Origin of the sequence: Methylomonas sp. Kb3, from assembly GCF_002834115.1 — a bacterium.
GTDB classification, from domain to species: Bacteria; Pseudomonadota; Gammaproteobacteria; order Methylococcales; family Methylomonadaceae; genus Methylomonas; species Methylomonas defluvii.
Genome location: NZ_PIZT01000015.1, coordinates 57,672 through 114,967 on the forward strand (window position 1 = coordinate 57,672; position 57,296 = coordinate 114,967).

The window sequence follows — 57,296 nt, forward strand, 5'->3', positions numbered from 1 at the left end:
CCTGTTCCACGCCGAAAAAGGATGTGGCCGGGCTCAGCGCTGAGATTGATGCTGCATCCAAAGGTCATTACGGCCAAGCTTTGCTCCATGCTTCCGCGGCTGAACAGGACTTGAAAACCGCCAATCATGTGTTGAAACATTGGCAAAACGATTATTACTGGAACATCGACGAGAGTCTGAAAGCGCAAGAGGCCGCAAAATCGGCCGCGGCACACGTTTTGGCCTCGGAAAAAGAGTATTGCCAATGGCTGACAGAAGCCCATTCGCAAAACCACCATCACGTGGAAACCATTCACGAAACCGTGGCCTACTTTAAAACCGGCAGCCATGTGCCGTTTAAAACCAAGGAAGACACCATCAGCCATATCGGTCACTTTTTACACGACCACCCGGATGCAACAGCGACTGTCACTGCTTCCACCGACACAGTGGGTAAACCTGCGGCTAACCAAGCCTTATCGGAAAGAAGGGCTAAATCCGTTACCGAACTGCTGATTAAAAACGGTGCCAGAGCCTCGCAACTGGTCTCCAAAGCTATCGGCGAAGCGGGTGGCCCCGATAACACGGCGGATCAGAATCACCGGGTTGCCGTGGTTATTTCCGCACATCCCGACTATCTCGACTGCCCTAAATTTAAGTAAGCCCAACCCACCCTGCTCGCGCCAGCGGCAGGGTAATTGGCGGCAGAGATTCAATAACACGGTTATCGAATCTCTGCCCCATCTTAAATCTCGTCTGCCTGCTGTTTCTGCCGATCCGCGCTTTCAAAAATTTGTTTTTCCGCATCCCTGGCCTGATCCATGGGTTGCTTGATTGCATCAGCCAGCGGCTGCTGCACCACTGGCGGATTCGCCTTGTCTGGCGGCGAAGAATCGCAAGCCGGCAAACCGCCAGCTATTAGTAAAAAGATCAAAGCGTTTTTCATGGCTTTACCGAATCGGCGACGTCAAAGGTTAAGGGCAAAAACTCAATCATTGCGGTGCTCGCGAGGACGGCGCAAAACCTGCTTTATCGCCTGCTCCACCGCCAGATCGACAGCACCGGCCATCTCCTGATATTGCTGCTCGCTGACATTAATACCCTTATCGATGGTGTTCCGCACATAACACGGCGGTAATTGGTTCAGCGCCAGACAAGCCACGTCTTCCTGAAACGCTTGACTGAAAGGCTCGTCGGCCTGCTCAGCAAGCTTCCAAAGCCGATCTATCACCAATCGCTCGTAATAATTACTAATATTCAGCATAAAGGCCTCTTAAAAAACATTGGCTACCAATGCTGATAAGCATAGCCCAGAATCCGACTTGGCCGAATCCATTCGCCAGGCTGACAGAGGCCCTGATTATTCTCATTTTTTACGGCGGGCATAGCTCATTCCGCCCGCAACGCTTCCAGCGGGTTCAATCTAGCGGCCTTGATGGCCGGCACCACACCGGCCGCAATGCCGATAAATAGGGAAATTGCAAAAGCGGCAACGATGTAATTCCAGGCCAATTGCACCGGTAATGCCGGCACGAAAGCAGCGGCGAGCTTTACCAGTGCCACGCCCAATAAAACACCACCGGAACCGCCGACCAGACTCAACAACATCGCTTCGCCGAGAAACAGCTTAAACACCATGCCACGCTCGGCACCAATAGCCCGCAACAAACCAATCTCCGATACTCGTTCCGACACGGCGATGGTCATGATGGTGAGAATACCGACCGAGCCCACCAGTAACGAGATACTACCCAGCGCCGCCACCGCCAAGGTCAATACACTCAATACCGAATCCATTTTTTCCAGCATCTGGTTTTGGGTAACTATCGTAAAATCCTCGGCACCGTGCCGCGCTATCAAGCGGCGTTTGATGGCTTGCTCCACCGTTTCCGCGCTGGTCTCACTGCTGTATAGCAAATCGATTTCCATCAAACTCTGCCGATCAAACATCTCCATGGCCTTGCCGCTGGCAACGAACACCGTATCGTCCAGGTCAAAACCCAACATTTGTCCTTTGGCCTGCATCACGCCGATTACCCGAAACCGGTCGCTACCGATGCGAATCCGTTGCCCCAGAGGGTTGGTATTGCCGAATAATTCCGTGCGCATCTTACTGCCCAACACCGCGAACGCTCGCGGATTATCCAAACCATCGTCGGGTAAAAAGCGGCCGCTATCGACTTTCAATTGCCATACTTGCGGCAAGGCGGCGCCGACGCCAAACACATTGGCCCGGCGCTGTTTGTTGCCGGCCTCAATCCGGGCATTGCCCTGTACCATGGGCATGGCGGCCAACACGTGATCGAGATTTTCCAGACTGGCCGCATCGGCCGTGGACAAAGGCCGCACCGTGCTGATGGTCGCACCGGACATGCCAAACGTGGTGGTTTTTCCGGGATAAACCGCGATCAGATGCGTGCCGAACTGGGTAAATTCCGCTAACACGAAACTATGAATGCCCCGGCCGATGGAGGTCAAAATCACCACAGCGGCGATGCCGATGATCAGGCCCAAGGCGGTCAACAACGAGCGCTGCTTATGGCTGCTGATGCTGCGTAACGCCAGTTTGGCTAAATCCAGCCAGATCATCTTAGCGCCTCGCCAAAGCCGCGACCGGGTCGAGTCGCGCAGCCTTGCGAGCCGGCAACACCCCAAAAACCAGCCCCGTCACTAAAGCGACGGCCAAGGCCGACACTCTGGCCCAAATCGGTAGAGCAACCGGAAAATTCGGATACAACCACTGCAAGATCAAAATACCGAACTGACCGAGTACGCTGCCGACCAGCGCGCCGGCCAGCGACAACAAGGCCGCTTCGCATAAAAACCAGCGTTGCAGTTGGCTTTGCGTGGCGCCCAAGGCTTTCAGCAAGCCAATTTCGGCAGTGCGTTGGCTGACGCTGACCAGCATCACATTCATCACCAACACCCCGGCCACCGCCAGACTGACCGCGGCAATACCGGCCACGGTAAAAGTCAACGCGGTGAGGATTTTATCGAAGGTATTCACCACGCTATCCTGGGTAATCACCGTCACATCGTCCTCGCCTTCGTGGCGCAGCTTGATGATAGTGCGGACCTCGTCGACGGCCTTATACATGGCTGCTTCAGAGTAGGCTTCAATTAAAATCCGAAACAATGAATGGCTGTCGAACAAGGCTTGCGCGGAAGCCACCGGTACGATGACTAGTTCATCAAAGCCGGTGCCTATCGATTGACCTTCCTTGGCTAACACGCCAATCACTCGAAACCGCCGATCATTGATGCGCAGCCATTGCCCTACCGCTTGTTGATGGGCAAACAGTTCCTCGCTGATTTTTTTGCCGATCACGCACACCGAGATTTCCTTATCCGCGTCGGCCTCCGGCAAAAACTGGCCTTGGGCCATGGTGAGATGCCGCACGCGCAGCAAGGCATGCGTAGAGCCCATGATATTGGTTTCCCGCTCCAGACCGCCAACCGATACCGGCGCGGAGCCGATACTGACCGGGGCAATCGCCGCAACGTGCTTGCTGCGGAATAAGGTAGCGGCATCATCCAAGGTCAAATCTCGAGGGGTTTCGCCGAACAGGGGCGGGTGGCCGCCGGTGGTTTCGGTGCGGCCGGGCAAGACAATAAGCAGATGGGTGCCCAACGATTCGAATTCGTGGACCACATAATTGCGGGCGCTGTCGCCCAATGCAGTCAACACGTTCACGGCAGCCACGCCTATGCTCATCGCCAAAATAATCAGTGCGGCGCGCAGGGGTTGAGTCCGGATGGCTTTGCCGGCCTGAAGAAGTAAGTCTTTACTGAGCATGGCGATTGGGTAACAAGCTTAGCCGGCAGTTTAGCCGGAACCGCCAACAAATACCCAGCTAAAACGTGAGCGCTCCATAGACTTCGGAGTTAGAGCCTTGAGTTTTGGTTTTCCAGAGGCTGAGCAGAGCCCCTATAGAACCGGGACCGATCAATTTTCGAAGTAATTGATTATCAGCTTGCCGCCGGACATCACCAAATCAGGGTATTCCAACAACTTAAGCTTTTGCGTCGGATCACCTTTTACCGCGATCAGATCGGCCGGCGCGCCGGGTAATAAGGAGCCAAGCAAGGGCGTATTCAGGTATTGACCCGCTTTGGAGGTTGCGGTCCGCATCACATCCAACGGCGTCATTCCGGCCAGATGTTGCAGGTACAGCAATTCCTGCCCATCTATGCCCCAGGGAATGTCGGGATGAGCGATTTCCGCGCCATATAAAAACTCCGCGCCCAACTCGGCCAAGCGCCTGACATTGCTGTTCACGCCCGGACATTTCGACAAAGTATCGATGGTGCCGACGATTCTGACCTGTTGCGCCACGGCCCGCTGCAATTGCGCGTCCGGCAAACTGTCGCAGGGCGCGTGGGCCCATTCGTCGACACCGGCATCCAAGGCCAATTGCGCGCCTTTGGGCTCGGCAAGATGCGCCGCCACCCGGCGGCCGACTAGATGCGCTTCGTCGACAATGGCCGCCAACACCGCCGGCGCTAACATCGGCCAGCTATGTGGTTTATCGTGCGCTTTGCTGCGTGGGTCTTGGGAATGAGCGTGCGTGTGTCCGCCAGACCAAGGCGCGCCCGCTTCGCCGCCGGGCTCCAGCGCCACTTTAATCACTACCGCGCCGCCTGCCACCAGTTTACGCACCGCTTGCCGCGCCTGCTGCTCATCGGCTACCGGCATGGCAATGTCGGTTTCGCCAAGGTTAGGGATCGGGTAGCCTGCCGGCGCGGTTAGAATCGGCCCGGACGTCATCAGCCTTAAGCTGCCGTCGCCGCCGTAAGGCTGATGCAGCGGCCCGCCGACATCACGCACCGTGGTGATGCCATGGCGCAGCACGGTATCAGCCGGTACGTGTTGGTAGCTAAGATGCGCGTGCAATTCAATAAAGCCCGGCAATAAGGTGGCATCGCCTAGCTCAAGCCGAGGCGCATCGCTATCGTTAAACGCTTCCCGGCTGTCTATCCTGGCGACCTTCCCGTCGCTTATCAGCACCGCAGCATCGCTTCTGAGCGTATAGCCATCGAAAACCCGCGCTGCCGCGATGAGCAGCGGTTGGTCTTGGGCGAAGGCGATGCTGCCCGGCAAGGTCAGCACCAGCGCGGAAAGCAATTGGAGGCAGCGGTTGAAACTAGATTGAGATTTCATGGCTATTTCGCAAAAAGCAGTGCCGGCGAAAGCCGGCGCTGTCGAGTTGATGGGGATTAAATCGCCTAGAAGCTGGCGGCAATACCGATTTGCCCCCAAATACCCGGCATTTGATAACCAGGGCGATAGACATAGCGTTTATCAAACAAGTTTTCCACGCTGACAAACACTTCGCCTTTTTTGCCTAACTCGGCAATAGGATAGGCCAGCCGGGTATTCGCCACAGTAAAGGCTTCGACACGTTGGTTATTCACCTCGGCGACATTCCGGGCGCGATTCAACGCCCAAGTTCTTGATTGGTATTGCAGATCGAAAGAAAAGCGCAGCGGACCGATGGGGCCGTTGATGCCGGCGGTCACCGCTTGTTCCGGGGTGTAGGGCAAATTCGGGATGCTGGGGTTGAGTAGCGTCAATCCGGCAAATAGACTCCAGTCGGCGATCAAGTCTTGTTTTACCGACGCTTCCAAGCCACGCATCCAGTACGAGCCGTAATTGATATAAGCACCCTGGGTTAAGTCGAACACGTAGCGATTCTTGACGTTATCGATGAAAAAGCTCAGGTCGATTTGCGTACTTTTAAAGGGCGAAGCTTTCAAACCCACTTCAGCATGATCGACGTTTTCCGGCGACAAGTTTTGCCAGCCGTCGGCTGAAAAATTCGGCAAAAAGCCGCCGGAAAATAGATTTAACGGCACGTTCGACAAGGCGCCTGAGTTAGCCGCCGCGTCAATGCCGGGATAGTTGACGCCGTTTGAGACGTTGCCGAACACGGTTAAATCTTCGGAGACAAATGACAAACCGGCATGCGGGGAGGCTTTGGACTGGTAGTGGCTATGGTCGTAAAAACGCACTCCGACAGACGGGACCATCACCCACTCTTTGCTCAGCACCAGGTCGTGACTCAAGGCCAGGTAAGGACTGGTGAGTCTAAAAGTGGGGGTAGCGAATTGATAGACTTGGTTGCCGGTCTGGCTGCCCAGGTTAGTCACTTTACCGTTCAGCCACTCGTTATCTATCCCAGCCGTTAAGGTGCCGCCCTGCCAGGGCGAAAGCTGTTCCTTCCAGCGAAAACCGTCCATGCTGTATTGGCTGAGCAGATTCGAACGGTTGTCGGCAAAACCGGTGAAGTAAGTATTTTGACTCAACCAATTACCGTCGCCGCCGTTATGGTAGAGAGTAAATTTGCCCTGCCAATCGCCGTGCGCGTGGCTGAGGCTGGCGGCGACCATGCCGGCAACCGTATCGTACTCGCCGATAGGCAGTGTTACTCCGTATTGTCCGGGGTCGCCGGCCCTATTATCCGCGTACAGAAAAGTCACATCCGAGCGCCATTGCGGATTTAGCTGGTAGCCAGCCTTGCCCATCACGTTGCGTAATTCGCCGTAGCCGTTTTGGCGGTGGCCGTCTGATTTGGCGTAGCCTTGCGCCAGTGAGAAATCGAAATCGCCGTACTTGCCTTGCACATCCGCTTGTTCGGTAATCGTGCCGAAAAAGCCGCCGGACAATCGGCCGCTGCCGTGCAAACCGTCCTCCGCCGCAGCCTTGGTTTGCAGATTGATAGAACCGAAATTGTTGCCGTTGATAGCCGGCTGCGGGCCCTTGTAAACCGTAATCGATTGCATGCCGTTGACGGGCAACAAATCCAGCAAAGGATGGTTCCAGGTAGCCATATACAAAGGAATATCGTCGATATAGGTCTTGATCTCGCTACCCGGACGGCCAGAGCCCTGACCGCGAATCGAAACCGCGCCGCCCTGGTCGCCGCCGAAGGCGCCGACGGGGTTATAGCGGGAAATTTGTACGCCGGGTGTTCTTTTCAGGACGGACGCCAAGTCCAAGGCATTTTGGTCGCGGATTTGTTCTTCAGTGACGACCGCAGATACGCCGGAGAACTCGTCCACATGATTTTCTTCGATAACAGGGTTGGCGACTACCTCGGTGGAATCGAGCTGGTCAGTCTTTTCCTCTGCCAGGACGGCGGTACCGGCTTGCAGTAGCGCAAAAAAAACCAGCAAGGATTTGGGTAAATTCAGTAAGGGCAGCACGGCGTATTTCATGATCATTCCAGTCAACATTCGGCAAAAATAAAACCCTATCCACCGAACATTTATCGCTGAATGTTCGAATATGGAAAGCGTTTATCACAATGCTGATTTTAACGAATCACTCGCAACCGCCTGAGTTACTTTCATATGCTAAAAGTAATATTTTTTATGCTATAAGTAGCAGCCGGTAATATCCGAATTTTCGACTACCTCATCAAAAAAAACTCAGCGGCCTATTTAGCAACTATTAATTAAGCCAAATAACATAGTTTAAATAAAATTGCTTATTAGCACCAACACTGGGATTGCCATGACGAAGAAAACGGCGGGACGCTGGCGCATCAAAAACGACGAATTGCAATCCCGCCAGCAAGGCAACTGCCTGACTGAGTATCTGCCGGATGACATAGGCAAAGGCTACTCGACATTATTTCCGCTCGACCCAGACTTGAACTATATCGAAACCCATTATCAGCCCAGTCAGGATCTAGCTATTCTGACCCGAATGGATCAGCACAACCCTCGCCTGGTGGTGACTTTGGGCATGCAAGGGCAATCGAGATTCGTTGATGCGCAGGGCCAGGAAATTACTTTTAATGAAGGCTATACGTCGATAACCGCATTCAGCTCCAGTATTGGCGAACGCCAATATCAAGCCAATAATCCAATGGCCCAAGTGCGGTTTTCGATGAGTAAATCTTGGTTGAGTCGATACTTCGGCGAAAATACCGCAACGCGATTTTTTAATAAGAACGGCATTAGTTTAATAAGTTATAAACCCATTTCAAATAGGGCATTAATAGCCACGCGACAGCTATTAAATTGCGATCCGAATAATCCGGCAAGACATGTATTTATGCACGGCCAAGCCCTGTCGATATTAGCCGCGGAAATGACTCATCTATGGCAAGATAATCGGAAGACATCGCCGGTATTTTCAAAAAAAGACCAAGTCATTGCCCAAGCCGCGCATAACATTCTGTTAAATGAATATAAAAACCCGCCATCGGTTGCCGAATTATCCAGACGCGCCGGCACCAATCAATTTAAATTAAAACAATTGTTTCATCACTTTTTTAATACGACGCCGTATGGCTTATTATTAGAGATTCGCATGAAAACCGCCTATCAGTTATTAGAATCCAGCCGCTGTCAAATCGATGTTGCCGCCGCCTATGTCGGCTACAATCACGCCAGCAATTTCAGCACTGCTTTTAGCAAATATTTCGGCATATCCCCCCGCAGTATCGCCAAAAACCACACATCCAAACCTTAAGAGGTTAATATACCTGCGACGCTGACCAAATCCGTGCGTCGGTAGCCGGCGCAATGATGTGCATTTTGGACTCGCAAGCCGTCAGGCCGAACCGATACGGCCCTATCCTCAACCTATTCGCCCTTACCGACGCTCTTAAGCCAAGCCACCAGTGCCCGCCGACACTAATCAGCCGCAAACCATCCAAACTCCCACGCCTATCTTGCCGCTGCCTAACAGCCGCCTCGGTCTGAGTTATATGCTGGTCGCTTGTGTCTTGTTTTCGGTGATGAACGCCGGCGCATACGCCATCGGCCTATTCGATACCGGCTTGCCGCCCAGCATGATCAGCTTTATCCGCATCCTGGCCAATTTCTTGATCCTGACAATTCCGGCGCTGATCGGCGGCCGACTGCTCGGCCTGTTCGGCGACGCCCGCCCCTCGCTGTGGTTGCGCGGCTTGTTCGGCAGCACGGCCTTGATGCTGTCGTTTGCGGCCATCGTCCGCATCGGCCCCGGCGAGAGCGCATTTTTGACCGCCAGCAGCGGTGTGTTCGTCATGTTGTTAGGGCCACTGGTTTTGGGCCAAAAAAACTCGCTATTGGTTTGGCTGGCCATTATCGGCTCGTTCAGTGGGGTATCGCTGCTATTTGATTTCGAAAATAGCCACAACTTATTCGGACAAGCCATGGCCTTGCTGGCCGGCCTGTTGTCGGCGCTGGCCTATTTGATGGTGGCGCGTGCCGGGCGCAGCAATACCCCGCAAACGGTAATTTTCTATTTTTGCCTGGTGGGCTTGGCGTTACACGGCATTTATTTTGCGCGGTTTGGCTATCGCCTGCCGGGCTCGGCGGAAAGCTGGGGCTTATTGCTCCTGGTAGGCGTGTCGGGCAGCGGCGCGCAACATTATATGACTCGGGCTTATCAAGCCGCGCCAGCAGCCTTGGTGAGCTCCATAGGGTATTTGGCCCCGGTATTAAGCTTAGCCTGGAGCGTCTTGCTATTCGAACAAATTCCCGGCCAAACGGCCCTGATCGGCACTACGCTGATTTTGGTGTTTGGGGTGATGTTGCCGTTTCTGCGTTAAGCCAAACTGGCTAAACGCCTGTTCTTCAGATACCGGGTTGCTTGCAACGCCTGACCATCGGCATGTCATTGCTGAATTGGCAGTCGCTTTCGAGACCAGATTTTAAGCGGCAACCTTGCAATAAGAAGGAACCCAACTGCGGGCGACCATGTAGTCCGGCAATTGATTAAAATCAAACGCTTCGCCGTGAGCGATCATTTGCTTGACATCGAATAATTCGCCCACTTCCGGAATGTCCTGATAAAACAGTATGTAAAACGGCTTAACCAGATAGCGGGCAATCTTAATGCCCACCGACCCGATGAAATTACGGCGTTGTCCGACGTGCGCGACTTCGTCGATGGTGATTTCGTCCAGCAAGGCTTTCAGACGATCTCTAACTTCCGGCTCGTCGGCCAATAACTCGTCGAATAAGGGATACAAATGGCAATAGAAGCTGACACCCATTAACTCGGTGACGAAGGCCGGCGTATCCATCAATACCCCCGGCAACTTCGGAAATTGTTCGTAGATCATTTCCTTAAACGGGGTCAACGGTTCCCATACCACCCGCTCTAATCCGCAGGTTTTCAGCATTTCATCAAACAAACGCCAATGGCAAAACTCTTCGGCCAGATGCACTCGGGAAATTTTGTCTTCCACGCTATGCGAATTAGCCATATCCGGCACCACATCCCAGGCGCCTTTGATACCTACCCACTCGTGGCGCGCGAATTTATAAATACCGCAGAGTAATAAGGTCAGCCTGTCCAAGGATTTTGGATCGTCCACCATCTTCACATAATTACGATAAAATGCTTCCGGGTCCGCTAAGGGCTTGTGCAAGCGCACCGGATTATTTTGAAAATAAGCCAATCGCTCGCGCTTTTTAGCCAAATCCCGGTCCGCTTCCAATAACTCACCGCCATGTTGTTGGGTAAACAGCCAATAATCAGCAAAATTTTCTTGCCGTTGCACGTCGCTGGCTGGCGTAAAAATAGAACGATATTTGAGCTGAGTCACAAAAAACTTCCCAATCTGTGGCTGAAAACACAGATTCTAACGAATTAATGACTTAGAGGTGGATTTTAAAGTTTTTCCGTCGTGATCGTTCGATTCCCGCTGCATTCCCAACCACATCAACGCATCGTCACGATTATTAAAAATCCGATAAACCCAATCGGCATCCCGCGGCATTGACAACATAACTTGGGTGGTTAGCTGACTAATATGGGTATACACCACAAATGCCGCCGCTTTAATACCAAGCAAAGTACCCATAGCAGTTTGCGAGGCAAAGTCATAGTGATAGGCGTTTACTTTGTGCACCAGCAGCAGATAGGGCCTCTGCAAATGCGCCACGATCCAAGCATGATATTCGTCGACAAGCGCCAAGTTGAGTTCCACTCCCTCATCGACAATAAACTCCGCCAAGTCCTCATCCAGCTTGATGGCATTACAAAAACTTAATCTATATCGCTCCATCATCCCTCCTCAGCCTACTGGCGTGTCAACTCTGTTGACAGTATCGCACAACCAGGAAAACTCTAACGACAAAGTTATCGCCGCCAAGCTTTTTTAGCACCGTTCTAAATGAAAAACTAAACCGCGCCGTCCGCCAAACGGCCGTCCACAATGCGCAACTGCCGCTTGGCTCTGCCGCCGATATTTTGATCGTGAGTGATGATGATTAAAGTCACGCCTTGCTGATTTAAATTCTCCAACAACTCGATGATGTCCTGTCCAGACTTGCTGTCCAGATTGCCGGTCGGCTCGTCGGCCAGCAAAATACCGGGTTGCATGATCATCGCCCTGGCAATGGCAATGCGCTGCAACTGGCCGCCGGACAATTGATTGGGCTTATGCTCGGCACGATCCAGTAAACTCACGGACGCTAGCGCCTGTAACACCCGCTGCTTGCGCTGCTTACTATCAACCCCGGCCAGAATCATCGGCATTTCGATGTTTTCCGCTGCGGTGAGCCTGGGGATCAAATGAAAAAATTGAAACACAAAGCCGATATTGTCGCGTCGAATCCGCGCCAGCTCGTCATCGCTTTGCCGGGTGACATCGGTGCCGTTTAATAAGTATTGGCCGGCCGAGGGCTGATCAAGCAGCGCGACAATGTTTAACAGCGTCGATTTGCCCGATCCTGACGGCCCCATCACCGACACATATTCGCCGGGCCCGATAGACAGGTCTATCCCGTTCAAAGCCTGTACGGTCTGCTCGCCGACCTGAAATACCCGGCGAATGCCACTGAGCTGAATCATGGCTTGACACTGACCGTTACGCCGGCCGCCACGCCTTCCTTGCCAACCGACGTCACTACTTGATCGCCCGCTTTCAGCCCGGACAGTACTTCCGTAAAACTCCAGTTGGATAAACCGGGCTGGAAGCTCTGTTCATGCAACACATGGTCTGCGTCTATCAACAATACGCGATGATTCTCCAGAATCGCCTCGGCCGGCAAACGCAGCGTGCGCTCTTTTTGACTGAGCAACACTTCAATGTCGGCGCTGTAACCCGGCAACAGCTCCGCCAGATCTTTGGGATCGCGCAAGGTCACTTCCACTTCCACCGTGCGCGCCTGTTTTTCCTTTTCCAACACGTAGGGCGCGACGCGGGTGACAATGCCGGAACAACGCTTATCCGGAAACGCATCCAGCGACACACAAGCACTCATGCCGGTCTTGATGCTGGCTGCGTCCACTTCATCGATAGGCGCGGAAACGGTCAAACAGCTGACATCCAGCAAGTCAATGGGCGGCAAGGTTGGAATCCCCGGCGGCGACGGTGTAACAAATTCGCCCAACTCGGCATTCACTTCCGCCACCGTGCCGTCAAACGGCGCTTTCACCAAGGTACGCAGCACCGCCGCTTCCGCCACGCCCAATTGCGCCTCTGCCACCTCAATGGCTTGCAGCGCGGCCCGGCATGCCGCGCGCTGCGACTTGCCGCCCGTCACTGATTTATCGACTTGCTCCACAGACACCACGTTTTTGTGTTTTTGCAATTGCGTCATCCTGGCCGCTTCCCGCTCCGCGCCACCGGCCAATTGGCAAGCTTGTTCTGCGCTGGCTCGGCTGGCATTGATCTGGGCTTTTTGCAGTTCAACCTGAGCTTTTAAGTCCTGGTTCCAAACCTCCAATAACACCTGACCCTGCTTGACTTTGTCGCCCTCCTTAACCCGCAGCTGCGCCACTTGCCCGCCGGTTGCCGGCGCCAGATAGGCCCGCCGACACGCTTTGACCGTACCCACCCGGGTATTCGCTACCGTCGCCCGCACCTCGCCTTCCGCCAAAGTGTAAGCCTCCACTGCCACCGGCTGCGGGCGGCGGCTATAGAGAAATAGTGCGGTGACAGCTATAAGCAAGGCGGCAACAATCAGCGTTTTACTTTTCATGGCGCGAGAGGGCGGATGCGTTGTACAAATTGGGATTCCACTTTTCTGAGCTTTGCTTTGGTTGGCGATAACCGGGGCGAAGTCCTCGTTGCATTTTCTAGTTCGCCACGTGACCACCCTACATTTTGTGGGTAGTAATCGCCAGTAGGGCTTGCTGGTAATGCCGGTAACGCTGGCGGCCGGCCTGTTTGCACGCTTCGCTGTTGTCCAATATTTCCAGGATACGCTCGGTCGGGGCGGTGGTCGGCGGGTACAAACTGGATAGGTTGACGACAATTTTCTGCCAGCCCTCAGGAATGTTTTCGCCACCAATTAGGATGGTGCCGGTAAATGCCGGGATTTCTCCGCGATAGGTTTGGTGCGGAATAAAACTGCCGGCCCGGAAGGTCCACAAGGCTTTATCGATTTGCTCGGCTTGCTCCGCCGAGTCGGTCAGCACATAGGGAAAATGGCCGCTACGGTAGATTTTCTCGATCAGCTTGCAGGCGAAATCCTGGCGTTGTTGCTGGTCATGGGTCGCCAGCACGTAGAAGCTGACTTCGGGGAGGGATGGCGAATGACTGGGGTCGGTCATGTCGTTTTAAGCCTGCGGAAAGTGCAGGGGCTTTCGCGACACCGGATCACCGCGAAAGCCTCTGTTACGCTCGGCCTTAAGCCGAGGCGCGGTTTAGCAAATACTGGCTTACCAGCGGGACCGGCCGGCCGGTTGCGCCTTTGTTGGCGCCGGTGCGCCAAGCGGTGCCGGCGATGTCGATATGCGCCCAGCGGTATTCTTCGGCAAATTTGGATAAAAATACCGCTGCCGTGATGCTGCCGCCGTCCGGGCCGCCGATGTTGGCCAGATCGGCGAAGTTGGATTTTAGTTGCTCCTGATATTCTTCCCAGATCGGCATGCGCCACACCAAGTCGCAGGCGGCATCGCCGGCGCTCAGCAAATCGTTGCAGAGTTTGTCGTCGTTGCCGAACAAGCCGCTCGGTACCCGGCCCAAGGCGACGATACAGGCGCCGGTCAAGGTCGCCATATCAATGACCACATCCGGGTTATATTTCTTTGCGTAGGTGAGCGTGTCGCACAAAATCAAGCGGCCTTCAGCGTCGGTGTTCAGGATTTCGATGGTTTTGCCGGACATGCTGGTCCAGATGTCGCCGGGTTTGTTGGCCGCGCCATCCGGCAGATTTTCCGAGGCCGGAATCAAGCCGACGATGTTCAGTTTCAGATTCAACAATGTCGCCATGCGCACCAGACCTAACACGCTGGCGCCACCGCACATGTCGTATTTCATTTCGTCCATGCCCAGGCCGGGTTTCAAGGAAATGCCGCCGGCATCGAAAGTTAGACCCTTACCGATCAAGACAATGGGTTTGGCGTTGCTGTCGCCGCCTTGGTAATCCAGACAAATCAATTTAGCAGGCTGACGGCTGCCGCGCGATACCGACAGAAAGGAGCCCATGCCCAGGGCTTCCATGTCGCTTTCTTCCAAAATCTCGCAGGTGAGTTTGTCGTGCTCGCCGGCCAGAGCCAGGGCTTGCTCGGCCAGATGCGTGGGCGTGCAGATATTGCCGGGCAGGTCGGCCAAGTGTTTGGCCAATTCCATGCCTCTGGCGATGGCGATGCCTTGTTGCAGGCCCGATTCGGCCAAAGCTTGTTGACTATCGTCGGCCACTACAGCCAGCTTTTGCAGCGGATTTTTGTCGTCGACTTTTTTGGTGGCGCTGTATTGGTACAGACCATCGTTGAATACTTCTACAACTTGGCGGGCTTTCCATTGGCTGTCCGCACCGTTGACGTCTATATCTAGCAGTGCGCAGCTGGCGGCGCTGACTTTACTGTCCTTGATGATTTTGATCGCAGCCGCCAAGGCTTTACGGTATTGCTTGCGCGTGACCTTGCCGCGCTCGCCAAACCCGAGCAATACGATGCGAGCGATATTGCCGTCGGGCAGGTTATTGATCAATAAGGTTTCGGCGTTTTTGCCCCTGATGTCGCCGCGGCCGATTAATTTGCTCAACAAACCGCCGAATTGGCTGTCCAGTTGGGTTGCCGCCGGGCTGAGTTGTTGATTTTCGTAGATTCCGACCAGCAGACAGTCGCTTTGCAGTTTGTCTAAGGGTGAGCTTTCTATAGAATAGTCCATGAGAGTAGTCTGTAAGTATCTGGGATTGAGGGGTTGCGCCGGATGCAGCGGTCTGTGGTTCGATTATACCTTAGAAATTAGGAGTGAGTTGTTGAGCATTGAGCGAGGATTACCCAGCGCGGGCCGGCCTTTCCGGCTGTTGACGGTGCTGGATAAAATGATAATCAAGGAGCTGTTTCACACCGTCACCGCCGTGTTGGTCGTGTTGGTGGTGATCATCGTCAGCCGCAAATTTATCAAGGTATTGGCGCAGGCCATCGAAGGCAATATCGCCAACGATACGGTGATGACCTTACTGGGTTTGAAAATCGTCGTCGCCACGACCACCTTCCTGCCCGCCGCGCTGTTCATGGCGGTATTGATGGTATTGGGCCGCATGTACCGCGAGCAGGAGATGGCGGCAATTTCCTCGGCCGGCGGCAGCGTGTTTACCATTTATCGGGCGATATTCATGCTGGTCATACCGTTAAGTCTGGCGGGTATGGCGCTATCGATGCTGGCTTCGCCGTGGGCGGAGGCCAAAACCGAGCAGTTGATGCATCAGGATAAACAAAATGCCGATATTCGCGGCATCGCTGCCGGCCGCTTCAGCGAGTACAGCGACGGCGAGTTGATTTTTTACACCGAAAACGTCGATGACGAAGGCCGCATGCACAAGGTGTTCGTGCAAAACAAACAAGGCGACAAAGCCGGCGTGGTAAACGCCGAATACGGTTGGTTGAAAAATTTGCCCGGCGGCTTGTATCTGGTGTTGGAAAATGGCGAACGGATTCAAGGCGTACCGGGTAACAAGAACTTCACCATTGAGACATTTAAAGAATATGCCGTGCTGATCGAAAAAAAGGTCACCATTTTGAATTTGGGCCGCGAGGCTACTACTACCGAGAATTTATGGCTGTCTCCGGAACTGCGCGATGTCGCCGAGTTACAGGATCGTTTCAGCACGCCGTTAGGGGTTATTTTATTGGCTTTTCTGGCAGTGCCCTTAGCTAAGCTGTCGCCGCGCGGCGGCATATACGGCAGTATGCTGGTGGCTTTTGGGATTTATTTCGTTTACGGCAATTTGCAGAGGGTCAATCACAGTTGGGTAATCAGCGGGGCGCTGCCCTCCTGGCTGGGCTATTTCTGGGTGGACGCCTTGTTACTGGTCTTGGGTTTGTTAATGTTGATGCGTTTGTACGGCTGGCAATGGTTGTCGCAAAGTCTTAAGGAGAAGCTGTCATGATCAACGTATTGACCATTTACATCGTCAAAGAAGTCGTCAAGGGCTCCTTAATTGCGGTGATATTGTTATTGACGCTGTTCAATCTGTTCAGCTTCAGCGACGAGTTAAAAGATTTGGGGCAAGGCGGTTACGGCTTGAAACAGATTTTATGGTTTTTGACCTTAACCTCACCACGGGTATTTTACGAATTGGTACCGTCGGCGGCGTTGCTGGGTAGCTTGTTCGTCGTGGGCTCGATGGCGAATAACCGCGAGATTGTAGCGATGCGCGGCGCCGGTTTATCCATCGCCTGGATTATCAGAACCATTATGCTGGCAGGCTTGCTGTTGGTAAGCGTTGCCGTACTGGTGGGCGAGTTCGTCGCGCCGTCTTGCGAACGCGCCGCGCAAGTGCTGAAAACCACGGCGCTGCACGACGGCGTGGTGATGCGCTCGCAATACGGGATGTGGCTGAGAGAAGGCAATAGCTTTATCAACGTCCGCAAAATTCTCGACGATGGCTCGCTGGCCGATGTACGCATTTACGATGTCGACGATGCACATAAACTCGCCCGCATCACTCAGGCCGAACATGCGCAGTTTTTAGGCGACAAACAATGGCGCTTGGAAAGCGTCAAACAATCCGAAATCAATCGGCAGCAAATTTATGCCGGCACTCAAGCAGAACAAAGCTGGAAATCCAGCATCGACTCGGATTTGTTGAAAGTGGCCGTCGTTAAATCCGACAACCTGTCGCTTTACGATTTGTTCATGTACATCGACTTCCTGAAGCAGAACAATCAAAAGTCGCAAAGTTACGAGTTGGCATTCTGGAGCCGTTTAATCAACCCGTTTGTAACCTTTGTGATGTTGATGGTGTCGGCGCCATTTGTGATTGGTATCGGTCGCGGCACCAGCACCGGCGCGCGGATTATGATGGGTATCGTGATCGGGATGACGTTTAACATTTTCGACAAGATTGCCGGCCATGTCGGTTTGGTTTACGACATGAATCCGATGTTGATGGCGATGTTGCCGAGTGCTTTGGTGTTTTTAGGCGCGCTGATCGCGGTTAAGCGGGTCAGCTAGGCGGCATAGTTGTCTCTCCACGGACCGGAAACCCCTTGCTTCCGTTCCGTGGAGCGTTATCACGGCAGTTATTTGCGCGTCATGAACAAATAAAGAAACTTACATTTCAAAATCGCATCTTTTTCGTCCATTTCCACCACCGCGCAATCTTCGTATTTTTCCCGGCCAGGTGTGACTTGCTTTTTTATCACGCCGTCGGCCACGCTATATTTGATTGGGATGGTCATTTCCCCGATGCCGCTACGCGCATCTTCACCGGTGGTTATCAAGGTGCCGTCTTTTTGAAATTCCCAAGTGACGTGCAAGGGCTTCTTTTCGCGGTCGAGAGCCAGGGCTTCGTGAGTGACCTGCCATTTACCCAGTAATTTGGAGTTATCCGCCAGTTTGACTTCGGCATTGGCGGTGCCGGCGGCAACGGCGGCAAACAGGGAGAAAAGTATTGTTATTGTTTTCATCGTATATTCCCGGCTGGTAGGTTGATCGAGCCTGGAATATAGCATATCCGCTTTTGCCGTCAGCGCTTTTCTTCCTGAAAAACCAGCCGGGTTTTTGACAGGTAATCGTGCCAGCATTGGCCGTTTTTATCGAATAGGCACCAGAAAAACCCTAGCCCCAAGCAAGCCCAGGATAATAAACCGCCAACGAAGCGGACGCTGGCTTGCTGCCAATTGGGAGAGCGACCATCCAAGGCGCTGACTTTAACTTTCCAGGCGCGCAAACCCAGGGTCTGGCCGCCGTGGGTCCAAAACCAGCCATAGAAAACAAAGCTGATGCCGAGCAGATAAAGTGGATAAAAAAACTGATCGCTGGCAAATGCTTGGCCGGCGTTAAAAGGCAGAGCGATGGCCGTGGCGAAAAACCATATCGCCAGCAGTAAGAAAGCATCGTAACCAGCAGCCGCCAGCCGACGCAAAAAACCCGGAGGGGACGGTAAATCCACGCCGGGTTTTGGGGTGCTTGCTTTAGCGGATTGTCGCAATTATTTGTCGAAAATCGCTAGTTTTTGCCCCATGTACATGCTCATGCCCACCAGCGCGCCGATCATGACAATTGAAAATAAAAAGGGCGGTCTATGGAAAACCAATAATGCGAAATCGGCGACGAATAGACTAGTAAATACAGGCTGGTCTACAAAACCCAGTAAAATTTTTTTAAACATACGCTCCACTCTCCGATATAAATTCCCCGTCACCGGCCTAAGGGCGACAAGTACAGCCAATTTTTATGTTATTACACCAAAATATTCGGCGAATGGCGAAATTCTACATTTAACCCAAGGGAATGTAAAAGAATGTGCTGGATTGAGCTTAAATCTGGCGAGGTGTTATGATAAGACCGCTAGGACGTTCGCGCCCGAAGCCTCGAAAAAGCTGGCACACGTCATTCTAAATTAAGGGATAAAGTCATTTTTAGTTTCTTCAAAAAAATCTTTTCACCGGATGAGCAAATTGCCGAACCGGTTAATGAATCGGCGGGGTCGAGTGCCGTGAAGATTTATCCGCGTTCAGAGCATTGCATTTCTCGTGCACAAATCAGCGAAAACGCCCTGAAAGTGCTGCAACGCTTGAAAAAGGCCGATTACGAGGCCTATTTGGTGGGCGGCTGCGTCAGGGATTTGCTGCTGGGGCGGGAGCCTAAGGATTTCGACGTGGCCACTAACGCCAGCCCGGAGCAAATCAAGCAAGTATTTCGTAATTGCCGAATTATTGGCCGGCGCTTTCGACTGGCGCATGTGTTTTTCGGCCGCGAAATTATCGAGGTGGCGACGTTTCGCGGTTCCGAATCCGAAGAATCTGACCAGCAAGTCGTTCATGAAGACGGCCGGTTATTGCGCGACAACGTGTTCGGCACGCTGGAACAGGATGTCTGGCGCCGAGATTTCACCGTCAACGCACTGTATTACAATATCCGCGATTTTTCCGTGGTGGATTATACCGGCGGCATGCAGGATCACGCAGCGGCTGTCATGCGTCTCATCGGCGACCCGGAAGTACGCTATAGAGAAGACCCGGTGCGGATGCTGCGCGCCATCCGTTTTGCCGTAAAGCTGGGTTTTACGTTGCATCCGGATACCGAAAAGCCGATTTACGCCCAAGCCGATTTATTGAAGAGCATCCCCTCGGCGCGTCTTTACGATGAAGTCATTAAATTGTTTTTGTCCGGTTACGGTCTGCAATCCTTCGAGATGCTCAGGCATTACGGTTTGTTTGCGATTTTGTTTCCGGAAACCGACCGCTGCCTCGCCAGCGAAGATCACGATTTTCCGCGCTTGTTCTTGATCCGAGCCTTGGAAAACTCCGACACCCGCTTCAACGACGGCAAAACACTGACGCCTTATTTTTTATTAGCTGCCTTGTTGTGGGAGCCGCTGCAATTGGCCGCGCAAAGACGCATCGCCCACGGCGAAAACGAAACGCTAGCCTATCAGAACGCCGCCAACGAAGTGCTGACCAGACAAATCAAGGTCACTGCGCTACCGCGCCACATCACCCAATCGATGCGCGAAGTTTGGTTCTTGCAAAACAAATTCTCCAGAACGGTTGGGCCAAGGCCTTATCGTTTGCTGGAGCAGCCTAAATTCAGAGCAGCGTACGACTTTTTGCGGCTACGCGCGGAAACCGGCGGCGCCGATCCGGAACTGGTCGAATGGTGGACACGTTTTCAGGAAGCCGACGATGCGGAGCGGGAAAGAATGACCGCGCCGCCAAAATCCGGCGGCGGTAAACCCCGTAACCGGAAAACCGGTCGTTACCGTTCTCGAGGCAAACCCGCCCCCGTCGGCAATGACGCTAGCTAAGTCAGCTGTCGAGGCCTATATAGGCTTGGGCAGCAATCTCGAAGACTCTGTCGATCATGTCAATCGGGCCAGACAGGAAATCGCGGCCTTGCCAGGTGTGGTCGAAATTGCCTTCTCGCCCTTGTACCGCAGCTTGCCGGTTGGGCCGCAAGATCAGCCCGATTACGTGAATGCGGTGCTGCGAATTTCGACCGAGCTGGGACCTTTGGTTTTGCTCAGACAATTACAGCAAATCGAAAACCAGCATGGCCGGCTGCGCAACGTGCGTTGGGGAGCCAGAACCCTGGATTTGGATGTATTGCTTTACGCACAACAGCGCATTAACGAACCGGACCTGATTGTGCCGCATCCGGAGCTGTCGAAGCGCGCCTTTGTGTTGTACCCCTTGGCCGATGTAGCAAGCAGCGATTTGACCATTCCGGGCTTGGATTCGTTGCCACAACTCTTGGCGGCTTGTCCTCCCGGCGGTTTGCGGAAAATAGCAGTATGAACTTATATGCCGATGCCTTAAAGGCGCTGACGATCAGCGATCTGGCGGCAATGAAACGAGCCGGCGAGAAAATCAGTTGTCTGACTGCTTACGATGCCAGCTTCGGCGCGCTGTTGGACAGAGCGGGTATCGACGTACTGCTGATCGGCGATTCGTTGGGCATGGTGATACAAGGACACGGCAGCACCTTGCCGGTCACACTGAGCGATATGGTGTATCACAGCCGTAGCGTGGCAATGGCCAGGAAGCGAGCTTTTGTGGTTACCGACTTGCCGTTTGCCAGTTACGCTACACCGGAGCAGGCATTGCTGAATGCGGCAAGCTTGATGCAGTTGGGTGGCGCGCAAATGGTCAAGCTGGAAGGCGCCAAGCTCGACGTCATTCGCTTTCTGGTGGATCAAGGCATTCCGGTCTGCGGCCATCTAGGTCTGTTACCGCAATCCGTAAATCGCTTAGGCGGTTATAAAGTGCAGGGTCGTGAAGAACAGCAAGCCAAACAAATTTTGGCGGATGCGGAAAAAATCGAACAAGCCGGCGCAAGCCTTTTAGTGCTGGAATGCGTGCCGGCGCGACTGGCCGCCGAAATAAGTCAGCGCCTAAGTATTCCGACCATAGGCATCGGCGCTGGTGTTGATTGCGATGGCCAGGTGTTGGTGCTGTACGACATGTTGAATATCAGCACCGGCAAGCGGCCGCGCTTTTCTAAAGACTTTATGGCCGACGCCTCCAGCATAGAAGAGGCGGTGCGCCACTATCATCAAGCGGTTAAATCCGCGCAATTTCCAGCGTCCGAACACAGTTATTAAGCGTATGCAGATAGTCACCAGCGTCGCCGCCTTGAGAGAAGTCATCCGCCAATGGCGGCAAGCCGGCCATAGCGTCGGTTTCGTGCCGACCATGGGCAATCTGCATGCCGGGCATATCAAACTGGTTAGCACGGCCAAGCAACAGACCGATAAAGTGGTGGTCAGTATTTTTGTCAATCCCACGCAGTTTGGGCCGAACGAAGATTTTGCCAGTTACCCGCGCACCGAGCAGCAGGATCAGGAAAAGCTGATAGCCAGCGACGCCGATTTACTGTTCTTGCCGGCGGTGACGGAAATGTATCCGCAAGCCACGCAAACCGGCATTTCAGTCAGCGGCTTGTCGGCCCTGCATTGCGGTTCCAGCCGGCCCGGACATTTTGACGGCGTAGCCTTGGTTGTTTGCAAGCTGTTGAACATGGTCCAGCCCGACCTGTTGTTGTTGGGCGAGAAGGATTTTCAACAACTGACGCTGATTCGGCAAATGGTCGCCGATTTGAATATACCCGTTGCAGTCCAGGGCGTGGCAACGGTTAGGGAGGACGATGGCTTGGCGATGAGTTCCCGCAACGGCTATCTGACCGACCAACAAAGACAGCACGCGCCCAAGCTCTATCAAGCCTTGATCGCTGCACGCGACGAGATTTTAGCAGGGCATGTCGATTATCCAGCTGTGGCGGAACGGCAGCGCCAAAATCTGCAGCAAGCCGGTTTTGCCGTCGACTATTTCAGCATTTGCCGTAGCAAGGATTTATTGCCCGCCAGCACCTGCGACGCTAATCTGCTGATTTTGGCTGCTGCCAAGCTGGGCACTACTCGCCTGATCGATAACTTGTATTTTTCTAAAATAAACAACTGACTGCGTTGGTTTTTACCTTTGAAAGCTAATGCTTAAATTTGATAGCAGAGTCAATTTCAGGCATAATCGCCGGCCCTAGTATTCGACCTTGTTTACCATGAACATAAACATGCTTAAAGCTAAGTTACACCGTGCGCGGGTAACGCATTCCGAGCTGGATTACGAAGGATCGTGTGCTATAGACGGTAAAATTTTGGATTTTTCCGGCATCAGGGAGTACGAGCAAATCCATATTTACAATATTAACAATGGTCAACGCTTTACCACCTATGCGATTCGCGCCGAAGAAGATTCCGGCGTATTTTCGATTAACGGTGCAGCTGCAAGGTTGGCGTGCCCTGGCGATTTGATTATCGTTTGTGCGTTCGCCAGCTTAGACGAGAAGGAACTGACGAACTACAAGCCGACTTTGGTGTATTTCGACGGCAACAATCGTATTAGCCATTCCAGTCATTCCATTCCTGTTCAGGCCGCCTGATTTAAACATCCGCCGGCAAACGCAATCGCCGGTGGATGTTTGCATTTTTTAAGCTTCAGATACATCTATCTCACTGACCTTCTCGGTCAGGGTGATGCTTTGTTCGATTGCCACCAATACTTTTTGCATGCCGATGCGTTTGTTGGCGTTGATTAAGATTGGCGATTTGATCGAGCCTTTAATGGTCGGCTTACCATTATCCTGCTCGTTGTCTTTGTGTAGCAGAATTAATATCACCAGTTCGTCGCCCGGCTCTAGTTGCAGCAGCGCTTCTTCGGGGTCGGTTACCGTAAAGTTATAATTGATGTTGAAGTGCGACGGATGAGCCGCGGAAAAAGTCAGCTCCGCGTTATCGACCGATTGCAGCCAATAGACAATCTCGCTGCCTTCCTGATGAAATAATTTAAAGCGGGTCTGATCTTCAAAACCGGGTAGGCCGCGCGGAAAATTGATGATAGTGTCCGGATTGATGTCTTGGTTGCCTAACAATTTCGATTGAATTTCCATGATCCCGCCCGTATTCGTTGAAGTCTAAGTTAACAGCATTAATCAATGCACCAATGTATAGCACGGAAAGGGGTATTTGCAATGCCGATTGTGGGCGACCCGCTCGGACACTCTTGCTTTATCATGCCCGACTCCCTAAAATTGCGCGCTTCTTTCAGGTGTTTGCGCCGCTTTCTCGGCCAAGCTTAAACAGGAAGTCGGTGCGGCGGTTTTAACCGCCCATGCCGGCGCTGCCCCCGCAACGGTAGATAAGTAAAGAGCTGCGTTTTTGCCACTGTGCGCTTTGCATGGGAAGGTCGCAGATCAGGCCTCAAGCCACTTATAAGCCCGGAGACTGGCCCGGAAGATCATTCGAGACAGCGGAGGGCTGTTGACGGAATGGTCTGAGTCCATGCCTAGCCTGCCTCCGTCTTTTTCGTTTTCCGTTTTTCCTCTGTCCTTTTTCACCCGGATGCGCGGCGGGCGCAGAGGATAATATGCAAACAATTCTATACAGATCTTTATTGCTGGCGAGTACGCCTTTTACAGTGTGGGCGGCGACTAGCGATGAGGCTATCAACCTTGCTGAAACAGTCGTGACGGCTACCCGAACCGAGACTCGGCAGAACGAATTAGCCACGGCGATGACGGTTTATAATCGTCAGGACATCGAGAAACTTCAGGTCAGAACCCTACCCGAATTACTAAAAGGCACGCCGGGTGTGGACATGGTGCAAAGCGGTGGTTACGGCAAGGACACCAATCTCTATCTGCGCGGCACTAACTCCGATCATGTACTAGTTTTAATCGACGGCATCAAGGCCGGCTCGGTGACCACCGGCACCAGCGCATTTCAGTTTATTCCTATAGATCAAATCGAACGTGTGGAAATCACTCGAGGCCCGCAGTCCAGCCTCTATGGCTCGGAAGCGATCGGCGGGGTGATTCAGATATTTACTCGCAAGGGCGGCACCAGTGAACGGCCGAACATTGCGCTGGAAGCCGGCGGCGGCTCATACGACACCTATAACGGCTCGGCGGCCGTCAACGGTAAATGGGGCAAGGCTTGGTATAGCTTGAGCGCCGCTCAACTCGGTAGCCAGGGCATCAATGCGCTGAGCGGTGTCAGCGTCGCGAGCGGCTATAATCCGGACCGCGACGGCTATAACAACACCAGTCTGAATGCCAAAGCCGGTTACCGCTTCGACAACGGCGCGGAACTGGAAGCATTTTTCCTGCGAGCCGAAGGCGAAACCGAGATCGACAACTCCATCAGTAGCACCACTGAGTTTGTCAATCAGACACTAGGAGCCACAGCCAGCGCAAATTTCAGCGATAGATGGAAATCCACTTTGCGGGTGGGACAAAGCATGGACGATGCCGATCAGTTTCGGCATAACGGTCGGTTTACCAGCCGTTTCAACACCACGCGCTGGAACGCCAGTTGGCTGAACGAACTGGCCTTGCATAAGGATCACCAATTGACAGTGGGCGCCGATTACCGCTTCGACGAAGTCGACAGCACCACACGCTATGTCGAAACCTCGCGTTACGATGTCGGAGTGTTCGCTGATTTGCACAGCCGGATTTTCGACAAGCATTTTTTGAACGCTTCCTTGCGGTGGGACGAAAACCAGGCTTTCGGCGATAGTGTCACCGGCAATTTCGGCTGGCGGTTTAATTGGGATTACGGTCTCAGCGCTTTTGCCAGTTTCGGCAATGCGTTTAAGGCGCCGACCTTTAACCAGTTATACTTCCCAGGCTTCGGCAACCCCGGCTTGCGTCCGGAAAAGTCCACCAGCTTCGAAGCCGGTTTTGCCGGCCATCACGATTGGGCCAACTGGGAACTGCGCGCTTATCACACCAATATCGAGGATTTGATTGTATTTAGCGGCACGCCGTCCACCGCCAGAAATATCGGCAAGGCGCAGATAGACGGCATAGAAGCCGAAGTGTCCGCGCCAATTTTCGGCTGGAACAACAAACTAAGCATGAACCTGATGACACCGAAGGACAGGCAGACTAATTTGCGCCTGCCGCGTCGAGTGACGGAAAGCTTGTCCTATGATGTCTCGCGCTCGTTCGGTGACATTGATATTGGTGCCTCCGTGCTGGCTCAGAGCGAACGATTCGACGACGCCGCGAACCGGGTCCGTCTGGGCAGCTTTATGACCGCCGATCTGCGTACCGCTTATCGCATCGACAAAAATTGGATGTTAAGCGCCAAACTGAATAATATGTTCGACAAACGCTATCAAACGGTTAACACCTATAACAGCTTCGGCAGAAATTTCTATTTTTCGATCCATTACAATTATTAAACCTTTTTTGGAGAACCCTATGAGTTTGAATCAAACCTTGGCTGTTAAACCCAGCGCGGTCGCGTTGATGGCCCTGATGGCCGCCACCCGCTTTCACCATTTCGGCACCCCATTCGCATTGCCGGACGCTTCATTGGCGGTGTTTTTTTTCGCCGGCTTATGGCTGGGCGGACGCTATTTGTTCGCCTTACTGCTGGCGGAAGCGGTGCTGATTGATTACTTGGCGATCACTAAACTCGGTGTCAGCGATTTTTGCGTGTCAAAAGCTTACGGGTTTCTGGTGTTTTCTTATGGCGCAATGTGGCTGGGTGGCAAATGGTGCCGACAATTCACTGGGTTGTCGATAGCCACCTCCGCGCAACGCCTGATGGCTCTAGTAGCGGCTACATCCATCGCGTTTCTGTTTTCCAACGGCAGTTTTTACTGGCTATCCGGACGCTATCCCAACGGCTCATTCGCGCAATATATTGAGCGCGTTGCGATGTATTATCCGCCTTATCTGACGTCCACCTTGATCTATGGTGTGGTCATTTTTGGCTTGGTAACTGTCGTAAAATCCTTACTGGCTGCCAAAGCCACTCGCGAAGCCCTCTAACAGCATTCCAGAATCCAGCGCGGCGATTTTCATCGCCGCGCTGGTCATGAATATGTCGGCCAATATGCCCCTTTCCGCTCTCCCAGATTTGCAATACCTGTTTATCCAACGTAAATCATGATTCTCACCCTCAGCATTTTGTTGGCTGTAGCCATCGATTTTTGGCTGGGCGAGCCGCGCAATACTTATCACCCGCTAGTGATGTTCGGCAAATGGGCTAGCGCTGTAGAAATGCGGCTGTTAAACAACGAGCAATCGGCTTTTCGTCAACGAGTCAGCGGCTTTTTGGCGGTGGCGATAGTCTTAATTCCCTGCCTGCTCTGGTTGCGGCTTGTACCGAGTTGGCCACCGCTGCAAACTACAATCGATGTACTGGTTTTGTATTTTTGTATCGCGGCCCGCAGTTTGCAGCAACATGCGCTGGCCGTTCATTCCGCCTTATCGGATAGCGATTTACCGTTAGCGCGGCAAAAGGTGGGTAAAATCGTCAGCCGTCAGACCGAAGCGATGACCGAGGCCGACGTGCGCCGTGCGACTATCGAATCGGTGCTGGAAAACGGTGCCGACGCGGTGTTTGCGCCCTTGTTCTGGTTCGTCGTATTGGGGCCGTTCGGCGCCTTGCTCTACCGCTTCAGCAATACCCTGGATGCCATGTGGGGCTATAAAAGTCAACGCTATTTGTACTTCGGCTGGGCGGCTGCCCGCTTCGACGATTTGTTGAATTGGCTGCCGGCACGCTTGACGGCCTTGAGCTATGCCCTGCTCGGCAACACTGCACAGGCTATCAAGTCCTGGCGGACGCAAGCCCATCTACTGGACAGCCCTAACGCCGGACCGGTGATGACAGCTGGCGGCGGCGCACTGCAGTTGCAGCTGGGCGGGCCGGCTTGTTATCACGGACAACTGAAACAAAAACCCTGGTTCGGCGGCCCACAACTACCGGAAAACGGCGATATTACGCGCGCCTGCAACCTGATGTACCGGACTCTACTGTTGTGGTTGATCGTGATCGCTGCGGGAGATGCCCTTGCTTGAACATGGCGGCCGCTTGCGACAAGCCGCGAGCCAATATGCCATTCCTTTGGCCGACTGGCTGGATTTGTCCACCGGCATCAATCCCAACGGCTGGCCGGTGCCTGCGATTCCAGCCGCATGCTGGCAACGCTTGCCGGAAGACGATGACGAGTTATTAGTGGTGGCACGCGCTTACTATCAGAACGACTCCTTGCTGGCGGTAGCCGGCTCGCAAGCGGCGATTCAAGCGTTACCTTTGTTACGGCCGAAATCACGAGTGGGCTTGCTGCACCCTGCCTATGCCGAGCATGCCGGCAGTTGGCAAAAAGCGGAGCATCAAGTTGTCAGAGTCGAAGCGGAGGCAATAGACGACCGGCTGGACGAGTTGGATGTGCTGATTCTGGTCAATCCCAATAATCCCACTGGCCGGCTATGGAACCGGCAACAGCTATTGAATTGGCATGAAAGTCTTAGCCGGCGTGGCGGCTGGCTACTAGTCGACGAAGCGTTTATCGATAGTTTGCCCGCCGAATACAGTCTGGCACCACTACCTGTGCGGCCGGGTTTGATAATATTACGGTCTGTCGGTAAGTTTTTTGGTTTGGCCGGCATCCGTTGCGGCTTCGTGATTACCCAGTCGGACTTATTAGCGAAACTTGCTGAGCGGCTTGGGCCCTGGGCTATCAGCCATCCAGGCCGTTATGTCGCTGCACTGGCCTTGGCTGATCGAAGCTGGCAATCCGCCGCTGCTGCATCGTTAGCGAAGCAGGGGCAACGACTACAGCAGCTATTGACCGACAGCGGTTGGCCACCCAGCGGTGGATGCGATTTATTTCAATGGGTGAAGTGCGAGCAGGCAGCTAAGCTGCACGATTTATTGGCTGGGCAGGGTATTCTGACCCGCTTGTTTCAGGAGCCGGCCAGTGTGCGTTTCGGCTTACCGAAGGACGAGTCAGCCTGGCAACGCTTGACCCAGGCAATGACTCATCCTGATATCAGGCAATTAAGCGTGTTTGCGCATCCGCAAACCTAATCCGGCGATAACGCTTGCAAATAACCACGCCGCGCCGGGTAGCGGCACAGGGGTAAACACGTGAGTGTCGACAATGTCACTGGCGGTAATGACACCAGCGCCACGAAAATCTTCGCTGTCACCTAATTTTCGGTTAACTTCAAAAACCAAAAACTTCAAATTATCGGCAAATGCTAAGCCAAACAGGCTGGGCAGTTTAGTCGGATCAAGGTCTACCCCGCCCAGTAATAGCTGATCAAAAAAACCTGTCACCGAAAATTCCGCACCGGATACCAAAAGACCACTGTCATCGTATTGGTTGCTAGCCGATTCCATATGAAGGGTCAGGATGTCATAAGTGCCCGGCATTACTTGAGTACTGGTAAACCCCTGACTGTTTATCTGAGCTTCGCTGACGGTGGCGTTGTCGACGATATTTAGCACAGCGTGGTCGTTATCGATCGCCAACGCTTGTCCATTAGCTAATATGGAAAGCGGAGCACTTAGCGAATAGCCCAAACGTAAACTGGCGGATTCGCTGCCTGACGCCGGAAAAACGTCGCTGGAGCTCGGTGACAAAGCATCGACCGTTACTTGTCCTGAAAAATTGCCGGTGCTGAAATTGACGAAATCGCCTGAAAAAGTAAATTCAAGAGCCGCAGTCGCGTTAGCCGAATACAAAAACGTCGCTAATAGGGCAGATAGTATTTTCATGGTTTGTCCTTAAAGTAAATTTAGTGATGCGACTTCTTAGACTTAGCAGCAAAACTAAGCGGAGACGCAGGGGATACCAATATTTTTGTGAGCGAGTTCAATCTCTGGACCGATTATCGCGGCAGCCGGTCGATACCGTCAACCCTTGATTTTCCTGGGCAAACGTTAGCTTGCTGCAAACCCGGTGCCGAAATGGGCCGCTGAGAGTTGGGCTAACTAAAAAAGCTTGTCCAAAATCGACATCACGATTTCCACGGCAATCAGCCAGATAATGATCCACTCCAAGGCTGAGGAATGCTGGTGTTTTTGTTCATCTGCCAGCATTTCCAGCAGCTCGTGTATCGTCTCAAGCTTTTTTGACAATACGTCGGTGCGTTGCTGAATTTCCAGATAATTGGCCGCCATTGAATAAATATGCTGGTATTCGGGATGTTCCCAAAAAAATTCCGGGGTATCCAGCAGATCATAATTGAGGATGATGTCGCTCTTGGTCAGAAACAGCTGGCCGCGGATCATCGCCATGGTTTTGCGATTCAGCTTGATTTTGCCTTCCCGCGCCAGCGATTGCGGTAAATGGCTGGTGGCGCGAATGGTGTCGATGGCGTGGCCTTCGAACGCCGCTAATTTGATCGATTGCGCCATCGCGTGCGAAAGCGCCAACAGCACTTTGAAGTCGGCAGATTGCAATTCGATATGATCGTGCTGAATCCGGTCCTGCTCGCAACCTATTTCATAGCTGAAATTGTCTTCCTGCGGTTCGGCGTCGGGTTTAATCGCGTAATCCAGCAATAAATCCTGCAAGGCGCGGCGGTCGTCGAGATTCAGGTTCCAGCACACCATCACGCCATAGGCAAACACAATCGCGCAGCCGGTTTTGTAATCGACCACCAAAGCGTTTCTAAATAGTTGCGCGCGGGTGGTATCCAGCAGTTTTTCCCGCAATTGCGCGAATTCGAACGATTGCGCCAGGCACACCGTCAAGCAGCGTTTAATGGGTCTGTCGTCTGTCATGTCCGTATTTTCTCAAGTCGGTTTCGGCATTAGTTTGTAACACCGACAGGCAAAACGGTTAAAATAGCCAATTAATTCCTCTACTGAAAGCGTATTGCTGAGTGTCATGCCAACTAACTATAACACCGATGATTTAAGAATTTGTGAAACCAAGGACGTGGTGGCGCCGATTCAGGTTCATGAAGAAATCCCGATGACCGAGCAAGCCGCAGCCACCATTCTGCATGCCAGGGAAGCGATTCACAACATTCTGACCGGTGCCGACGACAGATTGCTGGTGATTATCGGTCCTTGCTCCATCCACGATCCGGCAGCGGCAGTGGAATATGCAGGGCGCTTGAAACTGATCATGGACGAGTTGAAAGACGACCTGGTGATCGTGATGCGGGTTTACTTCGAAAAGCCGCGGACCACGGTAGGTTGGAAAGGCTTGATCAACGACCCGGATTTAAACTCCAGCTTCAACATCAACAAAGGCTTACGGATGGCCCGTCAAGTATTGTTGGATGTGAATAATCTCGGCGTGCCGGCCGCCACCGAGTATCTGGACTTGATCACGCCGCAATACGTCTCCGACTTGATTTCCTGGGGCGCCATCGGTGCCAGAACCACCGAAAGCCAGGTGCATCGCGAGTTGGCATCCGGCTTGTCTTGTCCGGTCGGCTTCAAAAACGCCACTGATGGCGGGATACAAATTGCGATTGACGCGATCAATGCGGCAATGAGTCCGCATCATTTCTTGTCGCTCACCAAAGAAGGTCGCTCGGCGATTTTCTCGACGCGCGGCAACGAAGATGCCCACATCATTCTGCGCGGCGGCAACAGCCGGCCGAACTATGACGAAGTCAGCGTCGATCAAGTCGCCGAAGGTCTGGAGAAAGCCGGGTTACGCCCAAACATCATGATTGATTTCAGTCACGCCAACAGCCTGAAAAAATACCAGCGGCAAATGTTGGTGTCCGAGGATGTGGCCAGCCAAATTCGCGGCGGCGACAACCGCATCATCGGCGCGATGGTGGAGAGCCACTTGGTGGGCGGCCGTCAGGATGTCGAAGAAGGTAAACCGCTGACTTACGGCCAAAGCATCACCGACGCCTGCCTGGGTTGGGACGATAGCGCCGAATTGTTACATCATCTGGCCGGCGCCGTGGAACGCCGCCGTGCCGCCAATACACACAAGGTTTAACGTATGAAAATACAGGTCAATGGCGATCATCGCGAGTATGGCGAAAACGCCACCGTTGCCGACGTAATTGCCGATTTGGGCTTGACCGGCAAACGCATCGCCGTGGAATTGAACAAGGAAATTTTGCCTTTTACCCAGCACGCCAGCCAACGCTTGCAAGCTGACGATAGATTGGAAATCGTACAGGCTATCGGCGGCGGCGAAGACGATTATTTCACGCTGGCCGGCAAACAATACCGCTCGCGTTTGTTGGTCGGTAGCGGCAAGTACAAGGATCTGGAAGAAACCCGCCTGGCCACCGAAGCCAGCGGCGCCGAGATTATCACTGTCGCGATTCGCCGCACCAATATCGGCCAGAATCCCGGTGAACCGAGCTTGCTGGACGTAATTTCGCCTGATAAATATACGATTCTACCCAACACCGCCGGCTGCTACACTGCCGAAGATGCTGTGCGGACTTGCCGGCTGGCCCGGGAGTTATTGGGTGGCCACAAACTGGTCAAATTGGAAGTATTGGCCGACCAACTGACCTTGTTTCCGGATGTAGCCGAAACCTATGTCGCCGCCGAATTGCTGGTCAAGGAAGGCTTCGACGTGATGGTCTACACCAATGACGACCCGATTGCCGCCAAGCGCCTGGAAGAAATCGGCTGCGTGGCGGTGATGCCGCTGGCCGCGCCGATTGGCTCCGGTCTTGGCATCCGTAACCCGTATAACATTCTGACCATCGTCGAAAACGCCAAGGTACCTATCTTGGTCGATGCCGGCGTCGGCACCGCCTCCGATGCAGCCATCGCCATGGAACTAGGCTGCGACGGTGTGTTGATGAACACCGCGATAGCCGCTGCGAAAAATCCTGTATTGATGGCTTCGGCGATGAAAAAAGGCATCGAAGCCGGCCGCGAAGCCTTCCTGGCTGGACGGATGCCGCGTAAACGTTTTGCTTCGGCCTCTTCGCCGATTGATGGGTTGTTTTTGTAATGGGGACTCTGTGGAACTATCAGAGCGGTTGGTAATAAAACTTCTGATTTTAGCGATTACTCTTGGGGTCTATTTTTTATTAAAAACTATAATCCCCAATTTGGAATTCGAGAGTTTGCACAAGAAAGTAATACTGATAGTTGCAGTAACTTCAATTGGATTTTTTATCTTTGTAACTTTTAAATACGGAATGTAGGTTGGGTTAGCCCAATAGGGCGTAACCCAACAAACCGAAGCCACTGCCTAAAGACATACTCTGTAGAATTTGAGTTGATACGCTTAAAATCCTTATCATGACCGCCACCAAACCCAATACTGAAAACGACGTGCTTTGCTATTGCAGCGGCACCACCGAGCAGCAAATCAAAACCCTGCTAGCCGAGGGTATCGTAGATCCCGAAAGAATCTCCCGCATCACCGGCGCGGCATCCGGCTGCGGTGGCTGCGAATTCGAATTTCAGCACCTCATATCCGAGTACGGTCAAAAAACGTAAGACAATGGCCTGCTGTGACGATCCTACCGAACCCAAAAAACTCGACCGCCGGGAGTTGATCCGACTCCAAGAGCAATATGGAGAATTGGTGAGGGATTTGTTTACCGAAGATCCGGAAAAGGTCGTTTTGAAGCTGTTAAACGACGCCAATGCTTATTTGACAGAGTTGGCGGCCTTGCATGCCCATCATCCTTCTGTGCGCTTAAAAGCTATTGAGTTGTTGGCAAAACCTAGCATTCCTGTGTTGCAACAAATTTTAGAAAAAGAGCCGTATTCCCCGTTCGGCATGGCTGCGCAAACCCGGTTGGCACAATTACGATAGATCATTCGCTTACAAGTGCGTTGAATAGCTTGATACTTGTATTATCTCAACTACATTAGTGAAGCACTCAACTTAGACTGGTCAAAATCTTGGTAGCATTCTATCAAGCAGTTCGCGCACGGCTTGTGGTGATACCGGCAAAAGATCAGTCGCTTCTCCCATCTTAAAGTCTTAAGGATTTCATCATGAAATTGTCGACAGTTACAATTGCGGTACTAGCGTCTCTAGTATCTGGAAATTTATATGCAGACCAATATATATGCAAAAATATCAGCGGAACAATACAGCCGTCCACCGCTGACCCGGATTGCAATATTCTAAAATTCAAGGATCGCCAGTTTCCCGATTTAACTTTTTTGGGACCACTACCGCCCGGCGCACCACCGGTGTGTTTTATCGGCACCTTAACCGCCACATTTGGTAAAAACCTGAAGCTGACCGGAACGGCGTTCTCCGGGCTGTTTGCAAATGGGCTTGGTCAATTAACCGGGGCGTCGGCAATTAAGCTGAGTGCCGGGGCAGTTGATCTGGGGCGGGTTTTTACTAAGGATCTGATTTTTAACCCTGAAGGTGCGACGACAGAATTATTAACGGTAGTTGGTGGCAGCAAAACTTTTAAAGACGGTAGGGGACAATTTGAAATTACCGGCAACATTCTTTACGAGAGCGCACCATTTACCGGCCAGTTGTGTATAGAGGACGACTGATTCGGTTTGTACAATTTAGATAAATGCGTTTTTAATCTGTGTTTTTCGGCGACTTATCGTTGACGAAAAACACTCTCTTTTGCTATCGGAATACCGCACTAATTTGATGGTCAAATTGAAATAGTTACAGGAAACCCTTCTCGCTTACATGGGCAGACTGATGTTTAAACTTCAGCTGATATACTCCGCTACCAATATTTAGCTTCACCTGATTAATCTTCGCTATTCCAATGATTGAACCCCAAAAAATCGACCCCGCCCGCATCAAAAGCTTCATCCGTCGCCAAGGCCGCGCGACTGCCGGCCAAAAGCAAGCACTGGAAAGCCATTGGGATAAATATTGCCTGTCGCCGCAAGCCAACTTCGATGCCGAGCAAGCCTTCGGCCGGCAAGCGCCGTTGATTGTCGAGATCGGTTTCGGCAACGGTGACAGCCTGGCGGCGATGGCTGAGGCCAATCCGGATTTGAATTATCTGGGGATTGAAGTGCACCGCCCCGGCGTCGGCCATTTGATGATGTTGCTGGAGCAGCGCGGGATTAACAACGTGCGGATTTACCACCACGATGCCATCGAGATTCTGGAGCAAAAAATTGCCGACCATAGCCTGGCCGGCGTGCATCTGTTTTTCCCCGACCCTTGGCAAAAGCGCCGCCATCACAAGCGTCGCATTGTCCGTCCTAGCTTCGTGGACTTGCTGAACAAGAAATTACTGGCCGGCGGCTATTTTCACGCCGCCACCGATTGGGAGCATTACGCCAAGGACATGCTGGGGATTTTGTCTGCCGGCACCGGCTTGAAAAACAGCAGCCCGAGCAACGATTTCTGCGAGCGGCCGATTTATCGGCCCTTAACCAAGTTCGAAAACCGTGGCCTGGGTTTAGGTCACGGGGTTTGGGATTTGATTTTTCGGAAGATTTGAGCGAATCGAGAGACTACGACACGTTCGCCGAGCGGAGCCGAAACAATTGCCGGCTCCGCTCAACTGGCTGTTTTCACCACATCAAATCGTCCGGAATCTGAAACTCGATATACGGGTCGTCGGCGGCAGAGACATCTTGCGTCGCTTCGTTCAACACCACAATACTACCCGCATCCCGAGCCTGCACTTTGCGGGCGACCTCCGCCGGCACGATCTCATAATGACTGTCTATTTTGGCGATGCCGGCCCGGCCGTTGATCAAGGCCTCCCGCACTTTTTCAGCCACGTATAGGGTTTTGACTTTGTTGTCGTCGGTGAAGTTGTAAGCCAAGCCGTTCGGATCCAGCGCGATACGGTTCATTTCGACGATTTGCTTGATTTGCGCCCCCAGGGCCTTTTGTTCATCGGCCAGCTTGCGCTGCCGATTCAGTTCTCGGTCGCGCTCCACCTGTTGCTGGCGCAATTGCTCCGCACTCAGCTTAACCTCATCGATGGTCTCGACGCCATTATTGCGTTCCAATTTGGTTTGTTTACGCTTCTCGGCTTTGACTTGTTTGAGCTTAGCGTCGTTGCTGAGGCCGGATTTAAGCAGTTGTTCTTGCAGGGATAGGTTTTGCGGTTTTTTCATGGCTAGACAACGGTTTAGCGAGATTAAAATTCAAGGTCAGCATAGTATAAAGCGTTACTGGCCCAGCATCTTGCCGGTAGCGTATTGCCACCAGCTTAGCGGCTTGGTCAGCGGCACCTCGCAGCGGTCGTAACCTTGGTATTCGATGCCGCGGAAGATGTCCTCACGTAGCCATTGATAAGCGGCCGGCGCGCTTTGTTGCAAGCGTTCCGGAATTAAAATGTATTGCGCCACCAACTCGGCCAACTTTTCCTGGGTGGTGCCATCGTAACGGCCTTCGTTGACTTCGCCCAAATACTCGAACGCCTCGAACCATTTCGAAGGCCACAATGCCAGCTTAGCCTCGGCGATGATTTTCATGATGTCTTCGTCGTTGGAAATCTTGTGGTACTTGTAGAAAAAATACAGATCGTCCTGGCCGTTCCAAAAATGAAAGTTGTCGATGGTGTGGGCGATTTCATGCACGACGATAGGCAGCCTAAAATCCACCAGATATTGCACGCCGATGTCGCGATAGGTGCCGCCTTCCTTGCCCTTGTCGAAGGCCTTGACGGTAAACACGATCAGGTTTTGACCGCTGAATACCTGAGCCACGGTCTGCGAGCGAAAGCCTATGCCCGGCACCAGCGTCAACGGATGAGTATGATCCTGCCAGATGCTGTTTTTGTAGTCTTCTTGAAACGCATCGCGAATCAGTTCCTGCATCACCGTGGGTTTATCGGCGATTTCCTGTTCCAAATTATCTACCGGCTTGGCTTTGCTGATGCTTTGTCTTAAAAAGGCCGGGATCTTACGAATCGCTTTTTCGAACAAACGCAGATGATCTAAGTTGAAGCGTCGCACTTCGTAGCGATAGTCGTCGCTGTGTTTGACCACGGTTTTGGTGTCGTAGAACAAGGCCAAGGCCCGCCAGGCGGCTTCGCGGTCGTCCCAATATTTTTCCAGTACGCAGAGTTCGCCGGCGATATTGTTGGCGCAGTCTTCGCGGTAATCGGCCAAGTCGTCGAGATGATCCTGGTTTTTATGATCGGTCAGCACCGCCACCGCTTGTTTGCGCAAACCGGGATGGTTTGTTTCGTAAAAACGGATGATGTCAGCTAGGGCCGCAGTAGGGGTAAAGTGTTGCTGGCTGGTAGCGCAGACCAGTTCAGTGTTCTGCGACAACGTGAAAAAGCGGTTTTGAAACAGCGGTACCGGCTCGGCTGCGTATCCAAAGCCGGCATTTAACAGCAGCCAGCCTAAGCAAGCAGGCCGCAACAAGGTCAAACGGCGCAAGTTTTATTTATCCAGGCCCATGGCGTCCCACACTTTTTGAATGGCGCCTTCATCCTTGTAATTGGCTTGCGGTGCGCCGGCGGGGTAATTCAAGGTATAGATTCGTTCGGCGTCGGCGGCCAACTCGTCCATGCCCAACTGCCGATAACCGTCCTGCATGATTTGCAAGGCAAACGGCACCGCCGGGGTGCGTTGATATTCCTTGATGATGTAATTAGCCCGGTTAACAGCGGCGACATAGGCTTTACGGCGCATGTAAAAGTCGGCGACATGGACTTCGTACATTGCCATATTGTTACGGAGTGCGATCATCCGCAGTTTGGCATCGGCAACATATTGGCTATTGGGATAGCGGCGGATCAATTCCTGGAAATTATCATAAGAATCTTTGGCCGGACCGGGATCGCGTTGCGAAGAGTCCGTGGGCAGAAAGCGGTCTATAAAGCCGATACCGCGGTTGTAATTGATCAGGCCTTTTAGATAATAGGCATAATCGACATTGGGGTTGCGTGGATGGATTTTAATGAAGCGGTCGGCGGCGGCTAAGCCCGCTTCCGGATCGTCGTTTTTATAGTAAGCGTAAGCAACATTTAATTGCGCCTGAGCCGCATAGTCGCCGAACGGATAACGCGATTCCAGCGCTTCGTAAAGAGTCACCGCTTTTTGATAGTTTTTATTGTCCAGCGCTTCCTTGGCTTTTTCATGAAACATCTTGTCGTCCCAGCCGGCGTATTCTTCGTCTTTGCTAGCGGAAGAATCCTTGCTCATAAAGGCATCCAGGGTCTCGCAGCCTTGCAGCGTCCAAGCCAGACAGGCGATAAAAACGGTTTTTACTAAAACTAATCGCATACGTTTATCAACACGTTGTAATATTGCGGGTTTTTTGCAGCTTTTGGCGGCATTCTGGCCGCGAGTATAACTTAAAAACGACTATGACGATATTGACGGCAAGGGTTCCCGAGGAACTGGCGGGTATGCGACTGGACCAGTGTCTGGCCGAAGTGTTTCCGGATTATTCGCGCAGCAAACTGCAAACCTGGATCAAAGCCGGCCGGGTATTGGTGGATGGTGAGGTTATGAAAGGCCGCGAAAAATTGGACGGCGGTGAGGAAATCGAGCTGGATGCCGAAGCTGAGCGCGTGATCGAATATGCGCCTCAGGAAATCCCGCTAGACATTGTTTATGAAGACGATTCTTTACTCATCGTTAACAAACCGGCCGGTTTGGTCGTGCATCCGGCGGTCGGCAACTGGGATGGCACCTTAGTTAATGCCTTGCTCAATCACACCCCCAATCTGGATACCCTGCCCCGCGCCGGCATAGTGCACCGCATCGACAAGGATACCAGCGGTTTATTGATGATCGCCAAAACCTTGCAGGCTCATAACAGCCTGGTCGAGCAACTCCAAGCACGCAGCATCCATCGTGAATATCTGGCGTTGGTAAAGGGCTGGATGACCGCCGGTGGCACCGTCGACGAACCAATCGGCCGGCATCCGGTGGATCGCAAACGCAATGCCGTAGTGCGGCGCGGCGGTAAAGAAGCGATTACCCATTACCGGCTGGAACAACGCTTTAAGCGCCATACGCTGATTCGCGTCAAGCTGGAAACCGGCCGCACGCATCAGATTAGAGTGCATATGTCGCATATTAATTATCCGCTGGTCGGCGATCAAGTCTACGGCGGCCGCTTCCAGATGCCTGCCGACTGCAATCCTGCGTTGGCAGATGCCTTACGCAACTTTAAGCGCCAAGCCCTGCATGCCGCGAAATTGGGTTTGGAGCATCCGGAAACCGGCGAATACTGCGAATGGGAACAACCCATCCCCGAAGACATGCAAAATCTGTTGAAATTATTGGCCGAAAATGAATTGGATCAAGCCTGATTGGCCGCTGCCGGCGCATGTGCATGCCGCCGTCACCTTGCGCACCGGCGGTGTCAGTACCGGCCCTTACGCCAGTTTGAATCCGGCCAGTCACGTTAATGACAACCCGCAGCACGTCAAAACCAACCGCTACATCATCAAGGACATGCTGCAACTGCCGTCCGAACCGGTCTGGCTGCAACAAGTGCACGGGACGCGCGTGGTGAACGCCGACGAAACCGAGAGCTTAGTGGAGGCGGACGCCAGCTTTGCCGATCAATCCGGCACGGTATGCGCGATTCTGACGGCGGATTGCCTGCCAGTGCTGTTCTGTGGAGACGACGGCGAAGTGGTTGCCGCCGCCCACGCCGGCTGGCGCGGTTTGCAGGCCGGCATCATCGCCGAAACCCTGTATGCGATGAGTTGTGAAGATGTGCATGTTTGGCTGGGGCCGGCGATAGGTCCGGATAATTTCGAAGTCGGCGACGAGGTACGCGATGCGTTTATTAAGGACAATCCGATTACGTCCGTAGCGTTTCGTGCCGGCCAGCCTGGCAAATGGCTGGCGGATATTTACCGGCTGGCGCGTATTAAACTGGCGGAACTGGGTGTGGAACACGTTTATGGCGGTGACCTATGCACCGTCGCCGATCCTCAACGTTTTTACTCGTATCGCCGTGACGGCGCGAATACTGGCCGCATGGCCAGTTTGATCTGGAGAGACTAATTTGACTGTATTGCTGTCGATTATCTTGTTTACCGCGCTAGGTGGCGTGCTTAGCGTGCTTGCTGCTGCGGTATTTTTATTGTTGCCGGAACACAAACAAAAGCATGTACTGCCGCACGGCATCAGTTTTGCAATTGGCGCGTTGTTGACCGGCGCATTTTGCGGCTTGATCCCGCACGCTTTCGAAGAAGTACCGGTCGAGGATATGTCAGCACTCTCGGCTACAATTCTGGCGGGCATTCTGTTGTTTTTTGTCTTGGAAAAACTGCTGGTCTGGCGCCATTGTCATTCCCACGCCTGCGAAGCCCACGGCGAAGAATCGCATGAAGACCATCACCACGAACACGGCCATACGCATGCAATCCAAGCGGCCGGCCACCGCCCCGCCGGGATGTTTATCATTCTAGGCGACAGCATCCATAATTTTGTCGATGGCGTGTTAATCGGCGCAGCGTTTTTAACCGACGTGCAACTGGGTATCGTCACCAGCTTGGCGGTGGCCGCGCATGAAATTCCGCAAGAAGTCGGCGACTTCGCGATTTTGCTGCATAGCGGTTACAAGCGCGGAGAGGCCTTGTTTTACAACATTCTTGCCAGCTTGAGCACGGTAGTTGGCGGCGTTTTGGCGTATTTCAGTCTTGGCGACCTACATCACATCTTGCCCTACTTTTTAACCCTAGCGGCTTCCAGTTTTATTTATATCGCGGTTGCCGATTTGATCCCGTCTTTGCATCAGAAGACCGATATTAAAACTTCATTACAACAGATTGGTTTTATTTTGGCTGGGGTGGTGTTGATTTTGGTGATGCAAGGCATAGCGCATCGGTTTGAAGGGAAAATTGACGGGGATAGAGTCGAGCAAACTGGTATCGTTTGATCCAGTCTTTATAAGGTCACAAGTCAACTGTCTCTTCGCCATGCGAACGAAATTTAGGTCGCCGGCGCCGCGACTCAGTAATCATAAGCGTCATCTCGCGAGCGGCGGCTAATTTGATAGATGTTCTCGGTATCAAATACATTCGTGTAAGCGGCGGCTTGCCCTTCATGCTTGATATTGCAACGCCGTTCGCCTTTACGCTTTTCCAGTATGTCTGTCGATACCGGCTGCTGCGTTAAGCGTCTGTCGTTTTTATGCGAACGAATAAAATATTCTCTGACTTCGACGATTTTATTTTTGAAGCGCTTGCCATGCAGTTTTTTGATTGCGAGCTTACCGGCTTTGTCATCGTCAATAAAAATACGGCCATGAAACGACAGCACATTGGTCTTGATATTTTTAAGACAAAAGATGTCGGTTTTTAGAATATTGCCAAGCTTGAAGGGAAGTAACAGGCAAAACCTGAGGGCCGGGGCGACAAAGTCTCCCAACTCGCTTTCTTGCGTAATCGACGGGATATTTTTAATAATCAATATCATAAAGACACTCTGGTAGTACTTAGCTGTATCCCAAGGCTGGTTAATACGGTTTGGGCCAACGCTCACTACCTTCGATACGTAAACCATGAAAATCAAGCTACCGGACTGCCGCTAAGTTGATTGGCTTGGACTCTCTTGCTTACCCTATATAGCGTCAACAAGTTACTTTAGGTGTTGGAAACATAGTCCACGTTGCGGATAAATACAACTAACGCGACCTTTCCCTTTGGAAAGACCACTTACACCGTTTTGCCATGTCTTGCCGACTCTCCCCCCAGGCTGTTTGAAACGCGATGGTTTTGGTCACCGCACCGGAAAGCTTGACTAATCGGCCTCCCTTCTCCTCTGCCGAAGCCATCCTTTGTCCCATCAATTAGAGCAAGAACGAAACTAATGGTTCCAAGCCCGCGTTCCGATCCCTCCGGCGAAATGTTTGATATTTTTCCGCTGGCGATTTGGGATTGTGTATAGGTGAGGCGTGTTTCGGCAACACACTACCATTCAATCAATTCGTCCCGCAAAGCTGCACTGCCGCGAAAAATAAAATAAATTTTTTTGCTGCTTATAATCCTTTGATAGTAGAAGCGACTTGAATAACTAATTGATTTTCCATAGAACGTATTCTGTTATTTGTCTCAGGGCTATACAGGCTTTCCGTTTCAATTTATATACAAATTAGTAGGTATTTAATAAGTCTTGCAAAGCCCATTTTAATGGGTGTAAGGTTCGATACGACGGCATGAAAAAACAAATTTAAGACTACAAAATAGCAACGGCTTGTGTAAAAAAGCAGCGGTATTGTAGTTAATTAGCAACGAATATTTGCCGGGGCTAAATATTATCTTTGTTCTATGTCGCGTTTAAAAATGACAGCGTAACAACTAGCTGCGCGTCTATAAAAATAATGTCCTCACCATGAGATTAGTTATGTCCAAATTTCCAATCGATCTTGGCGCTTATCAGCGCATCAACTTAGATCCAAAAAACCCAACTTTAACCGATGCACAACGTGCCAGCCTGAAAGCCAACATTCAGTTGTGCCGTGATGCTATTGTCTATTTCACAGCCAACGGCGCAGCCCGTGGTGTGGGCGGCCATACCGGCGGTCCATACGATACCGTGCCGGAAGTCATGATCATGGATGCGCTGTTCCACAGCTCCAATGATTTTGTGCCTATCTTCTTTGATGAAGCTGGCCACCGTGTCGCCACCCAGTATCTGATGTCCACTCTGAACGGCGATTTACCGGCAGAACGCTTGATCGAATACCGCGCGGCGCATTCACATTTGCCGGGCCATCCTGAATTGGATTTCACCCCCGGCGTGAAATTCAGCTCCGGTCGTTTGGGCCACATGTGGCCGTATGTCAACGGCGTAGCCATCGCCAATCCGGCTAAAACTGTATTCTGCCTAGGTTCCGACGGTTCTCAGCAGGAAGGTAACGATGCCGAAGCGGCTCGTCTGGCTGTGGCGCAAGGCCTGAACGTCAAACTGATCATCGACGATAACAACGTCACTATCGCCGGCCACCCATCCGAGTATTTGAAAGGCTGCAGTACCGCCAAAACCCTGGCCGGTCAAGGCGTTACCGTACTGGAAGGCGATGGCGAAGATCTGGACGATTTATACAAACGCATCATCACGGCCATTAACACCCCAGGCCCGGTTGCGGTCATCAACCACCGCCCGATGTGCCCTGGCATTGTCGGCTTGGAAGGTTCCACCCACGGTCATGACGTTGTGTCGGTGAAAGTGGCGTTGGAATACCTGGAGTCACATGGCCAACAAGCCGCTGCCGATGCACTGCGCGAAGTCAAGGCGCCGAAGAACGACGCGGTATTTTTGGGTTCCAGCGACAAATGGGATGCCAACCGCAACGTCTTTGGCGATGCCTGCGTGGAAGTGTTGGGTCGTTTGAGCGAAGCAGAACGGGTTGCCAAAGTACGGGTAGTCGATAGCGATTTGGAAGGTTCTTGCGGCCTGTTCAAAATCCATAAAGCTTTTCCGGAAGTGTTTATCTCCTCCGGTATCATGGAGCGTGGTAACTTCTCCGCGGCAGCCGGTTTTGGTATGGAAGCAGGCAAACAAGGGATTTTCGGTACCTTCAGCGCCTTCCTGGAAATGCTGATGTCCGAAATCACCATGGCCCGGTTGAACAAATCCAACGTACTGAGCCACTTCTCGCATTCCGGTATCGACGACATGGCCGACAACACCTGCCATTTCGGTCTGAACAACATGTTCGCCGACAACGGTTTAAGTGACGGCTATGAAACCAAACTGTATTTCCCTGCAGATCCTTTGCAAATGAAGGCGTGCGTTGAAAAAGTCTTCTTCGATCCAGGCTTGCGTTTCATCTTCTCCACCCGTTCCAAAGTGCCAACCATTCTGGACAGTAACGGCAACGAGTTTTTTGGTGGCGACTACAAATTCGTGCCCGGCAAAGACGAAGTCATTCGCGAAGGCACGGCCGGTTATATCGTCAGCTTCGGTGAAGCCTTGTACCGAGCCCTGGATGCAGTCGAACGCCTGAAAAAACAAGGCGTGGATGTAGGCTTGATCAACAAACCGACCTTGAACGTCATCGATGAAGACATGCTGGCCAAAATCGGTAAGTCACCGAAAGTGCTGGTGGTTGAGTCCTTCAACCGTAAAACCGGTTTGGGTAGCCGCATGGGCACATGGTTGTTGGAACGCGGTTACACACCAAAATACAACTATATTGCCACGCATAAAGAAGGTTGCGGCGGCCTGTGGGAGCAATTCCCGCATCAAGGTATTGACCCGGCTGGCATCATGGCCAGCTTTTTAAAGGGTTAAGCCTCCCTCTCGACCTGGGGCGCAGGGAAGCGCCCATATTTTTCGGCTGGGGTTTGGGAGCAACAGCCATTTGTAATCAGCAATTGCCATCAGGCAATTTCGCAGTAAAACACTCAGCTCTCACCGGGACCTAGCCATGCCGACATTCCTTGTTTCCAAACAGCCGGACGCTAGGCATGCAGTGCCTGCCTATCCAATTACGGAGCAATCGCACTCAAGTTAAAGATTTCAATCAGTCCCGACAAACAAAAACCGGATTCAAACCATTTCGACCGATTAATACAGTCCTACGCCAGGTAAACCATGCAAAAACGAATTATCGGTGACAGTCGGCCCAACAAAGCCAGCTCAATGACAGAGCCGTTAAATCTGGAAGCGCTTGCTGACGTTGAAGTGTCATCCGAGGCTAAGGAGCACGCTATCGAAGCCGCGCTACTGCCTGGTTTTAGCGGCGGGTGGCGAGCGGGCATTCCCGGCCCGCAAGTTATCCGCTTACTTTTCAAGCAGGCCCAGCCTGTGCAATGTATTCAACTGGATTTTTTGGAATCGGCTATCGCCAGAACACAGGAATACATCCTGCGTATTTCTGCTGATAGCGGACAGTCGTTTCGCGAAATCGTCCGCCAACAATGGAATTTTAATCCGCAAGGGTGCACGGCGGAATCGGAACAACACGTTGTCGACTTGCCTGCGGTAAGTATTATCGAACTACATATCACTCCGGATATTAACAACTCAAGCGCGTTTGCTTCGCTTGAAACAATGCGTGTATTTTGAGTTTTCACCGGTAATTTTTAGGTTTGAAAAAAGCCTTGGGAAAACTTGATACACCCTATAAAACCTATTCGGCCAGCAGCTTATTTTTCTAAAGATTTAACCATGTCAGCGCCTACACACAATATCCATCAATTAACCAAAAATACTATTGCTTTAATTCTTGCCGGCGGACGCGGCTCGCGCTTAATGAATATGACGGATTGGCGCGCCAAGCCCGCCGTACCTTTTGGTGGCAAGTTTCGAATTATCGATTTTCCGTTATCCAATTGCGTAAATTCCGGTATCCGTAAAATCGGCGTGATGACGCAATATAAGGCCGATTCGTTGATCCGGCATATTCAGAAAGGCTGGGGATTCATGCGCGGCGAATTTGGCGAATACGTCGACATCATGCCGGCACAACAACGGATAGACGAGACTTCCTGGTACAAAGGTACCGCCGACGCCGTGTTGCAGAATATCGATATTCTGCGGGCTCGCCAGCCGCAGCATATTCTAATTCTGGCTGGTGATCATATTTATAAAATGGATTACGCGGCCATGTTAATCGACCACGTCGAAAAAAACGCCGACCTAACCATAGGTTGTCTGGAAGTATCCTTAAAAGACGCCTCCGCTTTTGGCGTAATGGACGTGGATGCAAATCGCCGCGTTCGGGCGTTTGTCGAAAAACCCGCCAACCCACCCGTGATGCCGGGTAGGACCAATACCGCGTTGGCCTCAATGGGTATTTATATCTTTAACGCCGATTTTTTATGGGAGCAATTAATTAAAGATTCTCTCACTGAAAATTCCACTAACGACTTTGGCAAAGATATTATTCCCGCCGTCATCGACGATCATATTGTTAATGCCTATCCCTTTTTGGATTTACAAAGCGGTCAACAAAGTTATTGGCGCGATGTCGGGACTATAGACGCCTATTGGGCTTCTAATTTGGAGTTAATCGGCGTCAAGCCGGATTTGAATTTATACGATGCGTCCTGGCCGATATGGACCTATCAGGAACAAACACCGCCGGCCAAATTTGTCTTCGATGATAACGGCCGGCGTGGTTTGGCCGTCGATTCGATGATTGCCGGCGGCTCGATTATTTCCGGCGCAACCATTCAGCATTCCATGGTGTTCTCGAATGTCACCGTAAACGAATCAGCGCTTATCAAAGACAGCATTCTGTTGCCGCAAGTCTGCATAGGCCAAAATTGCCGGATTACCAAAGCCATCGTTGAAAAAGGTTGCGAGGTGCCGGCAGGTACGGTGATTGGCGAAAATCTTGACGACGACAAAAACAGATTTTATGTCAGCGAGGGCGGGGTAGTGCTGGTAACTGCCGAAATGTTGGGGCAAAAACTACATTACGTCAGGTAATCAAGCATGCAAACGCCCGTTTATCCGATTGAGTGATAACGGGCGTCTGAGTGCCTTAGCCGCCAAATAATTGATGATCGATTAAATCGCATAGGCAATGCGAGATCAACAAATGCACTTCCTGAATGCGGGCGGTGGAATAAGATGGTACGCGGATTTCAATATCGGCTTCGTTCAACGCGCCAGCCAGCACACCGCCGTCTTTACCGCTTAGCGCGATAACCGTCATATCCCGGTCATGCGCCACTTTCACGGCTTTAATGATATTGCCGGAGTTACCGCTACTGGTGTAGACCAGCAAGATGTCGCCAGCCTGCCCCAAAGCGCGCAATTGCTTGGCAAAGATTTCGTCGTAGTGGTAGTCGTTGGCGATAGAGGTGATGGTTGAGGTATCGGTGCTCAAGGCAATCGCCGGCAGAGCGGGGCGTTCCCGTTCGAAACGGTTGAGCATCTCCGAAGAAAAATGCTGGGCATCGCCCGCCGAACCGCCGTTGCCGCAAGTCAGCACTTTTTTGTCGTTCACCAAAGCCTCGACGATTTTTTGCGAGGCGAACTCAATCAGCTCGCACAAGCTGGCCATCGCATCCTGTTTGGTTTGAATGCTATCGGAAAAGTGGGCGATGATGCGGTCTTGTAAACTCATAATACTCAGGTTTGAAAAGCGTTTTTAATCCAGTCCAGGCGGTTGTTGCCGGATACAGCAACTACGTCGAAACGAATCGAGAGCTGGCTCAGGTTGTTGATTATGACATAGTGTTGGGTAGCGGCGACGATGCGCGCCTGTTTTTGCCGGGTGACACTGGCCACTGCGCCGCCAAATTGCTCCGATTTGCGAAAGCGTACTTCCACAATCACCAGCGCCGCGCCGTCTTTCATCACCAGATCCAACTCACCCATTTTGCAGCGGAAGTTGCTGCATACCCATTCCAAGCCTTGTTTTTGCAAATAAGCCAAAGCTAATTGTTCGGCGCTATCGCCCTTTTGCAAATGCAGCGGCTTGGTTTTGCCGAATAACATGCTATTCGACAAAGCCGGAGGCGACCGGCACGCCGCCTTTAAACTGGGCACAGACTAGTTTGCGGGTAATGCGATTTTCATCGTTCACTGACAAGCGGCCGGTGGCGCCGGCGTAAGACGCTCCGGCCAACTGCGGTAATTGACCAATGATGTTGTAAGCATCTATGCCTAACGCGACCAGCTTAACCTGGCTGTCGCTGAGGCCTTGCCAGGTATTCTGCACGGCTTGCTGGCTGAGTGCGCCGGTGTAGGCGTCGCCGAACACCCAAGGAAGATCGCAGAAATTAATCTTGCCCAACTCGCTATCCCGCACCGGATTTTGCCGGCCGCTGTAGATATTCGGCATCGCATAAACCGACAACTCGCTGCTTTGCGAGTACTTGAGTTGCGGCGCCAACTCTCTGGCCAATTCCGAGCTGGCGCTAACGAATAAGGCCAAGGGTTGCTTCTGGCCATTCGCGCTGACGCTGTTGCTGAGCAAGGTTTTTACAATGGCGGCGAAATCGTGTTGTTTCGGGTCGTAGCTTTCCACACCCACCACGGCGCCGCCGACCGCTTGCCAAGCCGACATTAGATAATGGCGCACCCGCTCACCTTGCGTGGTATTCGGCGTCAGCGATACGGCATTCTGTTGGCCATCGCGCTTGGCTTTTTGTACCAATTGTTCCGCGTCGTCTATCGGGCTGAGGCCGAATTGATAGAGATTGGGGTTGCTGAGGTTTTCCACATGATTCAACGCCAGTACCGGTACGCTTAATTCGGCGGATTGCGCCAAATTTTGGATCTGTTCCTTCACCAAGGGCCCTATCACCTGTTTGGCGCCGTCACTAACGGCTTGCTTATATATGTTGGCTATGTCGTCTATTTCGCTGTCGTAATACTTTAGCGGCATTTGCGGCGCGGCGCTGGCGGCCAGACGATGGGCTACCGTCAACCCTTCCCTGATGGCTTTAGCCGCGCTGGCGTAAGAGCCCGAGCCAGGCAGCAACACGGCAATGGTTGCACCCGGAGTAGGTGGTTGCGCAGCTTGCTCCGGTTCTTGAACGGTTTGCTGACTGACGGGCGGCGGATTCAGATAGGCTTGCAGGTAATCGGCGTTGGCCGGATGGCCGGGAAACATTTGCCGCCATTGCAGGATTTGACCGGCTGTGTCGAAACCCGCCACGTTACGTTGCTTCAGAATTTTAGCCAAGGCCATCCAGCCGCTCAGTTCGTCAACGATGGGTGACGGACCGCTAAGGGTTTCCAGCGGCAACACGCTAAGCGCATCCAGGATGGCGATAATGTTTTGCTTTTGCTGCTCGGGTTTTTGCAACAGTCGGCCCAGTTTCAGGCGCGCCCTAACGCTGGGCACAACATCGCCCAACAAAGCATGCACAAAGGCCACCGATTGGTAATAAGCAATCTGATCGGCGTCGGTCAGTATGGCGGGCCGCACGCCCTCCAGCTTTTTCAAGGCTTGTTCGGCATCACCCATACTCAACGCTACTTGAGCTTGGAGCAATTTGTATTTGCTGAACAATTCCGGCGGTAACTGTTCGGCGTTGATTTTATCCAAGGCTTTTTGCGCGGCCTGACTATCCCCGGCTTGCAGGCGGGTGTCGGCATCCAGCAGATGCAGGCTGTTTTGATTGTCGGCCATCCGGTAACTGCGCGGTGGCTCGGCCGGCTTGGCTTTGCGGGCACTGGTTTGCGGGCGCACTTCCAGCTGGGTCTTGGTTTTGACCGGTTGCTCGCTACACGCAGCCAGTAGCAACAGGCCGAAAAACCAGCGGTTTAAAACACGACGCGGCATAATGGCGGCAAATTTGCGATCAGACATAGCACGGGGACCGAAGAATAAATGTACGGAAAATTATACGTGGTTGCCACGCCAATCGGTAATCTGGCCGATTTCAGCTTTCGGGCGGTGGACATATTGAAACAAGTGGACTTGATCGCCGCCGAAGATACCCGCCACGTCAAGATGTTGCTGCAACATTACGGCATCAATAAGCCGCTGCAATCGCTGCATCAACATAACGAAGAACACGCTTCGCAAGGCCTGATCGATAAAATCCGCGAAGGATTATCGGTGGCACTGGTATCCGATGCCGGCACGCCGATGATCAGCGATCCCGGCTTTCCTCTGGTCAAATTGGCCAGACAGCAAGGCGTGGATGTGTGTCCGATACCCGGCGCCTGCGCGCTGATCGCCGCCTTGTCGGTGGCGGGCTTACCGACTAGCCGTTTCAGTTTCGAAGGCTTTTTGCCACGCACCGGCTCGGCGCGGCGCAGCTTCTTCGAACACAAGTTGGCTGACTGCTCGACTTGGGCCTTTTACGAATCCAGCCATCGCATCCAGGCTGCGTTGGAAGATATGCTGACGGTATTTCCGGCTAATCACCAAATTGTCGTTGCTCGGGAGCTCACGAAATTGCATGAAACGATTGTCGGCAACGAACTGGACAAGGTGTTGGAGAAAGTGCAGACCGACGAAAACATGCGCAGGGGCGAATTCGTGGTATTGGTAGCCGGCCGCGAAGCTGGTGAGCAAGACGATGAATTAACCGACGAACAACGGCGGATTTTGGGCATATTGCTGACAGAATGTTCTACCAAAACCGCCGCGGCACTGGCTGCGGAAATTACCGGCCAGCGCAAAAAAACCTTGTATCAGGCGGCGCTGGCGATGCAGGACAAGCAAGGCCGCTAAGTTCCAGCAATCTTCCGCCGCTCAAACCCGGACATCGATACCGTTCGCCGGTACGCTGGCCGACTCCAATAACTTTAAGGCGTTTTGGCCTTGTTGTTCCTGCATCTCCTTGGCTTTTACCAGCATCGCAACTTCGACTTGTTGCGCGGTTTTTTGGGTGGACATTTGTGTCGCCAGCGTGGCGACGGAAGAGACGGAATCAAGCATGGCATGGCCTCGTCGGGTTGGTTTTGGAAAGCGGTTGCCGTAACGGCTAAAAAGGTTATCGAACCGCAAGCCGATAACTTTAGGCTATCGATAAAAATAACTGCTTACCTGCGTTCTGCCTACGCCTTGGGGCATACACTATAATGTCCTGCGGCATCAGCTATGCGGCCCCTTCAAAATCGAACGGCGTCCGAATGGTTTCGAACGACCTAACGCTCCGGCGCATCGCAACCGATATGAGCCAGCCCCGGAAAACCTTGGCATATTTTGCTGAAAACTGCATTTGGCAGGGTATCCTGGCAGCATTCAGGCAAACCGATTAAAGAGTTTTATGACATATAAAGGCAACATTCTCGCCGTTGACGACACCCCTGCCTCCTTAAAGTTGTTAACGGATATTCTGAAGGACGAAGGCTACGAAGTCCGTTCTGCTATTAGCGGCGAATTAGCCTTAAATTCCGCTTTCAAACACCCGCCGGAATTGGTGCTGTTGGATATTCGCATGCCGGAGATGGATGGTTTCGAAGTTTGCCGGCAACTCAAAGCTAACCCGAATACATGCGATGTGCCGGTTATCTTCGTCAGCGCGATCATGGATACCGACGAAAAAGTGCGCGGCTTTGACTTGGGTGCAGTGGATTTTGTCACCAAGCCCTATCAGCGCGATGAATTGCTGGTTAGGGTGCGTACTCATTTGGAGTTTGACCGCTTGCGCAACCATCTGGAAGAACAGGTGGAAGAGCGAACCCGTAAATTGATGGAAAGCGAGAGAAATTTGCGCGCCGGCATGCTGGATTTCGTGACCGCGATTGCGGCCACTATCGAAGCGCGCGATCCCTACACCGCCGGCCATCAACGCCGCGTCGCCCACCTCGCCACGGCTATCGCCCGCGGCTTGCAATTGCCGGAAGAGCGGATAGAGGGACTGACGTTGGCGAGCGTGGTACACGATATTGGCAAAATTCGGATCCCCGCCGAAATACTGTGCAAGCCCGGTCGGCTGGACGATTTGGAGTTCAGCCTGATCAAGCGGCACGCCGAAACCGGCTACGACATCCTCAAATCCATCAACTTCCCCTGGCCTATCGCGCAAATCGTCTTGCAACATCACGAACGCCCCAACGGCAGTGGCTACCCGTGCGGCCTAAAGAAGGGTGAGATATTGCTGGAAGCTGAGATTCTGGCGGTTGCCGATGTGGTGGAAGCGATGAAGTCTCATCGCCCTTACCGCGCCGGTTTAGGCCTGGATGCAGCACTGCAGGAGATTTCCGACAATCGCGGTGTGCTGTATAACGCCGAAGTAGTCGAGATTTGTTTAAAGCTTTTTCGGGAACGGGATTACTGCCTGCCCGCTTGAGCGGCTCCTTAGAATTCCGCTAAAAATAACTTCCCGAAATGACTATTCCCGGCAAACCGTTCGTGCTCGACTGGCCTGGATGTCTGAGCAATTGCCGAGAGCGCAGTCGAAGCATGAACGGTTAAGGGCTATGAAGGCCCGGATTTCCCCTGCGATCCTTCGACAAGCACAGGAAAGTTCCGCTAATCCGCGCTAGAAAAGTTACTTAACCCTATTCTTAGGTGTTTTGCAGCGCGTTTAAGGAATACGATGGGACCGTTTGCCCGCGCACACTTACGGGCCGCCAATACACCACAACAGTCTTGTGAGTTCAGCTATGCCAGGTCAGCTTGATTTTCCAAACAATGTCTCGAGGCGGCTGATTGCCGGGGCGGTAATCCTTAACCTGTTGGTTATCGCCACCGTGGGGTTTGCGCTATATCGCAGCTTCGACAAATATCAACAGCGCGCCGAAATCACGACGCAGAATCTGGCCAAGGTTATCGCGCAAAACTTAGATAGCCTTATCGAAAAGGTGGACTTAGGCGTGTTGGTGGCCGTGGAGGAAATCCAGCGGCAACAAGCTTCGGGGAGCGTTGACGCCGAGGCGCTGTCGGTTTTTATGCAGCGCTTACAAGCGCGTTTGCCATGGGTTATCGGACTTAGAGCTACCGACGCGCAAGGTTGGCTAGCCTATGGCGTGGATGTACCAAAAGATAAGCCGCTCAGCATGGCGGATCGGCTCTATTTTTCTAGTTTGCGGGATAATCCGGCGCTTGGGCTATTTATCAACAAACCGGTGATGTCTCATATCAATAAGGTTTGGGTGCTAAATTTTGCACGCCGCCTTAACCGCGCCGACGGCAGTTTTGCCGGCGTGGTTTTTGCCAATGTTTCACTGGATAACTTGAGTAAAGCGATTTCCAACGTTGATATTGGCAGTCGCGGGGCGATTAACCTAAGAGATGCCGATATGGGCTTGATCGTTCGCTATCCCGCCCATGCCGAACCCGGCAACATGATTGGCGATAAAACCATTTCGCCGGAATTTCGCCGGATGCTCGCATCCGGACACACCTCGGGTGTCTTTCACACGCCTCTCAGCTTCGACAATACCGCCAGGGTGGTATCTTTTCGCAAACTGGACGCCTACCCGCTATGGGTGAGCGTCGGTCTGGCTAGGGACGATTTTCTGGCGGAGTGGTGGAATGAAGTCCTGGAAATGGCCGGACTGGTTCTTCTGTTTGCCTTGATTTCGGTTAGTAGCGCCCGGTTCATCGTCGGTGCGTGGCGAAAGCAATTGCAGGTTGCCACCAAGTTGGCGGCCGAAGAGGAAAAGTTCCATACCGTCGCGGACTACACCTACGACTGGGAATATTGGGAAGGCGACGATCAGCAGATTTTGTATATGACGCCTTCCAGCTTGCGGGTTACCGGCTATGCGGCCGAGGAGTTTATGGCCGATGCCGGGTTATTGCCGAGCATCATACATCCCGACGACCGGCACTTAATGACCGATCATCGCCACGATGTCGAGCATTTACGCCTCGCTGAAGTAGACTTTCGCATTGTCCGCCGCGACGGCGAAATTCGCTGGATCTCGCATTGTTGCCAGGCCGTGTTCGGGGCGGACAATAACTACCGAGGCCGGCGCATCACTAACCGCGACATTACAGAACGCCACCTATTCGCCACCGAAATCAATCGGCTGGCGCAAGCGGCGGATCAGAATCCGACCGGCATCCAGATTACCGACCTGCAGGGCGTATTGACCTATACCAACCACGCTTATACGCGGATTACCGGGTATACGTTCGGCGAGGCTTACAAAATGACGCCTCGCGCATTATTGTCCAGTGAAATAACTGCCGATACCTACCAAGCCTGCCAGGCACAATTGGCAGCAGGCAAACTATGGAAATCCTCGCTGACCAATCGCCACAAAAACGGCGAGTTGCGCTGGGAACAGATCACCGCCTCACCGATTTACGACGAAGCTTATCAGGTTTGCAATTATCTATATTTACGCACGGACATCACCGAAGCCAAGCAAACGGAAGCGGCCTTATATAAGCTCAATCGCGAATTGCGCGCGATCAGCAATTGCAATCAGGCCTTGCTGCGACATGACAACGAACCAAGCCTGCTTAAAGAAATTTGCCGTATCGTCTGCGATGAAGCCGAATATCGCATGGCTTGGGTCGGCTACTTGGAAAACGGCCCTCCCAAAACAATACGCCCGGTGGCCTGGGCCGGTTTTGAAGACGGCTATCTGGCCGTCACCGATCACAGTGGCGGGGATGCGGCGGGCGCGCAAAGTCCCGCTGCCGCCGCCATTTGCAGCGGCGAAAAAGTCTATGTTCAGGATGTCTGCACAGATGCGCTGATGGCTTTGGCACGAGACGCAGCGTTAGCGCGCGGCTATCGCTCGGTTATTGCCTTGCCTTTGGCCGATCAGAACGCGGATATTTTCGGTGCGCTGACGATTTATTCCGCAGAACCCAATGCGATCACGGCAGCGGAGATTCGCTTGTTAGAGGAACTGGCCGGAGATTTGGCCTTTGGCATTTCCGTGCTCCGCGATAAGGCGGAGCGCTTACGCACGGAAGAGCATTTACGCGACTCGGAGGAGCGCTTGCGGTTGACGTTGGAAGCCGCCCAGGTCGGCGTTTGGGACTGGGATGTAAAAAACGACCAATGGTACGCTTCGCCCACCTATTACACGATGCTCGGCTATCCTGTTCGGACCGGCATGGCTGATCGGCGCGAATGGTTCGAAAGCGTTCATCCGGACGATCAAGCGGAAGTCAGCGACAAAATGAGCGGCGTGTTAGCCCGTGATTTCACGGAATATCAATATCAAGCGCGCATGCGCCACGCCGACGGCAGTTATCGTTGGCAATATGTGCGCGGTTTCGGTATTCAGCGCGATTCGGACGGTAAGGTCATACGCATGTTGGGTATTCGTATGGACATCCATGATCGCAAGCAAAACGAGGAAGAATTACGGCGCTATAAAGAACACCTCGAAGATGAAATCCAGCAACGTACCGCCGACTTGATAATTGCGCGCGATGCGGCGGAAGCGGCCAATAGGGCCAAGAGCGTATTCCTGGCCAATATGAGCCACGAATTGCGTACCCCGCTGAACGCTATTCTTGGATTCTCGAAATTGATGCGGAAAAATCCCCAACTGTCGGACGAGCAAAGGCAAAACCTGGATATTATCAATCGCAGCGGCGAGCATCTGTTGATGTTGATTAACGATGTATTGGAAATGGCTAAAATCGAAGTAGGCCGGCTACACCTGGAAAACGCGCCTTTCGATTTGGGCAATATGGTGCGCGATATTACCGATATGATGAGTGTCCGCGCCGCCGAAAAAGGCCTGAGGTTGTTGGTCGATCAGGCATCGCAGTTTCCGCGTTTCATTGTCGGCGACGAAGCCCGCTTGCGGCAAGTGCTGATTAATCTGGTGGGCAATGCTATTAAATTTACGCAGCAAGGCGGTGTTACCTTGCGCCTAGGCACTCGCAAAAATCGCATTTCGCATCTACAGATTGAGGTCGAAGATTCCGGTGTGGGGATCCCGCTGGCCGATCAGCAACGTATATTCGAACCATTCGTACAGCTAGGCGAGCAAAGGGATAGCCAAGGCACCGGCTTGGGATTGACCATTACCCGCCAGTTTGTGGAATTGATGGGCGGTACGCTTACCTTGGAAAGCCACCCGAATCAAGGCGCTTTATTTAGAATAGATCTGCCGCTCGCGGAGGTGAATCAGGCGGATATTACCGGCCCCAGTGCTGATAAAGCGGAAGCCGGCGCCGTCATCGGCTTAGTGGAAGGGCAAAGCGACTACCGCATATTAATCGTTGAAGATCAGCTCGAAAATCAGTTATTGCTGGCAAAATTGATGGAATCGGTCGGATTCTCCTGCAAAGTGGCCGGCAACGGCGCGGAGGGCATAGCGCTATTTCAAACATGGCAACCGCAATTTATCTGGATGGATAGGCAAATGCCGGTAATGGATGGTTTGGAAGCCACGAAAAGAATCCGGGAGTTGCCTGGCGGGCGGGAGGTCGTCATTGTTGCCGTCACCGCCTCGGCATTCCTGGAGCAGCGTAGCGAGCTTCTGGAAGCCGGCATGAACGATTTTGTGCGCAAGCCTTATCGCTTCAACGAAATCTACGAATGTCTGGCCAAGCACTTGGGGGTGCGTTATGTTTACGAGGGTGTTCCAGAACAAACCCCGCCAATCGCGCCATTAACGCCGAACATGTTAGCCGGCTTGCCGGCATCGGCACGCGAGGAATTGAAAAATGCACTGGAAAGTCTGGAGCCGGAACGTATAGCAAATGCCATAGTTCTGGCAACGGCGCAGGATCCTCAATTGCGCAAAACCCTGGCCTATCTGGCTGATAACTTTGACTATCCTGCCATTCTGAGGGCTTTGCCTAGCTGATTTTATCGTTCGCCGTTTTGAGTTGCACTGTTCCGGCACGTACGATTTGGCGACCGCCAAACCGATACTACGTCCGGCGTGCTGACTGGTATTCGCTTGGATCGATGGCGATGCTGAATGCTTTTAATTGCAGGCTGTCGAACGGCCAATTAAGTTGCTTTTGGCTTGGGGCATGCCACAACACCGGAATCAACAAACCATACGCCCCCTGCCATTGCTCATTGTCCATAATGTCCCGGCTGGTAAAATCCAGCCCGGCGGCTACCAGTAACGCTTCCGCCTCTTCGCACAAATGGCAGCCTTCGGTGCCGAACAGGATAAAATCGGCCACGGTTGAATCGATCAATGATTCAAATGCGCCGCCAACCAACGTTCGGCCACTTCAATCTTCAAGCCTTTACGCCGCGCGTAGTCTTCTAACTGGTCCTGATCGATCTTACCGACATTGAAATACTGCGAATCCGGATGCGAGAAATACCAGCCGCTAACCGCCGCAGTCGGATACATAGCAAAGTTTTCGGTTAGTTCGATGGTGGTGTTTTCGGTGACGTTCAGCAACTCGAACAACTTGGCTTTTTCGGTGTGGTCTGGGCAAGCCGGATAGCCAGGCGCCGGACGGATACCTTGATACGCTTCCTCGATCAGCGCGTGGTTATCGTGTTGTTCATCTTCGGCATAGCCCCAGTATTCGCGGCGTACGGCTTGATGCATGTATTCCGCAAAGGCTTCGGCTAGACGGTCGGCTAACGCTTTCAGCATGATGGAGCTGTAGTCATCATGATCTTTTTCGAACTCGGCCAGTTTGGTTTCGATGCCGATACCGGAGGTCACCGCGAAACCTCCCAGATAGTCGGCAATGCCGCTACCGATCGGAGCGATGAAATCGGAAAGACAGTAGTTTGGCCGACCCGGCGCCTTGACATTTTGCTGGCGCAAATGATGCAGCGTTTCGCGTGGCTGGCTGCGGGTGTCGTCGGTATACAGCACGATGTCATCGCCATCGCTGTTGGCTGGGAAGAAACCGATGACGGCCTTGGCTGTCAGCCATTGTTCGCGAATCAAGTGTTTCAACATCTCTTGCGCATCTTCGAACAATTTAGTCGCTTCGATGCCAACCACATGGTCGCTAAGAATAGCCGGATAGCTGCCGGACAATTCCCACGTTTGGAAGAACGGCGTCCAGTCGATATACCAAACCAGCGTATCCAGCGGGAAATTATCGATGACTTTGGTGCCGAGAAATTTAGGCTTAACCGGCAGATGGCTGGCGTAATCGAATTTGTTAAGCCGGGCTTTTTCCAGGTTATGCTGCGGATTTTTAGCGTGCCGGCCTTTGTGGCGTTCGCGCACAATTTCATACTCGGCGCGAGTTTTTTCCACGAAATCGGCTTTCAAATCGTCGCTAAGCAGGGCGCTAACCACGCCGACACTGCGCGATGCATCCGTAACATAAACGGTCGGCGATTGATAGTGCGGTTCGATTTTCACTGCGGTATGGGCGCGCGAAGTCGTCGCACCGCCTATCATCAACGGGATCGTAAACCCTTGGCGTTGCATTTCCTTGGCGACATGCACCATTTCATCCAGCGACGGCGTGATCAAACCGCTGAGACCTATCACATCGACGTTTTGCTCGCGGGCGGTTTTCAAAATCGTCTCGGCCGGAACCATCACACCCAGATCGATGACCTCGTAGTTGTTGCATTGCAATACCACGCCGACGATATTTTTGCCGATGTCGTGCACGTCGCCCTTCACAGTGGCCATCAGCACTTTGCCGTTGGTTTGCCGCTCGCTGCCGTCTATTTCGGCATCCATGAACGGCATCAGATAGGCCACGGCTTTTTTCATGACCCGCGCCGATTTCACGACTTGCGGCAGGAACATTTTGCCTTCGCCGAACAAGTCGCCGACCACGTTCATGCCATCCATCAACGGCCCTTCGATGACGTGCAAAGGCTTTTCGGCTTCCAGCCTTGCCGTTTCGGTATCTTCTTCAATGTAATCGGCAATGCCTTTGACCAGCGCATGTTCCAGGCGCTTGCTGACCGGCCATTCACGCCATTCCAAGGTTTCCTGTTTCGCTGTCTGACCGCTACCACGATATTTCTCGGCGATTTCCAGCAGCTTTTCGGTGCCTTCCGGGGTGCGATTCAAAATCACGTCTTCGA

At 52.7% G+C, this 57,296-nt stretch carries 57 protein-coding genes and 1 riboswitch (2 of these 58 cut by a window edge); of the genes, 29 read left to right on the plus strand and 28 right to left on the minus strand.

Annotated features, from left to right (window positions below):
- Positions 1-641 carry the 3' portion of an OmpA family protein gene (locus CWO84_RS10920; protein ID WP_033156808.1) on the plus strand. 55 nt of this gene lie to the left of the window's left edge, so 641 of the gene's 696 nt are visible here — the last part of the coding sequence; the start codon falls outside the window, past its left edge; its stop codon occupies positions 639-641.
- Positions 642-724: 83 nt separating this feature from the next.
- Here CWO84_RS10920 and CWO84_RS10925 read toward each other — a convergent pair whose 3' ends face one another.
- The 6 genes from CWO84_RS10925 to CWO84_RS10950 all read right to left on the minus strand — a co-directional run bounded on the left by CWO84_RS10925 (position 725) and on the right by CWO84_RS10950 (position 7,197).
- The gene (locus CWO84_RS10925; RefSeq protein WP_101052677.1) at positions 725-925 is read right to left on the minus strand and encodes a hypothetical protein; all 201 of its coding nucleotides are present in this window, start codon (positions 923-925) and stop codon (positions 725-727) included.
- 42 nt (positions 926-967) lie between these two features.
- Positions 968-1,243, minus strand: coding sequence for a late competence development ComFB family protein (locus CWO84_RS10930; protein WP_101052679.1), 276 nt, complete (start codon positions 1,241-1,243; stop codon positions 968-970).
- A gap of 125 nt (positions 1,244-1,368) precedes the next feature.
- Entirely contained in the window at positions 1,369-2,568 is a 1,200-nt protein-coding gene (locus CWO84_RS10935) for an ABC transporter permease (RefSeq protein WP_101052681.1), read from the minus strand.
- A gap of 1 nt (position 2,569) precedes the next feature.
- Complete coding sequence (locus CWO84_RS10940; protein WP_101052683.1) at positions 2,570-3,775, minus strand: ABC transporter permease; 1,206 nt, start codon at positions 3,773-3,775, stop codon at positions 2,570-2,572.
- A 150-nt stretch (positions 3,776-3,925) separates the two neighbouring features.
- Positions 3,926-5,140 (minus strand): amidohydrolase family protein, encoded by a 1,215-nt coding sequence (locus tag CWO84_RS10945; protein WP_101052685.1) that lies wholly within the window; start codon positions 5,138-5,140, stop codon positions 3,926-3,928.
- Positions 5,141-5,205: 65 nt separating this feature from the next.
- Positions 5,206-7,197, minus strand: coding sequence for a TonB-dependent receptor plug domain-containing protein (locus tag CWO84_RS10950; protein WP_084153304.1), 1,992 nt, complete (start codon positions 7,195-7,197; stop codon positions 5,206-5,208).
- A gap of 298 nt (positions 7,198-7,495) precedes the next feature.
- On the opposite strand from CWO84_RS10950, the gene CWO84_RS10955 reads away from it, so the two are divergent.
- Positions 7,496-8,461 carry an AraC family transcriptional regulator gene (locus tag CWO84_RS10955; protein ID WP_101052687.1) on the plus strand — a complete coding sequence of 322 codons (966 nt, stop codon included), beginning with the start codon at positions 7,496-7,498 and terminating at the stop codon, positions 8,459-8,461.
- 151 nt (positions 8,462-8,612) lie between these two features.
- The gene (locus CWO84_RS10960; RefSeq protein ID WP_225892931.1) at positions 8,613-9,527 is read left to right on the plus strand and encodes a DMT family transporter; all 915 of its coding nucleotides are present in this window, start codon (positions 8,613-8,615) and stop codon (positions 9,525-9,527) included.
- A gap of 102 nt (positions 9,528-9,629) precedes the next feature.
- On the opposite strand, the gene CWO84_RS10965 is transcribed toward CWO84_RS10960, so the two are convergent.
- The 6 genes from CWO84_RS10965 to CWO84_RS10990 form a co-directional block, all read right to left on the minus strand.
- Positions 9,630-10,529 carry a hypothetical protein gene (locus CWO84_RS10965; RefSeq protein ID WP_033156814.1) on the minus strand — a complete coding sequence of 300 codons (900 nt, stop codon included), beginning with the start codon at positions 10,527-10,529 and terminating at the stop codon, positions 9,630-9,632.
- Between the two features lie 36 nt (positions 10,530-10,565).
- Positions 10,566-10,991, minus strand: coding sequence for a hypothetical protein (locus CWO84_RS10970; RefSeq protein WP_033156815.1), 426 nt, complete (start codon positions 10,989-10,991; stop codon positions 10,566-10,568).
- Positions 10,992-11,107: 116 nt separating this feature from the next.
- A complete protein-coding gene (locus CWO84_RS10975; RefSeq protein ID WP_033156816.1) occupies positions 11,108-11,779 on the minus strand; it encodes an ABC transporter ATP-binding protein in 672 nt (223 codons plus the stop codon).
- Positions 11,776-12,912, minus strand: coding sequence for an efflux RND transporter periplasmic adaptor subunit (locus CWO84_RS10980; RefSeq protein WP_101052689.1), 1,137 nt, complete (start codon positions 12,910-12,912; stop codon positions 11,776-11,778). Before CWO84_RS10980 ends, CWO84_RS10975 begins: the two co-directional genes overlap by 4 nt.
- A 118-nt stretch (positions 12,913-13,030) precedes the next feature.
- Positions 13,031-13,486, minus strand: coding sequence for a DNA polymerase III subunit chi (locus CWO84_RS10985; protein ID WP_033156818.1), 456 nt, complete (start codon positions 13,484-13,486; stop codon positions 13,031-13,033).
- A 76-nt stretch (positions 13,487-13,562) separates the two neighbouring features.
- A complete protein-coding gene (locus tag CWO84_RS10990; protein ID WP_033156819.1) occupies positions 13,563-15,047 on the minus strand; it encodes a leucyl aminopeptidase in 1,485 nt (494 codons plus the stop codon).
- Between the two features lie 91 nt (positions 15,048-15,138).
- On the opposite strand from CWO84_RS10990, the gene lptF reads away from it, so the two are divergent.
- Together lptF and lptG are read left to right on the plus strand one after the other, a co-directional pair.
- Complete coding sequence (lptF, locus tag CWO84_RS10995) at positions 15,139-16,272, plus strand: LPS export ABC transporter permease LptF (RefSeq protein WP_033156820.1); 1,134 nt, start codon at positions 15,139-15,141, stop codon at positions 16,270-16,272.
- Positions 16,272-17,339 (plus strand): LPS export ABC transporter permease LptG, encoded by a 1,068-nt coding sequence (gene lptG, locus CWO84_RS11000; RefSeq protein WP_033156996.1) that lies wholly within the window; start codon positions 16,272-16,274, stop codon positions 17,337-17,339. The genes lptF and lptG overlap by 1 nt, the downstream gene beginning before the upstream one ends.
- Before the next feature lie 68 nt (positions 17,340-17,407).
- On the opposite strand, the gene CWO84_RS11005 is transcribed toward lptG, so the two are convergent.
- Genes CWO84_RS11005 through CWO84_RS11015 form a run of 3 tightly spaced genes read right to left on the minus strand, consistent with a single transcriptional unit; the run spans position 17,408 to position 18,498 of the window.
- Positions 17,408-17,794, minus strand: a complete 387-nt coding sequence (locus tag CWO84_RS11005) for a hypothetical protein (protein ID WP_033156821.1) — start codon at positions 17,792-17,794, stop codon at positions 17,408-17,410.
- 59 nt (positions 17,795-17,853) lie between these two features.
- A complete protein-coding gene (locus CWO84_RS11010) occupies positions 17,854-18,318 on the minus strand; it encodes an RDD family protein (protein ID WP_033156822.1) in 465 nt (154 codons plus the stop codon).
- Positions 18,319-18,498, minus strand: coding sequence for a hypothetical protein (locus CWO84_RS11015; protein ID WP_020483849.1), 180 nt, complete (start codon positions 18,496-18,498; stop codon positions 18,319-18,321). It abuts the gene before it with no gap.
- Positions 18,499-18,825: 327 nt separating this feature from the next.
- Here CWO84_RS11015 and pcnB point away from each other — a divergent pair, with 327 nt between their 5' ends.
- From pcnB to panD, 5 genes are all read left to right on the plus strand, one after another.
- Complete coding sequence (pcnB, locus tag CWO84_RS11020; protein WP_033156823.1) at positions 18,826-20,136, plus strand: polynucleotide adenylyltransferase PcnB; 1,311 nt, start codon at positions 18,826-18,828, stop codon at positions 20,134-20,136.
- Positions 20,123-20,626, plus strand: a complete 504-nt coding sequence (folK, locus tag CWO84_RS11025) for a 2-amino-4-hydroxy-6-hydroxymethyldihydropteridine diphosphokinase (protein ID WP_033156824.1) — start codon at positions 20,123-20,125, stop codon at positions 20,624-20,626. The genes pcnB and folK overlap by 14 nt, the downstream gene beginning before the upstream one ends.
- Entirely contained in the window at positions 20,623-21,432 is an 810-nt protein-coding gene (gene panB / locus CWO84_RS11030; protein WP_033156825.1) for a 3-methyl-2-oxobutanoate hydroxymethyltransferase, read from the plus strand. Before folK ends, panB begins: the two co-directional genes overlap by 4 nt.
- A gap of 4 nt (positions 21,433-21,436) precedes the next feature.
- A complete protein-coding gene (panC, locus tag CWO84_RS11035) occupies positions 21,437-22,288 on the plus strand; it encodes a pantoate--beta-alanine ligase (protein ID WP_033156826.1) in 852 nt (283 codons plus the stop codon).
- Between the two features lie 97 nt (positions 22,289-22,385).
- The gene (gene panD / locus CWO84_RS11040) at positions 22,386-22,766 is read left to right on the plus strand and encodes an aspartate 1-decarboxylase (protein WP_033156827.1); all 381 of its coding nucleotides are present in this window, start codon (positions 22,386-22,388) and stop codon (positions 22,764-22,766) included.
- A gap of 48 nt (positions 22,767-22,814) precedes the next feature.
- On the opposite strand, the gene fliW is transcribed toward panD, so the two are convergent.
- Positions 22,815-23,273: a flagellar assembly protein FliW gene (gene fliW, locus CWO84_RS11045; RefSeq protein WP_033156828.1), complete on the minus strand. Its 459-nt coding sequence runs from the start codon at positions 23,271-23,273 to the stop codon at positions 22,815-22,817.
- Positions 23,274-23,412: 139 nt separating this feature from the next.
- Positions 23,413-23,631, plus strand: a riboswitch (cobalamin riboswitch).
- 118 nt (positions 23,632-23,749) lie between these two features.
- On the opposite strand from fliW, the gene CWO84_RS11050 reads away from it, so the two are divergent.
- The 4 genes from CWO84_RS11050 (at position 23,750) to cobD (ending at position 28,215) form a co-directional block, all read left to right on the plus strand.
- Positions 23,750-25,573: a TonB-dependent receptor gene (locus CWO84_RS11050; protein WP_051670006.1), complete on the plus strand. Its 1,824-nt coding sequence runs from the start codon at positions 23,750-23,752 to the stop codon at positions 25,571-25,573.
- A 19-nt stretch (positions 25,574-25,592) separates the two neighbouring features.
- On the plus strand, positions 25,593-26,168 hold the full coding sequence (locus CWO84_RS11055; protein ID WP_033156829.1) for a hypothetical protein: 576 nt from the start codon (positions 25,593-25,595) through the stop codon (positions 26,166-26,168).
- Between the two features lie 117 nt (positions 26,169-26,285).
- A complete protein-coding gene (gene cbiB, locus CWO84_RS11060) occupies positions 26,286-27,203 on the plus strand; it encodes an adenosylcobinamide-phosphate synthase CbiB (protein WP_033156830.1) in 918 nt (305 codons plus the stop codon).
- Positions 27,190-28,215, plus strand: coding sequence for a threonine-phosphate decarboxylase CobD (gene cobD / locus CWO84_RS11065; RefSeq protein ID WP_051670008.1), 1,026 nt, complete (start codon positions 27,190-27,192; stop codon positions 28,213-28,215). Before cbiB ends, cobD begins: the two co-directional genes overlap by 14 nt.
- Here cobD and CWO84_RS11070 read toward each other — a convergent pair.
- Complete coding sequence (locus CWO84_RS11070; protein WP_033156831.1) at positions 28,186-28,908, minus strand: hypothetical protein; 723 nt, start codon at positions 28,906-28,908, stop codon at positions 28,186-28,188. The genes cobD and CWO84_RS11070 overlap by 30 nt on opposite strands.
- Before the next feature lie 216 nt (positions 28,909-29,124).
- Positions 29,125-29,919, minus strand: a complete 795-nt coding sequence (locus CWO84_RS11075) for an RMD1 family protein (protein WP_033156832.1) — start codon at positions 29,917-29,919, stop codon at positions 29,125-29,127.
- A 106-nt stretch (positions 29,920-30,025) separates the two neighbouring features.
- Here CWO84_RS11075 and aroG point away from each other — a divergent pair, with 106 nt between their 5' ends.
- From aroG to trmB, 6 genes are all read left to right on the plus strand, one after another.
- Positions 30,026-31,105, plus strand: a complete 1,080-nt coding sequence (aroG, locus tag CWO84_RS11080; RefSeq protein ID WP_033156833.1) for a 3-deoxy-7-phosphoheptulonate synthase AroG — start codon at positions 30,026-30,028, stop codon at positions 31,103-31,105.
- Between the two features lie 3 nt (positions 31,106-31,108).
- On the plus strand, positions 31,109-32,086 hold the full coding sequence (gene thiS / locus CWO84_RS11085) for a sulfur carrier protein ThiS (protein WP_033156834.1): 978 nt from the start codon (positions 31,109-31,111) through the stop codon (positions 32,084-32,086).
- A gap of 293 nt (positions 32,087-32,379) precedes the next feature.
- Positions 32,380-32,580: a (2Fe-2S)-binding protein gene (locus tag CWO84_RS11090; RefSeq protein WP_033156835.1), complete on the plus strand. Its 201-nt coding sequence runs from the start codon at positions 32,380-32,382 to the stop codon at positions 32,578-32,580.
- Positions 32,581-32,584: 4 nt separating this feature from the next.
- Positions 32,585-32,902: a hypothetical protein gene (locus tag CWO84_RS11095; protein WP_033156836.1), complete on the plus strand. Its 318-nt coding sequence runs from the start codon at positions 32,585-32,587 to the stop codon at positions 32,900-32,902.
- A gap of 185 nt (positions 32,903-33,087) precedes the next feature.
- Positions 33,088-33,609, plus strand: a complete 522-nt coding sequence (locus tag CWO84_RS11100; RefSeq protein WP_033156837.1) for a hypothetical protein — start codon at positions 33,088-33,090, stop codon at positions 33,607-33,609.
- A 230-nt stretch (positions 33,610-33,839) separates the two neighbouring features.
- Complete coding sequence (gene trmB, locus CWO84_RS11105) at positions 33,840-34,529, plus strand: tRNA (guanosine(46)-N7)-methyltransferase TrmB (RefSeq protein WP_033156838.1); 690 nt, start codon at positions 33,840-33,842, stop codon at positions 34,527-34,529.
- A gap of 73 nt (positions 34,530-34,602) precedes the next feature.
- Here the strand turns inward: trmB and CWO84_RS11110 are convergent, their stop codons facing one another.
- Genes CWO84_RS11110 through CWO84_RS11120 form a run of 3 tightly spaced genes read right to left on the minus strand, consistent with a single transcriptional unit; the run spans position 34,603 to position 37,281 of the window.
- Positions 34,603-35,157: a DUF2058 domain-containing protein gene (locus CWO84_RS11110; protein ID WP_033156839.1), complete on the minus strand. Its 555-nt coding sequence runs from the start codon at positions 35,155-35,157 to the stop codon at positions 34,603-34,605.
- Positions 35,158-35,211: 54 nt separating this feature from the next.
- Positions 35,212-36,432: a hypothetical protein gene (locus tag CWO84_RS11115; protein WP_033156840.1), complete on the minus strand. Its 1,221-nt coding sequence runs from the start codon at positions 36,430-36,432 to the stop codon at positions 35,212-35,214.
- Between the two features lie 3 nt (positions 36,433-36,435).
- Positions 36,436-37,281, minus strand: a complete 846-nt coding sequence (locus CWO84_RS11120; protein WP_084153293.1) for an outer membrane protein assembly factor BamD — start codon at positions 37,279-37,281, stop codon at positions 36,436-36,438.
- Positions 37,282-37,364: 83 nt separating this feature from the next.
- On the opposite strand from CWO84_RS11120, the gene rluD reads away from it, so the two are divergent.
- From rluD to CWO84_RS11135, 3 genes are read left to right on the plus strand one after another with little or no spacing between them, the layout of a single operon-like run.
- On the plus strand, positions 37,365-38,318 hold the full coding sequence (gene rluD / locus CWO84_RS11125; protein ID WP_101052691.1) for a 23S rRNA pseudouridine(1911/1915/1917) synthase RluD: 954 nt from the start codon (positions 37,365-37,367) through the stop codon (positions 38,316-38,318).
- Complete coding sequence (pgeF, locus tag CWO84_RS11130; protein ID WP_101052693.1) at positions 38,299-39,024, plus strand: peptidoglycan editing factor PgeF; 726 nt, start codon at positions 38,299-38,301, stop codon at positions 39,022-39,024. The genes rluD and pgeF overlap by 20 nt, the downstream gene beginning before the upstream one ends.
- 1 nt (position 39,025) lies before the next feature.
- Positions 39,026-39,901 carry a ZIP family metal transporter gene (locus CWO84_RS11135; protein WP_101052695.1) on the plus strand — a complete coding sequence of 292 codons (876 nt, stop codon included), beginning with the start codon at positions 39,026-39,028 and terminating at the stop codon, positions 39,899-39,901.
- 74 nt (positions 39,902-39,975) lie between these two features.
- On the opposite strand, the gene CWO84_RS11140 is transcribed toward CWO84_RS11135, so the two are convergent.
- A complete protein-coding gene (locus CWO84_RS11140) occupies positions 39,976-40,440 on the minus strand; it encodes a hypothetical protein (protein WP_101052697.1) in 465 nt (154 codons plus the stop codon).
- 927 nt (positions 40,441-41,367) lie between these two features.
- Between CWO84_RS11140 and CWO84_RS11145 the strand changes: the two genes are divergently transcribed.
- The 3 genes from CWO84_RS11145 to glgC all read left to right on the plus strand — a co-directional run bounded on the left by CWO84_RS11145 (position 41,368) and on the right by glgC (position 45,405).
- A complete protein-coding gene (locus tag CWO84_RS11145; RefSeq protein ID WP_101052699.1) occupies positions 41,368-43,260 on the plus strand; it encodes a transketolase C-terminal domain-containing protein in 1,893 nt (630 codons plus the stop codon).
- 303 nt (positions 43,261-43,563) lie between these two features.
- The gene (locus tag CWO84_RS11150) at positions 43,564-44,037 is read left to right on the plus strand and encodes a carbohydrate-binding protein (RefSeq protein WP_101052701.1); all 474 of its coding nucleotides are present in this window, start codon (positions 43,564-43,566) and stop codon (positions 44,035-44,037) included.
- Between the two features lie 102 nt (positions 44,038-44,139).
- Positions 44,140-45,405, plus strand: a complete 1,266-nt coding sequence (gene glgC, locus CWO84_RS11155) for a glucose-1-phosphate adenylyltransferase (RefSeq protein ID WP_101052703.1) — start codon at positions 44,140-44,142, stop codon at positions 45,403-45,405.
- Positions 45,406-45,460: 55 nt separating this feature from the next.
- On the opposite strand, the gene CWO84_RS11160 is transcribed toward glgC, so the two are convergent.
- Genes CWO84_RS11160 through CWO84_RS11170 form a run of 3 tightly spaced genes read right to left on the minus strand, consistent with a single transcriptional unit; the run spans position 45,461 to position 48,244 of the window.
- Complete coding sequence (locus CWO84_RS11160; RefSeq protein WP_020483819.1) at positions 45,461-46,048, minus strand: phosphoheptose isomerase; 588 nt, start codon at positions 46,046-46,048, stop codon at positions 45,461-45,463.
- Positions 46,049-46,053: 5 nt separating this feature from the next.
- A complete protein-coding gene (locus tag CWO84_RS11165; RefSeq protein ID WP_101052705.1) occupies positions 46,054-46,422 on the minus strand; it encodes a YraN family protein in 369 nt (122 codons plus the stop codon).
- A gap of 1 nt (position 46,423) precedes the next feature.
- Positions 46,424-48,244 carry a penicillin-binding protein activator gene (locus tag CWO84_RS11170; RefSeq protein ID WP_101052706.1) on the minus strand — a complete coding sequence of 607 codons (1,821 nt, stop codon included), beginning with the start codon at positions 48,242-48,244 and terminating at the stop codon, positions 46,424-46,426.
- 21 nt (positions 48,245-48,265) lie between these two features.
- Between CWO84_RS11170 and rsmI the strand changes: the two genes are divergently transcribed.
- The gene (gene rsmI, locus CWO84_RS11175; RefSeq protein ID WP_101052708.1) at positions 48,266-49,117 is read left to right on the plus strand and encodes a 16S rRNA (cytidine(1402)-2'-O)-methyltransferase; all 852 of its coding nucleotides are present in this window, start codon (positions 48,266-48,268) and stop codon (positions 49,115-49,117) included.
- Between the two features lie 21 nt (positions 49,118-49,138).
- On the opposite strand, the gene CWO84_RS11180 is transcribed toward rsmI, so the two are convergent.
- Positions 49,139-49,324, minus strand: a complete 186-nt coding sequence (locus CWO84_RS11180) for a YjfB family protein (RefSeq protein ID WP_101052710.1) — start codon at positions 49,322-49,324, stop codon at positions 49,139-49,141.
- 331 nt (positions 49,325-49,655) lie between these two features.
- Between CWO84_RS11180 and CWO84_RS11190 the strand changes: the two genes are divergently transcribed.
- Both CWO84_RS11190 and CWO84_RS11195 read left to right on the plus strand, forming a co-directional pair.
- Complete coding sequence (locus tag CWO84_RS11190) at positions 49,656-50,681, plus strand: HD domain-containing phosphohydrolase (RefSeq protein ID WP_101052714.1); 1,026 nt, start codon at positions 49,656-49,658, stop codon at positions 50,679-50,681.
- Positions 50,682-50,997: 316 nt separating this feature from the next.
- The gene (locus CWO84_RS11195) at positions 50,998-55,125 is read left to right on the plus strand and encodes a PAS domain-containing protein (protein ID WP_101052716.1); all 4,128 of its coding nucleotides are present in this window, start codon (positions 50,998-51,000) and stop codon (positions 55,123-55,125) included.
- A gap of 67 nt (positions 55,126-55,192) precedes the next feature.
- Here CWO84_RS11195 and CWO84_RS11200 read toward each other — a convergent pair whose 3' ends face one another.
- Together CWO84_RS11200 and metH are read right to left on the minus strand one after the other, a co-directional pair.
- Positions 55,193-55,456, minus strand: a complete 264-nt coding sequence (locus tag CWO84_RS11200; protein ID WP_033157001.1) for a glutaredoxin family protein — start codon at positions 55,454-55,456, stop codon at positions 55,193-55,195.
- Positions 55,457-55,467: 11 nt separating this feature from the next.
- A protein-coding gene (gene metH, locus CWO84_RS11205; RefSeq protein WP_101052718.1) for a methionine synthase crosses the window boundary here: on the minus strand, positions 55,468-57,296 show its end. 1,843 nt of this gene lie beyond the right edge of the window; the window shows 1,829 of its 3,672 coding nt (coding positions 1,844-3,672); its start codon lies beyond the right edge, outside the window; the stop codon is at positions 55,468-55,470.

Bases quoted from the DNA above. Each gene is read 5' to 3' on its own strand.
- panC (WP_033156826.1), top strand. From the start codon at position 21,437: ATGCAGATAGTCACCAGCGTCGCCGCCTTGAGAGAAGTCATCCGCCAA.
- CWO84_RS10940 (WP_101052683.1), bottom strand. From the start codon at position 3,775: ATGCTCAGTAAAGACTTACTTCTTCAGGCCGGCAAAGCCATCCGGACT.
- CWO84_RS11145 (WP_101052699.1), top strand. From the start codon at position 41,368: ATGTCCAAATTTCCAATCGATCTTGGCGCTTATCAGCGCATCAACTTA.
- CWO84_RS11005 (WP_033156821.1), bottom strand. From the start codon at position 17,794: ATGAAAACAATAACAATACTTTTCTCCCTGTTTGCCGCCGTTGCCGCC.
- CWO84_RS11050 (WP_051670006.1), top strand. From the start codon at position 23,750: ATGCAAACAATTCTATACAGATCTTTATTGCTGGCGAGTACGCCTTTT.
- pgeF (WP_101052693.1), top strand. From the start codon at position 38,299: ATGAATTGGATCAAGCCTGATTGGCCGCTGCCGGCGCATGTGCATGCC.
- CWO84_RS10925 (WP_101052677.1), bottom strand. From the start codon at position 925: ATGAAAAACGCTTTGATCTTTTTACTAATAGCTGGCGGTTTGCCGGCT.
- CWO84_RS10985 (WP_033156818.1), bottom strand. From the start codon at position 13,486: ATGACCGACCCCAGTCATTCGCCATCCCTCCCCGAAGTCAGCTTCTAC.
- cobD (WP_051670008.1), top strand. From the start codon at position 27,190: ATGCCCTTGCTTGAACATGGCGGCCGCTTGCGACAAGCCGCGAGCCAA.
- CWO84_RS11075 (WP_033156832.1), bottom strand. From the start codon at position 29,919: ATGACAGACGACAGACCCATTAAACGCTGCTTGACGGTGTGCCTGGCG.
- CWO84_RS11160 (WP_020483819.1), bottom strand. From the start codon at position 46,048: ATGAGTTTACAAGACCGCATCATCGCCCACTTTTCCGATAGCATTCAA.
- CWO84_RS10970 (WP_033156815.1), bottom strand. From the start codon at position 10,991: ATGGAGCGATATAGATTAAGTTTTTGTAATGCCATCAAGCTGGATGAG.
- cbiB (WP_033156830.1), top strand. From the start codon at position 26,286: ATGATTCTCACCCTCAGCATTTTGTTGGCTGTAGCCATCGATTTTTGG.
- trmB (WP_033156838.1), top strand. From the start codon at position 33,840: ATGATTGAACCCCAAAAAATCGACCCCGCCCGCATCAAAAGCTTCATC.
- CWO84_RS11140 (WP_101052697.1), bottom strand. From the start codon at position 40,440: ATGATATTGATTATTAAAAATATCCCGTCGATTACGCAAGAAAGCGAG.
- CWO84_RS11055 (WP_033156829.1), top strand. From the start codon at position 25,593: ATGAGTTTGAATCAAACCTTGGCTGTTAAACCCAGCGCGGTCGCGTTG.
- CWO84_RS10955 (WP_101052687.1), top strand. From the start codon at position 7,496: ATGACGAAGAAAACGGCGGGACGCTGGCGCATCAAAAACGACGAATTG.
- CWO84_RS10990 (WP_033156819.1), bottom strand. From the start codon at position 15,047: ATGGACTATTCTATAGAAAGCTCACCCTTAGACAAACTGCAAAGCGAC.
- CWO84_RS11170 (WP_101052706.1), bottom strand. From the start codon at position 48,244: ATGTCTGATCGCAAATTTGCCGCCATTATGCCGCGTCGTGTTTTAAAC.
- CWO84_RS11150 (WP_101052701.1), top strand. From the start codon at position 43,564: ATGCAAAAACGAATTATCGGTGACAGTCGGCCCAACAAAGCCAGCTCA.
- thiS (WP_033156834.1), top strand. From the start codon at position 31,109: ATGAAAATACAGGTCAATGGCGATCATCGCGAGTATGGCGAAAACGCC.
- rsmI (WP_101052708.1), top strand. From the start codon at position 48,266: ATGTACGGAAAATTATACGTGGTTGCCACGCCAATCGGTAATCTGGCC.
- CWO84_RS11090 (WP_033156835.1), top strand. From the start codon at position 32,380: ATGACCGCCACCAAACCCAATACTGAAAACGACGTGCTTTGCTATTGC.
- CWO84_RS10975 (WP_033156816.1), bottom strand. From the start codon at position 11,779: ATGATTCAGCTCAGTGGCATTCGCCGGGTATTTCAGGTCGGCGAGCAG.
- rluD (WP_101052691.1), top strand. From the start codon at position 37,365: ATGACGATATTGACGGCAAGGGTTCCCGAGGAACTGGCGGGTATGCGA.
- CWO84_RS11180 (WP_101052710.1), bottom strand. From the start codon at position 49,324: ATGCTTGATTCCGTCTCTTCCGTCGCCACGCTGGCGACACAAATGTCC.
- CWO84_RS10945 (WP_101052685.1), bottom strand. From the start codon at position 5,140: ATGAAATCTCAATCTAGTTTCAACCGCTGCCTCCAATTGCTTTCCGCG.
- aroG (WP_033156833.1), top strand. From the start codon at position 30,026: ATGCCAACTAACTATAACACCGATGATTTAAGAATTTGTGAAACCAAG.
- CWO84_RS11190 (WP_101052714.1), top strand. From the start codon at position 49,656: ATGACATATAAAGGCAACATTCTCGCCGTTGACGACACCCCTGCCTCC.
- fliW (WP_033156828.1), bottom strand. From the start codon at position 23,273: ATGGAAATTCAATCGAAATTGTTAGGCAACCAAGACATCAATCCGGAC.
- folK (WP_033156824.1), top strand. From the start codon at position 20,123: ATGACGCTAGCTAAGTCAGCTGTCGAGGCCTATATAGGCTTGGGCAGC.
- CWO84_RS11095 (WP_033156836.1), top strand. From the start codon at position 32,585: ATGGCCTGCTGTGACGATCCTACCGAACCCAAAAAACTCGACCGCCGG.
- panB (WP_033156825.1), top strand. From the start codon at position 20,623: ATGAACTTATATGCCGATGCCTTAAAGGCGCTGACGATCAGCGATCTG.
- CWO84_RS10950 (WP_084153304.1), bottom strand. From the start codon at position 7,197: ATGAAATACGCCGTGCTGCCCTTACTGAATTTACCCAAATCCTTGCTG.
- CWO84_RS11100 (WP_033156837.1), top strand. From the start codon at position 33,088: ATGAAATTGTCGACAGTTACAATTGCGGTACTAGCGTCTCTAGTATCT.
- CWO84_RS11120 (WP_084153293.1), bottom strand. From the start codon at position 37,281: ATGCGATTAGTTTTAGTAAAAACCGTTTTTATCGCCTGTCTGGCTTGG.
- CWO84_RS11165 (WP_101052705.1), bottom strand. From the start codon at position 46,422: ATGTTATTCGGCAAAACCAAGCCGCTGCATTTGCAAAAGGGCGATAGC.
- CWO84_RS10980 (WP_101052689.1), bottom strand. From the start codon at position 12,912: ATGAAAAGTAAAACGCTGATTGTTGCCGCCTTGCTTATAGCTGTCACC.
- CWO84_RS11195 (WP_101052716.1), top strand. From the start codon at position 50,998: ATGCCAGGTCAGCTTGATTTTCCAAACAATGTCTCGAGGCGGCTGATT.
- glgC (WP_101052703.1), top strand. From the start codon at position 44,140: ATGTCAGCGCCTACACACAATATCCATCAATTAACCAAAAATACTATT.
- CWO84_RS11070 (WP_033156831.1), bottom strand. From the start codon at position 28,908: ATGAAAATACTATCTGCCCTATTAGCGACGTTTTTGTATTCGGCTAAC.
- CWO84_RS11110 (WP_033156839.1), bottom strand. From the start codon at position 35,157: ATGAAAAAACCGCAAAACCTATCCCTGCAAGAACAACTGCTTAAATCC.
- CWO84_RS11015 (WP_020483849.1), bottom strand. From the start codon at position 18,498: ATGTTTAAAAAAATTTTACTGGGTTTTGTAGACCAGCCTGTATTTACT.
- panD (WP_033156827.1), top strand. From the start codon at position 22,386: ATGAACATAAACATGCTTAAAGCTAAGTTACACCGTGCGCGGGTAACG.
- CWO84_RS10930 (WP_101052679.1), bottom strand. From the start codon at position 1,243: ATGCTGAATATTAGTAATTATTACGAGCGATTGGTGATAGATCGGCTT.
- CWO84_RS10935 (WP_101052681.1), bottom strand. From the start codon at position 2,568: ATGATCTGGCTGGATTTAGCCAAACTGGCGTTACGCAGCATCAGCAGC.